Consider the following 55,743-nt stretch of genomic DNA (forward strand, 5'->3'; position numbering starts at 1 on the left):
CGTTGCAATCAAATTTCTTCGATTTTTTCAACACCAGCGATCTGCATCGCTCTCTCTTCAGCAGAGCCTTGCATTGTAGCACGTTTTTTCGTGCTGTCTACAAGACTTTTCTGACTCATCGCTGTCTGCAAGGCAGTGTGGCGACGAGGGATCGAACTATAGCATGGGTTTTTACCGATGGCGTGAAATTCGTGAACTTCCCTTCAAGTTGCCAAAGCAACCGAGACCACGCCCTTCGCCATCGGCCCGTAGCCTGCCCTAGCGGGCAGGCTACGGGCGTGAGGCCTTGCCGCCTGTGCCAGGAATCGGGCCCGCATAGATAATGCGCGCACGATGGCATTGATTACTTTGTTAGACGCCCAACTGGCGTTCGGGCATGTGGCGCTTCTCGACCACGCCCAGTTTTCCCTGGAGAGCGGCGAACGTGTGGGCCTGATCGGTCGAAACGGCGCAGGGAAGTCCTCTTTGTTGAAGATTCTTGGCGGACTGGCCAAGGCCGATGACGGCCAGGTCCAGACGCAGTCCGGTATCCGCATTACTTATGTGGCGCAGGAGCCGGTGCTTGTGCCCGAGCAGACAATCTTCGAGTCGGCATCCGCCGGCATAGCCGAGGTGATTGCCGTGCGCGACCGCTACCTGGCTGGCGCCGAGGGCGAGGATCTCGATGCGCTGCAGTCCCAGATCGAGGCCTATGACGCCTGGAACTGGGAGCAGCGCGTGGAGGAGACTCTGCAGCGGCTGCACCTCGATCCCGAAGCCGTGGTGGGCACCCTGTCCGGCGGGATGAAGAAGCGCGTGGCACTGGCCCAGGCCCTGGTGGCGAGACCCGATGTACTGCTGCTGGATGAGCCGACCAACCACCTGGATCTTGACGCCATCGAGTGGCTGGAAGAGTTGCTGCTGAACTTCAAGGGCAGCGTGGTGACCATTACGCACGATCGATCCTTCCTGGATCGGGTTTCCACACGCATCGTGGAGCTGGATCGTGGAACGCTGCGCTCGTATCCCGGCAATTTCGTCCAGTACCAGCAGACCAAGGAGGATCAGCTGGCCCAGGAGGCCGTGATCAATGCCAAGGCCGACAAGCTGCTGGCCCAGGAAGAGGTCTGGATCCGCAAGGGCGTGGAAGCCCGCCGCACGCGCAGCCAGAGCCGCATCGGCCGGCTTGAGCAGTTGCGGGCCAACCGCGCTGCCCGCCGTGAGGTGCTGGGTGGCGTGAAGATGGACATTGCGTCGGGCCGAGGCGACGGCTACCAGGGCAAGATCGTGGCCGAGCTGACGGATGTGGCCAAGTCCTTTGGCGACAAGAACATCGTCTCCCACTTCACCGCCACCATTTTGCGCGGAGACAAGGTGGGCCTGATCGGACCCAACGGCGCAGGCAAGACGACGCTGCTCAAGATGATTCTGGGCGAACTGGCACCTGACAGCGGCCAGGTGCGGCTGGGGGCGAATCTGCAGGTGGCGTACTTCGACCAGATGCGTCACCAGATCGACATGGATGCCACGCTGGAGGACTTCATCAGCCCCGGCAGCGAGTGGATCGAGATCGGCAGCCAGAAGAAGCACGTGAAGAGCTATCTGTCGGATTTCCTGTTCTCTCCGGCGCGCGCCCATTCCCCCGTTCGCTCGCTGTCTGGCGGGGAGCGCAACCGCCTGTTGCTGGCCCGGCTGTTTGCCCGGCCCGCGAATGTGCTGGTGCTGGACGAGCCGACCAACGATCTCGATATCGAGACGCTGGAAATGCTGGAAGACCTGCTGCAGAACTACGACGGCACCGTTTTTCTGGTCAGCCATGACCGCAGTTTCCTGGACAACGTGGTCACCAGCACCATTGCCTGGGAAGGCCCGGGCCAATGGCGCGAATATGAAGGCGGCGTGCAGGACTGGCTGGATCAGTCCCGCCGCAGCCGCGATCTGGCCGAGGCCGCGCAGCCCAAGCCATCCAAGGAAGAGGCCAAGCCCGTTGCGGCACGCAGCGACGGCAAGCCCAAGCGCAAGCTCAGCTACAAGGAGCAGCGTGAGCTCGATCAGTTGCCCGAAAGCATTGCAGCGCTGGAGGCAGAGCAGAAGTCCATTCGGGAAGCCTTGGCCGATGGTTCGCTGTATGCCAGCGACAATTCCCGCGCCGTTCAGTTGCATCAGCGCGATGGCGAGATCGATGAGCAGCTGATGGAGGCGCTGGAGCGCTGGAGCGCACTGTCGGAGTGAGCTTTCTTCGGACGAAAAAAAAGAGCGCATGGCGCTCTTTTTTCATGGGTGCCGCCAGGACCGGCCGTTGCACTCAAATGCGGTGGTGAACCTGGTCCGAACCTATGCGCAGCTTGCCCAGCAAGGCGGAGGCGATCTGGTTGAGGGGCAGCACCTCGTCGGCCGCACCATGGGCGATGGCCTCGCGCGGCATGCCGAAGACGATGCAGCTGGCTTCGTCCTGCACGAAGTTGTAGCTGCCCGCATCGCGCATTTCACGCATGGCGACCGCGCCATCGGCACCCATGCCGGTGAGCATGATGCCGTAGGCGTTGCGGCCCGCACAGGCCGCCACCGACTTGAAAAGCACCTCGACCGAAGGCTTGTGGCGATTCACGGGCGGGCTGTCATCCACCACGGCGACATAGTTGGCACCGCTGCGCTGCACGGAGAAATGCTTGCCGCCCGGTGCGATGTAGGCGTGGCCGGGCAGCAGCCGCTCGCCCTGCTGTGCTTCCTTCACGGTCATCTGGCACAGGCTGTTGAGTCGGGCCGCGAAGCTGGTGGTGAAGCCCGGCGGCATGTGCTGGGTGATGACGATGGCCGGGCAGTCGGCCGGCAGATGGGTGAGCACTTCACGGATGGCCTCCGTGCCGCCGGTGGAGGCACCGATGGCAATCAGCTTTTCCGTGGACAGCCGCCCCAGCAGCGACGCCGGTGCAGCCTGGCGCGGCGCGCTCATGCCAGCCGAGGCGGAGACCGGCGCCACCGCGCTGCCGGTGGCGGGAGCCGCACTGCGCGGAGCGACCGGCAGGCGCCGGACCTGGGCCACGGCAGCAACGCGGATCTTGTCCACGATCTGCGCGGCCAGCTCCTGCAGGCCGTTGGACACGCCCACGCGCGGCTTGGCCACGAAGTCGATGGCGCCCAGCTCCAGCGCGCGCATGGTGACCTCGGCGCCGCGCTCGGTCAGCGTGGAGATCATGACCACCGGCATGGGGCGCAGCCGCATGAGCCGGCCCAGGAAGTCGATGCCATCCATGCGGGGCATTTCCACATCGAGCGTGATCACGTCGGGATTCATCTCGCGGATCATCTCGCGTGCGATCAGCGGATCGTTGGCCGAGCCGATGCATTCCATGTCGTGCTGGCGATTGATGATCTCGGACAGCAGACTGCGCACCAGCGCAGAGTCGTCCACCACGATCACCCTGATTTTCCTGTCCATTCCTTTGAACCTTCCTCAAAACAGGTCGACCGAGCCGCCTGCCGTATTGCGTGCCACGACGGCTGCATTGCCGCGCGTGAATTCCTGCTGTACCAGCTCCTCCGGATGGGCATGTGCCAGGCGCTTGACCATGGCCTTGCCGCTGGCGGGGAAGAACACCACCTTGCGCGGGTAGATGTCCAGCACATCCTCCGAGACGATGGGGATGCGTTCGGTCTGCAGGTACTGCGTGACGAAGGCGGTATTGCGTTCGCCCACGTTCATGGTGGTGAAGTTGTGCATCACCTGCCCGCCGCCGAAGATCTTGGCCTGCAAAGACTCGCGCCGTGCGCCGAGCTTGAGCATTTCGTTGATCAGCAATTCCATGGCGTACGAGCCGTAGCGGCCCGACGCATCAGCGGAGTCGCCGTCGGGCAGCATGAAATGGTTCATGCCGCCCACGCGCATGGTGCGGTCCCAGATGCAGGCCGAGATGCACGAGCCCAGCACGGTGACCAGGATCACGTCCTCGTTGGAGACGAAGTATTCGCCCGGCAGCACCTTGACGGCGTTGTGCTGGAAATGCGGGTCGTAGTAGAAGAACGACGCCTCGCCGGGGTAGCGCTGCTGGCGCTTGAGCTGCTCCAGCGAGGAGCGCGGCACCGGGTCGCCCGGCGCCGGGTAGTCCGCAGCGGTATAGCTGTTGATGCGCGGCGTGCGGCGGCGCTCCGAAGGCGGCGGGGGCGGAGCGAAGGCGGAGCGGTCTCCGATCATGGGAAGACCCCCTTGTGTGCGGCAGGACCTGCGTCAGCGGCGCTCATAGACCGTCTTCCCCTTGAGCGTGAACAGATCGCGCGAGTCGCTGAAGTTCTCGGCATGTCCGACGAACAGCAGGCCCCCGGGCTTCATGACGCGGTGGATGCGCTCCAGCACGCGGCGCTGCGTGGCCGCATCGAAGTAGATCATCACGTTGCGGCAGAAGACCACGTCGAAGGGATCGCGGAACGGCCAATCGTCACGGATCAGATTGACGTTGAGAAACTCCACCAGGCGGCGCAGCTCGGGCTTGACGCGCACCAGGCCCGCATTGCCGGCCTTGCCCCGCAGGAAGAAGCGGTGCAGGCGCTCGGCGCTCATGCCCTTGATGCTTTCGGCGCGATAGACACCGGCCGACGCCGTGTCCAGCACACGCGAGTCGATGTCGCTGGCCTGCAACTGGAAGCTGGGCGTGGCGCCCAGCACTTCCAGGGCCGTCATGACGATGGAGTAAGGCTCTTCCCCGGTCGAGGCCGCGTTGCACCAGACCTTCCAGGCCGTGCCGGCCGGCTTGCTGCGCAGATGCTGGGCAAAGATCTCGAAATGGTGCTGCTCGCGAAAGAACGCGGTGAGATTGGTGGTCAGCGCGTTCACGAACTCCTGCCACTCCACGCCATCGGACTGGGACTCCAGCCAGTCCAGGTAGGTAGCAAAGCTGTCGTAGCCCGTCTCGCGCAGGCGCCGCGACAGGCGGCTGTAGACCATGGCGTGCTTGCCATCGTGCAGGCTGATGCCGGCACGCTGGTAGATCAGCGCCTGCACGCGGGCGAAGTCCCGCGACGACCATTCGAATTCGCGCCCCTGGGCCAGGGGCCCGTTGGCTGCCCCGTCGTCAGCGACGGGGCGCGCGGCCAGTGCCGCATTGGAAGAACCGGATCGCATGAGGGCGCTCAGTGCAAGAACGGGTCTCAGTCGGCCGAAGCGACCAGGCCCATATCCACGTTGTTCATGAGCTTTTCGATGTCCAGCAGGATGAGCATGCGCTCGCCCACCGAACCCAGGCCCAGGATGCAGCCGCTGTCGATGGCGCTTTCGATGTCCGGCGCGGGGCGCACGGCTTCGGGAGCCAGCTCCATCACGTCGCTGACCGAGTCCACCACGATGCCCACCACGCGGTTGCGCAGGTTCAGGATGATGACGACGGTGAAGCTGTTGTATTCGACCTGGGAGCAGTTGAACTTCAGGCGCATGTCCACGATGGGCACGATGGTGCCGCGCAGATTCACCACGCCCTTGATGAACTCCGGCGCATTGGCGATGCGCGTGGGCGGCTCGTAGCCGCGGATTTCCTGCACCTTCAGAATGTCGATGCCGTATTCCTCCTGGTCCAGGCGGAAGGTCAGGTACTCGCGCGCGCCGGTGGCGACGCCTGCAGTCTTAGCGATCACGCTCATTGCTCAGCTCCTCAACTGTCGGGCCCGCGCCGTGGTGGCGAAAGCCATGGTTTTTGGCGGCGCGCAGGCTCTGCCTGCGGCTCCGTCGTTTGTCGTCAGGTATCCCTGTCCCATTCAGTGGCGCGCGCGGCGCACCAGCGCACCCGTGTCCAGAATCAGCGCCACCGTGCCATCGCCCAGGATGGTGGCGCCCGAAACGTTGGGCACCTTGCGATAGTTCGATTCCAGGTTCTTGACCACCACCTGGTGCTGGCCCAGCAGCTCGTCGACCAGCAGGGCCACGCGGCTGCCGTCGGACTCGACCACCACCATGATGTTGCTGGACTGGCTGGTGTCGCTGCGCGGCACACGGAAGGTCTTTTCCAGCGCGAACACGGGCATGTACTCGTCGCGCACCTTGACCAGTTGCGTGCCGTTGGCCACGGTGTTGACGTCCTCTTCCTTGACCAGGAAGGACTCGACCACCGAGGACAGCGGCAGGATGTAGACCTCGTCGCTGACGCCCACCGACATGCCGTCCATGATGGCCAGGGTCAGCGGCAGGCGAACGGCCACGCGCATGCCCTTGCCCTGGTTGGACTCGATCTCCACCGAGCCGCCCAGCGCCGCGATGTTGCGCTTGACCACGTCCATGCCCACGCCGCGCCCGGACACGTCGGTCACCACATCGGCCGTGGAGAAGCCCGGCGCGAAGATCAGCTGCCAGACATCCTGATCGGGCATGCTGTCCGAGACATCCATGCCGCGCTCGCGGGCCTTCTTGAGAATCTTCTCGCGGTTCATGCCGCGGCCGTCGTCGCGCACCTCGATGACGATGGAGCCGCCCTGATGGGAGGCTGCCAGCGTCAGCGTGCCATGCTCGGACTTGCCAGCGGCCAGGCGCTCCTCGGGCATTTCGATGCCGTGGTCCACGCTGTTGCGCACCAGATGGGTCAGCGGGTCGGTGATCTTCTCGACCAGACCCTTGTCCAGTTCGGTGGCTTCGCCCAGCGTGATCAGGTCGATCTTCTTGCCCAGCTTGCCGGCCAGGTCGCGCAGCATGCGCGGGAAGCGGCTGAACACGGTGGACATGGGAATCATGCGGATGGACATCACCGATTCCTGCAGATCGCGCGTATTGCGGTCCAGATCGGCCAGGCCTGCCAGCAGTTGCTGGTAGGCCGATGCATCCAGCCCGTGGCTGTTTTGCGCCAGCATGGCCTGGGTGATGACCAGCTCGCCTACCAGGTTGATGAGCTGATCGACCTTGGCCACCGACACACGGATGCTGGTCGACTCCATCTGCGCCTGCTGCGCCTGGGCAGCCGTCTTGGCAGCGGGCTTGGCCGCGGCACCGGCCGGCTGGATGGCCAGCGCGCCGTCGGCCTGGGGCATGCCGGGTGCGCCGTTGAAGAAGCCGTAGGCCTCTTCGGCGGGCGGAATGGCGACCGAGGCCAGGGCGGCGTCGGGATCGTGCGCGGCATGCTCTTCGGCGACGGGGGCTTCGGCCACCTGCACCGCTTCGGTTGCAGGAGCGGCCCCGGCCGCCTCATCGGCTGCCGTGATGCGAACCTGCTCCTTGGCCACGTGGAAGGCGAACAGATCGAGCAGGTCGTCGTCGGTGGACGAGGTCTGCACGGCAAAGAGGCGGCTTTGCGGCTGATCGCAGGCCAGGTCCTCGATGCGGCCCAGGCCGGGAATGTCGCGGAACAGTTCCTTGATGGCCTCGGCCATCTCCAGACGCTCCAGCGGACCGATCAGGATGTGCAGCGAACGGCCGCCACTGGCGGGTGCCGTTCCGACGGCGCCGCCCGATACGGGCGCGGCAGGCGCGGGCGCCTCGACCGGCGCTGCCACGGTAGCAGGCGCCGGCGCCGGTGCAGCGGCCGGGGCGGCTGTTGCAGGCACGGCACTGCGGCCTTCTGCCAGCATCTCGATGCGCGCCACCAGATCCGTGGTGGACAGGGCCTCGCCCTCGTTGCCGGCCTGGTGGCGTGCCAGCAGGCTGCGGCTGGCATCGGCCGACTCCAGCAGCACGTCGACCATTTCCGGAATCGGTGTGATCTCGTGCCGGCGCAGCCGGTCGAGCAGCGACTCCATGCGGTGCGTCAGCTCGGTCACATCGGCAAAGCCGAAGGTGGCCGCGCCGCCCTTGATCGAGTGCGCGCAACGGAAAATGCCGTTGAGCTCCTCGTCGTTGGCCGCCGACAGATCCAGATTCAGCAGCATCTGCTCCATCTGGTCGAGGTTCTCGGCCGCTTCTTCGAAGAAGATTTGATAGAACTGGCTCAGGTCGAAGTCTGCGCCCGCTCCTGCCCCATCCTGGTGTAGATCCGCCATCTTTGGTCCTGCTGTTTCCTGTTGCCCGTACTTATCGGCTCAACGCATTACTTTCTGAATGACTTCGATCAAACGGTTCGGATCGAAGGGCTTGACCAGCCAGCCCGTGGCGCCCGCAGCGCGTCCGGCCTGCTTCATCTGGTCGCTGGATTCGGTGGTGAGAATGAGAATGGGCGTGTTCTGGAACTTCGGGTTTTCGCGCAGCTTGCGCGTCAGGCCGATGCCATCGAGGCGCGGCATGTTCTGGTCGGCCAGCACCAGATCGACTTGTTCGAGCTGGGCCTTTTCGAGCGCATCCACGCCGTCCACGGCCTCCACGACGCGAAATCCCGCTCCTGCGAGGGTGAACGCCACCATCTTTCGCATCGAGGGGGAATCATCAACAGCCAGAATCGATCGCATGTATAGCTCCAACAGACGGGCAATAAAAGGTGGATGGGTGCATGGTCAGCGGTCAGAACAGTTCGACCGAGCCAGCATCCATCTCGCTTTGCGTGACGGGATTGGGCCGGTCGGGTATCGCCGGCAGGCCCAGGGAATCGTCCTCTCCCTCGTCCACACCCATGGTGGCTGCGGCCAACTGGAACGCGCAGCCTTGCAAAATCTTCGTAATATGGGCGATCAGTTGGGAGGACATGTCGTGAAACTGCAACTCGGTCACCGCCAGCCTCAACGTGGACCGGGCGGCATCGAGCTGGGGCAAGGCGGCTAGCGCCTCGCCGGCCAGCTGGCCATGGGTCTCGTCGAAACGGTCCAGCAGGTTCTGCGTTGCGTGATTGAGAAGGCCTTCCAGGCGCTGCAGATCGCGCATCGCCACCAGCAAGGCATCCTGCAGGTCTGCGGCCACCATGACGGGCATGGGGACGGCAGGCTCGCCCGAAGGCTTGTGCATTGACTGCATTGTTACTCCACCACCAGCGTTTCAGCCCAACGTGCGCCGTGCCTTGCAGCACGGCCAACCCTTGTCAATCGTTCACGGGAATGCCGCGCATCCCTTGGTGTACACGACCATTTGCATTTATGTTCCAAAATGTATCTCATGATAGCGCCCCCGGGGATGCCAGACCACCGCACAAGCCCTTGCGCATACTGCACATCGAGGATTCCGCCGCCGACCAGGCGCTGGCGCGGCTGAGCCTGCTGCGCGGCGGGCTGGTCTGCGAGATTGTCGTGGTCGACACGCTCGATGATGCCGCAGCTGCGCTGCACAACCAGGCATTCGACCTCATCCTGGCCGACTACCACCTGCCCGGCTTCACGGCGCTGGATGCCTGGGAGCTGGTTCGCCGCCAGCCCGGGCATCCGCCCTTCGTGCTGCTGTCCGGCGCCATCGGCGAGTCGGCCGCCGTGGATGTGATGCGCGAAGGCATCAGCGACTATCTGCTCAAGGACCACATCACGCGCCTGCCCCATGTGGTCTCGCATGCGCTGGAAGTGCACGAGGCCCGCCTGGCACGCCGGCGCGCGGCGGCCGAACTGGCGGCGTCCGAGCGGCGCCTGGCCGACCTGACCGAGCACCTGCAGACCTCCACCGAGCGCGAGCGCGCCAGCATCGCCCGCGAGATCCACGATGACATCGGCGGCTCGCTGACCTCGGTGAAGTTCGACGTGGCCTGGATCGCGCGCAATGCGCCCGAGGGCGGGCTGCGCGAGCATGCGCTGGCTGCGCTGGAGATGCTGGAGCACGCGCTGGGCGCCAGCCAGCGCATCATGATGAACCTGCGCCCGCCCGTGCTGGACCAGGGACTGGTGGCCGCCGTCCAGTGGCTGGCCGAGAATTTCGAGCGCCGCACGGGCGTGCCCACCCGTGTGCGCAGCAGCCGCGAAAGCATGGACATCGCGCCCGACATCCAGGTCGTGGCCTACCGCACGGCCCAGGAGGCGCTGACCAACGTCGGCAAATATGCCCAGGCGCGCCATGTGGACATCGATCTCTCCGACCGCGAAGGTTTTCTCACGCTGGAGGTGACGGACGACGGCGTGGGCCTGGCCGACGGCGCCCGCGACAAGCCCGAATCCTTCGGCCTGCGCGGTCTGGGCGAGCGCGCGCGCACCGTTCGGGGCTGGCTGGATGTCAGCAGTCAAGCCGGACGCGGAACCTCGGTCATCGTCTCCATTCCGCTGGACGATGGCGGCGCTTGCCCTAATATCCCGGGCAATGAATGCTGAACGCCATGGCGGCGTGACCCTTTTTCCAGGAGGCCGACTTTGATCCACGTGGTGCTGTGCGACGACCATGCGGTGCTGCGCCGGGGCATCCGCGACACCCTGGCCGAGGCAGTGGACATCAGCGTCACCGCAGAAGCAGGCAGCTATGCCGAGCTGCGTGAGCAGCTGCGCACCGCCGCCTGCGACGTGCTGCTGCTGGACATCAACATGCCCGGCCGCAGCGGCCTGGAGGCCCTGGCCAGCGTGCGCGAGACCCATCCGCTGATCAAGGTGCTCATGGTCTCCATGTACCCCGAGGACCAGTACGCGCTGCGCTGCCTCAAGGCGGGCGCCCAGGGATATGCCAACAAGGCGGGCGATCCGATGCTGCTGATCGAGGCCGTGCGCACGGTGGCCACGGGCCGCAAGTACCTGACGGCCGAAGTGGCCCAGATGCTGGCCGACAGCCTGGCCCAGCCCGCACCCCAGGTGCCGCATGAAAGCCTGTCCGAGCGCGAGCTGCAGACGCTGATCAAGATCGCGGCCGGACAGCGGCTGACCGACATTGCCACCGAGCTGATGCTCAGCCCCAAGACCGTCAGCGTCTACCGGGCGCGCGTGCTGGAAAAACTGCAGATGAGCAGCAACGCCGAACTCACGGCCTACGCCATCCACAACCAGCTGATCTGAGGCTTTTGCGGCCGGCAGAGCGGAAAATCTGTTGTTTTTCACAACTGCTTACATTGAGGTGCCAAACACCGCGATGCCGCGCTGCAGCAAGGCGACCAGGGGCTGCTCGAGCAGCGGCAGCGTGGCCATCAATCCCGTCAGGCCCACGGTGAGCGTGACCGGGAAGCCCACGGCATAGATGTTCATCTGCGGTGCCACGCGCGAAATGATGCCCAGCACCAGGTTCACGAACAGCAGCATGGCGACCATGGGCAGGGCGATCCAGAAAGCGCTGGCAAAGACCGCCGCCCCCATCTCGTGCAGCCGCATCTGGTTGATGGCCTGCAGGAAGCTGCCGTCCACAGGAAACGCCTCGTAACTCTTGAGCACGGCCATCAGCACCAGCAGGTGTCCGTTGATGACGATGAACAGCAGCGTGGAAATCTGGACCATGAAGCGCGCCACGGCGCTGAGCTGGGCATTGGTCGTGGGATCGAAGAAGCTGGCGAAGTTCAGGCCCATCTGCAGGCCGACCACCTCGCCCGCCACCTCCACGGCGGCAAACACCAGGCGCACGGCAAAGCCCACGGCCAGTCCCACGCCGACCTGCTGTATCAGCGTCCCCAGCGCCTGCGGCGAGTTGATGCCGATCACGGGCTGATCGCCCAGCACGGGCTGCGCGCACACCGCGACCAGGAAGGCCAGGCCGATCTTCAGCCGCATGGGAATGACGCGCTGCGAGAACACGGGAGCCACGGAAAACATGGCCAGCACGCGCAGAAACGGCCAGAGAACTGGCGACAGCCAGGCCACCAGTTGGGCTTCGCTGAAGGTGATCACGGCGGCGTTTCCTGCGCGCGGCGAAGGGCTCAGCCCACCGCCTGCGGAATGGTCTCTATGGTGCGGCGGATGAAATCCACCAGCGTGCTCAGCATCCACGGACCGGCAATGGCAAACACCAGCACGGCGGAGATGAGCTTGGGCACGAAGGCCAGCGTGGCCTCATGCACCTGGGTCACCGCCTGGAAGACACTGACGGCCAGGCCCACGGCCAGCACCACGCCCAGCACGGGCATGGAGATCATGAGCAGCAAGGTCAGTGCCTCGCGGCCGAAGGTGAGCACGTATTGGGAGGTCATGGAAGGATTTCCAATAAAACGGGACTAGACGGCGAAGCTGGCCGCCAGCGATCCGATGAGAAGGTTCCAGCCATCGGCCAGCACGAAGAGCATGAGCTTGAACGGCAGGGCCACCAGCACGGGCGACAGCATCATCATGCCCAGCGACATCAGGATCGAGGACACGACCATGTCGATGACCAGGAAGGGGATGAAGATCATGAAGCCGATCTGGAACGCCGTCTTCAGCTCGCTGGTCACGAAGGCCGGCACCAGCACGCGCAGCGGCGCGGTCTCTGCGGTGACGCCGGCTTCGAGCTTGGCCAGGCGCGCGAACAGCGCAAAGTCCGATTGGCGCGTCTGCTTGAGCATGAAGTCGCGCATGGGCGCCTCGGCCTTTTCAATGGCCTGCTCGAAGGTCGCGGCATTCGTGGTGTAGGGCACATAGGCCTCCTGGTACACGCGGTCCAGGGTGGGTCCCATGACGAACAGCGTCAGGAACAGCGACAGGCCGATGATCACCTGGTTGGGCGGCGCCGACTGCGTGCCCAGCGCCTGGCGCATCAGCGACAGCACGATGACGATGCGGGTGAAGCCCGTCATCATCAAAAGGATGGCCGGCAGGAACGACAGCGCCGTGAAGAACAGCAGGGTCTGGATGGGCACCGAAAAACTGGTGCCACCGCTGCCCTGGCCGATGACCAGCGGCAGGCTGGCGGGCGCGCCCTGCGCCCAGGAGGCCAGGGGCGTGGCGCAGCACAGCGCCAGCGCTGCGGCGCCGGCGGCCTGGCTCAGCGTGCGCGCCGGGCGCTTGCAGGAATATTCAGACATTCGCACCGTCCGCAGGCAGGCTGCGCGCTTGCGCCATCGCAGCCGAAAAATCAGCAGGGGCCGGGGCCTGCAGCACATGCAGGCACTGGATGCTTTGCGCCGTGACGCCCAGCACCAGCCGCACGGTCTGCGCGCCCTCGCCCACTTCCACCGTCACCACCCGCTGCTGCGGGCCCACGCCCACGGCGCCCAGCACCCGCGACTGCAGGCCGGCTGCGCCACGCAGCGCAGCCGTGCGCTGCTGAAAGCGGCGCAGCAGCCAGGGCAGAGCAGCCATGGCCGTGACCAGGGCCACGACCGTGAGCAGGGTCGGCCACAGCGGGCCCATGCCGGCGCTCTCAGCCACGGCTGACCCGGCGCAGGCGCTCGGACGGCGTGACCACGTCGGTCAGGCGGATACCGAACTTGTCGTTGACCACCACCACCTCGCCCTGGGCGATCAGGTAGCCGTTGACCAGCACGTCCATGGGCTCGCCGGCCAGTGCGTCGAGTTCGACCACCGAGCCCTGGGCCAGCTGCAGGATGTACTTGATCGGCACCTTGGTGCGGCCCAGTTCCACCGACAGCTGCACCGGGATGTCCAGCACCATGTTGATGTCGTTGACCGGCACGTCGCCGCCACCGGCGTAGGGGCGCACGGGCTCGCCCGTCAGCGGGCCGCCCTGTTCCGCCTCCAGCTTGGCGTCGCGCTCGCGCTGCTCGTCCAATGCCTCTGCCCATCCCGAGAACGGATCGTCGCCAGCGGGCTTTTGCGTGTCTTCAGTTGCCATTGTTTTCTCCCATCCAGCCAGCATCGGCACCGCGCAGGCAGTGCTCGACACGGATTGCATACTTGTCGTTGTGAGTGCCGTACTGGCACTCGAAAATCGGAACGCCGCCGATGGAGGCGCGGATCAGCGGCTCGCGGTCGAGTTCGATGAAATCGCCGGGGCGCATGGCCAGCAGCTGCTCCACCGTGGCGTCGGCGCGCGCCAGTTCGGCCACCAGGGTCACCTCGGCGGCCTGGATTTCGCGCTTGAGCACCTTGACCCAGCGGCGGTCCACTTCAATGGAGTCGCCCTGCGTGGAGGAGTACAGGACATCACGGATGGGCTCCAGCGTCGCATAGGGCATGCAGATGTGGATGGAGCCCGAGATGTCACCGATCTCCAGTTGGAAGGCCGTGGACACGACGATTTCGCTGGGGGTGGCAATGTTGGCGAACTGCGGCTGCATCTCCGAGCGCTGGTAGCCCAGCTCCAGCGGATAGATGCCGTGCCAGGCCTTCTTGTATTCCTCGCAGATCACGTTGACCAGGCGGTTGATCACGCGCTGCTCGGTGTGCGAGAAATCCCGCCCTTCGATGCGTGTCTGCAGCCGGCCCGTGCCGCCGTACAGCGTGTCGATGACGCCGAACACCAGCGAGGGATCGCAGACCACCAGGCCGCTGCCGCGCAGCGGGCGGATGGCGACGATGTTGAAGTTGGTGGGCACCACCAGCTCGCGCAGGAAGGCGCTGTAGCGCTGCACCGACACCGTGCCCACCGACACCTCGGGGCTGCGGCGGATGAAGTTGAACAGGCCGATGCGGAAGTTGCGGGCAAAGCGCTCGTTGACGATCTCCATCGTCGGCATGCGCCCGCGCACGATGCGCTCCTGGCTGGAGATGTCGTACTGGCGGATGATGCCCGCCTCGACCTCCTCGGTCGTGGATTTCTGGCTCTCGCCGGTCACGCCCTCCAAAAGGGCATCGACTTCTTCCTGGGAGAGAAACGAATCGCTCATGGCGCCTTGCCTCCCCGGTTACTGAATGATGAAGCTGGAGAACAGCACGCGGCGCACGGGGTTCTTGCCAGGGGAGCGGCGGCGCTCGCCATCTTCGTCCTCTGCATCCTCGTCGCGGCTGCGCTTCTTGGCCTTGGCCTGGTTGCCGTAGCCCAGCGGTGCGGACACTTCGTTGAGCACGTCGGCAGCCAGGCGTTCCTTGCCGTCGCGCTCCAGCAACTCCTCGGCCGTGCGCTGGGACACCAGCATCAGGATGCCGTTGCGGATGCTGGGCAGGTACTGCTTGACCGTAGTGGCCGTCTTCTCGTCGGCCAGCTCCAGCGTGATGCCGATCTGCACGAAGCGGTCGCCGCCCGGGTCGGACAGATTGACCACCAGGCTGTCCAGCGGCAGGAAGGTGGGAACCGTGACGGCCGCCTTGCTGGAGCCGCCCTCCTCCTCATCGGCATTGCTGTGCCGCTTGGACAGCAGGATGAAGGCAGCGGCCGCGCCTATGGCCAGGACGGCGATGATGACGATCAGCACGATCAGCTTCTTGCCCTTGGCCGGGGCGGGAGCTGCATTGTTGGCGGCATTGGGTGTGGCAGACACTGGAATTCCTCTGGGTGAGCGGGACCGCCACGCGCTCGCGCATCATGCGCGGCGCCATGACGCAGCAGGCCCATGGCAGGAATTATTCGGCGATTGGACCTCGGGCCATGGCCTGAATAAGCGCATGAAACCCCGGTTTCTCGCTGGCTTGATGGCCCCCAAACGCCACAGGCCGGGCAGCTTGTCGCCACCCGGCCTGTTCTGAAAACCCGGAAAACGGCGCATGCGCCGCCCCGCAAGAAGCGCAGGAAGAATCAGACGAACAGATCCACCCCGCCTGCCGCCGCGCGGCCACCAGCCTGTGCGGCGCCATTGCCGCCCGTGACGCCGGCGGCATCGACCATGGCGCTCACGCGGCCCTGGCGCGCCTGGGCATCCGCGCCCTGGCGCCCCCCCGCTTCGCCATTGCCGGACTGGCCACCCGCGTCCACGCTGACGCCGGCCAGTTGCAGGCCCTGGGCCTGCAGCAGCTCGCGCAGCTGGTCGGCACCGTTGCCCAGCCATTCGCGCGCCTGGGATTCGCTGGCGCCAAAGCGCACATGGGCCTCGTTGCCCTGCAGGCTGACCTGCACCTGGATGGCCTTGCCCTCATGCTCGACAGACAGCGAGGCGTTCTGGCTCTTGTTGTGCACCCAGAAGGCCACCTGCTCGGACACCTGCTGCTCGCGCTCGGTGGAGTTGCCCGGCTGTGCCTGGGCATCGGGCTGGGCCAAGGCTGCGCCATTGTGTCCGGCGGCCTGCTGTCCCAGGGACTGGCCGGCGTGGGCCGCGCCCACGGCGGCTGCAACCCCATGCAATCCGTTGGCGGCAGACTCTGCGGAGCCGGTGCCACCTTCGCGGGCCCGCTCGAACAGGCCGCGCCATTCCGCGGGCCGCACCGCCGCCATGCCGTTGAGCGCAATGCCCGACGCCAGGGCCGCGTCCTGCCGCACGCCGGGCGCCAGGGCCTGGGGGGTGTGCTCATGCGTGGCCTGGGCTGCAGATGCCGTGCGCGCTGCGGCGGCCGTCAGCGCCGTATCGGACTGCACGGCGGCCAGCACATCGGCCGCCTGTGTCTGTGCCTGGGCGCCCTGGCGCGCAGCGGTATCGGCGGGCGTGCCGGCTGCAGCGGCATCCACTGCGCCCGCCAGCGCCGCCGTGTTGGCGTTCGCGGCCAGCGCCGCGCCTGCGGCATCGCCCGCTGCAGGTTGCGGCGCCATAAAGGCGGCATGCGCCACCACGCCCTGCTCCTGGCGCAAGGCCAGCATGGCGGCACTGCCCCGGCCAGACAACCAGTCGCCCGCCACGCCCTGCAGCATGTCGCGGTCGCCCTTGCCATCGAGGTGGGCGGTCTGCCCGACCAGGCTGAGCCAGGGCGCCTGGCCGTTGGCGGCCAGCAGCATGGCATCGGCCTGCGCGGAAGTGGCCATATCGGCCGTCTCCGCCTGGGGCTGCAGCGGCAATTGCGTCTGCAGCAGCCCCTGCGCCAGGCCGGACAGGTCAGCCGGATCCTTCAGGCTGCCCTGAATTGCACCCTTGAGGTTGGCCAGTGCGCCGGCCCCCTCATCGCCGAGGACCTGACCCAGGTCCGGCAGTCCGCCAATGCCATCCATGGCGGCCAGCAGCGAGGAAAAGCCTGCGGCCTGCTCATTCGACGGCGGCTGCGCCGCGCGCGCGGAACGCACGCCCTCCATGGTGCGCTGCATGGCGCTGCGCGCGTCGGCGCGCTGTTCGATCTGGTTGGTGGACATGCGTCAAGCCTCCTGGAATGTCAGCCCGAAGCTGCGGCGGAAAAACTGGATGGCCGCACGTTCGTCGGTTTCCTTTTGCTCGCGGCGCATCTGGCCCAGCGCCAGGTCGCGGCGGCGCACCTCGACCACCTTGCGCAGGCTGCTGACCCGCAGCTCGCAGGCCATCAAGGCCTTTTGCGCGGCCTCCAGGCGGATGGCCAGGTCGGCCAGCACCCGTGTCTGCAGGCCGATGGCGTGCTGCAGGCGGTCCATGAACTGGTATTGGTGGAACATGACTTCGGGCTGCACGGACTGGTTCTGCTGCACGCCCCAGCGTGCCTGCATTTCCTGCACGTAGTGCTGCAGCTGGTCCATCTGCGCCTGCGCCGCCTGCTGCGAGCGCTGACGCTCCTGCACCGCCTGGCGCGCCTCGTCACGCTTGCGCGACGCGGCATCGATGGCCACCATCAAGGCATTCAAGGACGACATACCGGGTTTTCCTCCCTGTGTTCGCTGTTGCGTTATCTCAGTGCCGCGTCACCGCATCACTGACCACCGAGCGCGGCGGCCATGCCCGAGATGCTCTCGTCCATGGAAGCCGACTCGAACATGCTTTGCTGCAGAAAGGCCGCCATGGCCGGCTGCAGCCGTATCGCCTCGTCCATCTGCGGGTCCGAGCCCGCCATGTAGGCGCCGACCTGGACCAGGTCCCGGCCCTTCTGGTAGCGCGAATAGACAGCGCGAAAGCGCCGCGCCAGCTCGAAGTGCTCGCGCGAGGCCACGTTGTGCATCACGCGCGAGGCCGATTGCTCGATGTCGATGGCCGGGTAGTGGCCCGACTCGGCCAGCGCCCGCGACAGCACGACGTGGCCGTCCAGAATGGCGCGTGCCGCATCGGCGATCGGGTCCTGCTGGTCGTCGCCCTCGGACAGCACGGTGTAGAAGGCCGTGATCGATCCCACGCCGTTGAGGCCGTTGCCGCTGCGCTCGACCAGGGCCGGCAGCTTGGCAAAGCACGACGGCGGATAGCCCTTGGTGGCCGGTGGCTCGCCAATGGCCAGCGCGATCTCGCGCTGGGCCATGGCATAGCGCGTCAGCGAATCCATGAGCAGCAGCACATGCTGGCCCTTGTCGCGGAAATGCTCGGCAATGGCCGTGGCGTAGGCGGCACCCTGCATGCGCAGCAGCGGCGGCGCATCGGCCGGCGCGGCCACCACCACGGCGCGGCTGCGGTCCTGTGCGCCGAGGATGTCCTCGACGAACTCCTTGACCTCCCGGCCGCGTTCACCGATCAAGCCGACGACGATCACGTCCGCCTGGGTGTAGCGCGCCATCATGCCCAGCAGCACGGACTTGCCCACGCCCGAGCCTGCGAACAGGCCCAGCCGCTGGCCCCGGCCCACGGTGAGCAGGGCGTTGAGCGAGCGCACGCCGGTGTCCAGCGTCTCGCGCACCGGGTCGCGGTCCATGGCGTTGATGGGGTTGCGGTCCAGCAGATCGGCCGTGACGTCGGCCAGCGGCCCGCCATGGTCCAGCGGCTGCCCCTGCGAATCCACGACACGGCCCAGCAGGCCGCTGCCGATGGGCAGGCGCAGCACGCCGGCCGCCATGGACACGGGCTCTTCGGGACCGTCGCCAAAGCGCAGCGGGGCGACAAAGGGTTCGGCCGGCGTCACGATGGCGCCGCTGGACAGCCCCTGGATGTCGCCCGCAGGCATCAGGAACGCACGCTCGCCGGCAAAGCCGACGACTTCGGCCAGCACCGGGTCCTGGCCTGCCTGGCGTATCCAGCACTGCGAGCCCACCGGCACCTGCAGGCCCGTGGCCTCCAGCACCAGGCCGGTCAGGCGCGTGAGCGTGCCGTGGGTTTCCAGCGGAATGTCGCTGTGCAGGCGGGCGCGGGCATTGGACAGCAGCTGCTGCCAGGGCTTGCCGGCATCGGCCAGGGAGGCATCAACCGGCATCGCGCTCTCCGTCATACCAGGTGGAGACCAGGCCCAGCGCGGCCACGGCGCGGCGCCAGCGCTTGTCCATGCCGGCATCGACCTGGGCGCCGCCCGATTCCACGCGCACATCGCCCTGGGCCACGCCAGCGTCGCTGATCCACTGCACCTTGGACTGGGCGCCATGCTCGGCGCGCAGCGCCTCGTCCAGCACAGCGAAGTCGGCAGGGTTCAGGCGCACGGTGGCGGCGCGGCCGTCGGAGGCCAGCATGTCCAGCGCCTCGCGCACCACGGGCAGCAGGGCCTGGGGCTGGCTGCGCAGCTCCTGGCGGACCACCTGGCGCGCGATGTCGCAGGCCAGGTTCAGCAATTCCTGCGCCGCATCCGCCTGCAGCTGCTTGAAGCCGGCGTCCAGGCCGGACAGCAGCGCATCCACGCGCTGCGCCGTCTCGCGGCCCGTGCCGGAGACATAGTCATCCATGTGCTGCTGCCACTGCTGCCGGGCTTCCTGGCGGCCTTGCTCCAGGCCCTCGGCATGGCCTTCGGCGCGTGCCTGCTCCAGCAATTCATGCAGCCGCTCCTCGTCCACGGCGGGGGTGGATGCCGCCGTGCCTGGCGTGTCGGCGTCGACATCCAGCACCATGGAATCGGCGTCCAGCCGGGGCGCATCGGAGCGCCCGGGCAGCGACAGGCTGTGGAAGCCGGACGAGGAAGCGGGTGTGCGCGCCATGCCGGCGCCACCGGGTGCAGCGTGTGCATCGGGGGCGCCCTGAATGTTCGGCAGGCCGGGCAGGCTTTGCAGGCCGCCCATGTGGTCCACGGCACCAAAGCGCCACTGCACCACCTGGCGCTCGTCAATCTCCTCGGAGGGAATGAAGCGCGAGTTCATCCCACTAGACATAGCTGTCCTCCGCGCCGCTGCCGATGGTGATCTGGCCTTCTTCGGCCAGACGGCGCACCACCTTCAGGATTTCCTTTTGCTGCGCTTCCACTTCGGACAGGCGCATCGGGCCGCGGCCTTCCAGGTCCTCGCGCAGCGACTCGGCCGCACGCATGGACATGTTGGCCAGGATCTTGTCGCGCACTTCCATCGAACCGCCCTTGAGCGCGATGATCAGCGTCTCGGACACCACTTCGCGCAGCACCAGCTGCACCGAGCGGTCGTCCAGTTTGACCAGGTCGTCGAACACGAACATCTTGTCCATGATCTTCTGGGCCAGGTCCGGGTCGTAGTTGCGGATGGTGTCCAGCACGGCCACGTCGGCATTGCCGCCGAGGTTGTTGATCATCTCGGCCGCCGTCTTGACGCCGCCCAGCGAGGTCTTGCGGATCTTGTCGCCGCCGGCCAGCACCTGGAACAGCACTTCGTTGAGGTCCTTGAGCGCGGTCGGCTGAATGCCTTCCAGCGTGGCCACGCGCAGCATGACTTCGCTGCGAAAGCGTTCGGGCAGCTGCATCAGCACGGCAGCAGCCTGCTCGTGCTCCAGGTGCACCAGGATGGCGGCCACGATCTGCGGATGCTCGCCGCGCAGCAGTTCGGCCACCGACAGCGGGTCCATCCATTTCAGGCTTTCGATGCCGGAGACATCGCCGCCCTGCAGGATGCGGTCGATCAGCAGCGCGGCCTTGTCGTCGCCCAGGGCGCGCTTGAGCACCGAGCGCACATAGCCGCTGGCGTCGTCCACCAGCAGGCTTTGCGCGGCCGCGTCATCGGCAAAGCGGTTGATGACGAAGTCCACCTTCTCGCGCGAGACGCCGCGCATGTGCGCAATGGTCTCGCCGAGCTTTTGCACTTCCTTGGGTGTGAGGTGCTTGAACACCTCGGCCGCTTCCTCCTCGCCCAGGGAGACCAGCAAGATGGCGGCGTCGTTCAGGCCTCGTTCGTCCATATCTCAGCAATCCGTGTTTGGCAGGCTCAGGTGGCCTCGCCGTTGATCCAGGTCTTGACGATGTTGGCCACCGCGATCGGGTTCTGCTTGGCCAGTTGGCGCGCCTGCTCCAGGCGCACCTGCTCCTGTGTGGGAGACAGATCGACAGCGGGTCCGGCCAGCGCCGGACGGTCCAGCTGCTCGCCCTCGATGGCATTGAGCTGACCGCCCACGGCAGCCGTCTTGCGGCCCTTGAGCATGGGTCGCACCAGGCCCAGCAGCAAGATGGCGCCGAACAGGGCCAGGCCGATGGGCACGCCCAGGCTGCGGGCCATGTCCAGCACTTCGGGCTGGCGCCACAGCGGCACCTCGGCCGGCGCTTCGTCCTGCACAAAGGGGGTGCTGACCAGGTTGACGGAGTCACCGCGCTCGGCGCTGTAGCCCACGGTCTCACGCACCAGGGTCAGCAGTTGCGCCTGCTGCGCCGCCGTCAGGCCGCGCGCTGCGGCGGCAACGGTGGCGGCATCGGTGGCACCACCGGCTGCATTCGGCGCAGCGGCCGCCACCAGGGGCGCATTGATGACCACGGCAGCCGTCAGGCGCTTGATGCTGCCCGTGCTGCCGCGTGTGTGGCGCACGGTCTTGTCCACTTCGTAGTTGGTGATGGACTCGCGCTTGCTGGCAGAGCGCACGGCGTTCTGTCCATCGGCCGCCTGGGGTGCGGGATTGGCGCCATTGACCGGCGCGGACGCGTTCTGGGGCGGCTGATTGCTGGTGGCGCCGGGGATGCCGGTGGGCTGGGGCGGCTTTTGCTCGCCCGTGCTCTCCACCACCTGCTGGCTGCGCACCACGCCCGCGTCGGAGGACTGGTTGGGGCGGTGCTGCTCCGAGGTCGATTCGGTCTGGCTGAAATCCATCTCAGCCGAGACCTGGGCCTTCACATTGTTCTTGCCGACCACAGGCTCCAGGATATCCAGGATGCGGCGCACGTACTGCTGCTCGATCTGCTGGGTGTAGTTCAGCTGCTGCATGTCCACGGCGTTGGCATTGCCGTCGGGCGACTGCGACAGCAGCTTGCCCGAATCGTCCAGGATGCTCACGGCCGTGGGCGCCATCTCGGGCACGCTGGAGGCCACCAGGTGCACGATGCCCGCGATCTGCGTGCGGTCCAGCACGCGGCCGGGGTACAGGCTCAGCAGCACCGAGGCCGAAGGCTTTTGCTGCTCGCGGAAAAAGCCGTTCTGATTGGGCAGGGCCAGATGCACGCGTGCGCTTTGCACGGCGGCCAGGGCCTGGATGGAGCGCGTCAGCTCGCCTTCGAGGCCGCGCTGGAAATTCAGGCGTTCCTGGAACTGGGTGATGCCGAACTTGCTGTTTTCCATCAGCTCGAAGCCCGTCACCGAACCCTTGGGCAGGCCCTGGGTGGCCAGCTTCAGGCGCACATCGTGCACGCGGTCGGACGGGATGAGGATGGCGCCGCCGCCTTCCGTGTAGCGGTATGGCACGTTCATCTGCGACAGCTGGGCGACGATGGCGCCACCATCCTTGTCGCTCAGATTGGAGAACAGCACCTTGTAGTCCGGCTGGCGGTAGAACATGGCCGCCGCCCCCACGGCGACAACCAGCAGCACGGCGATCGCGCCCCAACGCAGGCGCTGGCCACGGTCCATGGCCGTCCAGCGCTGCTGCAGGGCAGGCTGGGGGACGGGAGTGGCTTGGGGGACAGGGATTTCAGCGACAGCAGACATCTTGGTTCCAGGTGTTCGAGCCCTGCACACACAGGACCCTAGCGTGCTGTCGATTATTCGAAGTCCGCCGCTTCACATTCGCCCGATAAGCGCGCCGTTTGACCTTCTATTTGCCCGGATGCGAAAACCCTGCCGACCTACGATCTCGTCATCTTGCTAACTCCGATGGAATGTGTCATGGACCTTCGCATCCCCAGTACCACCTCTCCCCTGTACGGCACCCAGCTCCCCAAAGGCGTGGGCGCAGGCGACGCATCGACCAAAGTGGCGGCTGGCGGCTTCAGCCAGGCCCTTCAAGGCGCGCTGCAGTCCGTCAGTTCAGCCCAGAACCACTCCAGCCAGCTGCAGCGTGAAGTGCAGCTGGAGAACCCGGCCGTCAGCCTCGAAGAAACCATGATCGCCATGCAAAAGGCACAGATCGGCTTCCAGGCCACGATGCAGGTGCGCAACCGGCTCGTGCAGGCCTATACCGACGTGATGAACATGCAGGTCTGAGGACGTCCGGCCCCGGCCGGACCCTCTTTGCCCACCCAAACCGCAGACCGCAGACCGAACAGCATTTGCGCGCACCATCGCATGGCTGCGTCTTTCCGGCACGCGCAGGATCCGGCCTTCTTCAAGGCGTTGTTCCGCTTTCGCCGAACCGGGCCTTTGCCCACCCTCCCCATTCCTGGCCGCCCGTCACCGCACGGCCCAAAGCCCCCCGTCTTTTTCAGCAAGCGTGACCTCCTCCCGCGCATGGAGGGTCGCCTTCCGATGCGCAGCCCTGCCTGCACCGGCCGGCAGGCGCGTCACGCCGACGCCACCCCGGAAAAGACAAAACCCTCGGGCACGCATGCCGGAGGGTTGATCAGGACAGGAAAAAAGGAAGAAGGAGGCTGCTTCAGCTGGCCGAGTGGTAGATGCGCGCCTTGCCCGGTCCGGCGTGAGGGTGTCCATACAGGTCACGTCCATACGTGGCCTGGTCCGAAGCCTGGGGAATCAGCGCCGCCGCCTGGTGCTGGGCCACCACCGCCATGCGCGCCAGCTGGTCGCGCTGCATGGCCATCTGCTCGCCCAGTGCCTGGGCGCGCTCGCGCAGCTCCTGCGTCCAGTCGGCCGCGCTGAAGCGGCGGGCCAGTTCGGAAAACGCAGCCATGGCATCGCGCAGCCGGGTGCTGGACTGCTCCAGCGCGACCGCATCCTTCGATTGCAGCGAGGCGGACACCATCCGGACCACCGCGTCCAGGGAATCGAGCATCTCGCTGAGAGTCATGGGTCAGGCCTTGCTGAAAAAAGAAAGCGCGTGCTCGCGCCGGAAGGAAAAAACCGAGAAAGAACCGAACCCGCGCTCAGACGCGCGAGTGCGAGAGGAATTCCTCGGAGTTGGCCAGCAGCTTGTCGGCAACGGCGTCGGCGTTCACGCGGAAGGTGCCGTTGGCAATGGCTTCGCGGATTTCCTTGACGCGGTTGGCATCGAAGTCGGCGGTGGCACGACCAGTTTGGTCCAGTGCGCGGGCCGAGTTCGAGAACGACACGGGAACACCGGCCGCCTTGGCAGGCTGGGCCTGTGCGGAGGATTCCTCGCTGGCAATGGCGCTGGCTGTCTTGGGCTGCTTGGCGGCGGCCTGGGAGGCAGCGGCGGGCAGTTCCGGTTTTTGACCTATCTTCATCTTGATTCTCCAATCGCCCTGGCGGCGTAAGGCGCTGTGCCTAGCTTTCGACTGCCTGGAACAAAACTTGAGGTTTTTTTACTGCACCAGCACCACGCCCTCGGGATTCACCACCCCGGAGATGAGCCGGCCATTATCCATGCGAACCCGCACGGTCTGGCCTTCGCCGGCGGCAGACATGGCCTTGCCCGACGATGTGACGGAAAAACCACCACCATTGACCAGAACACGCACTTCGGCACCCACCGCGAAAAGCGCCGGCGTGCGCAGCATGTTCTGGCGCAGTGCCTGGCCTGCGGCCAGCGGGCGGGAAGCCACCAGGCCCACCCAGTCCTGCTGGTTGGCGTAGACGGCGGCCGAATCCTCGGCCCAGTCCACCTCGGCCTGGACGGCGTCGTCGGCCGACAGCGGGCGGCCCGAAGGCACGCCGTTTTGCAGCACCCAGGCAGGCCCCCAGGCCTTGACCGTGATGGGCAGGAACACATTCCAGGCCACGGCGCCCTGCAGGCAGCGCAGGCCCAGGCGGGTACGGCCCCACAGGCGCGAGCCTGCGGGCAAATAGGGTTCGACCTTGGCGCAGGCGGCCAGGCGCAGGCGGGGATCGAGCTGGCCCATCTGCACTTCCATGCGCAGGGGCAGGGCGCCCGCACCGGCCATGCCCTGCTGCAGGGCCTCGTCGGCAAAGCGCTGGCCGATCTGGCTGAGCTGGGCCGCGCCATCGGGCGCGTTCTGCGCGAACGCGCTGCCTGCCAGCGATGCTCCAGCGGCGAGCGCAGCGCATGCGGCGGCGCGGGCGAAGGCTCGGGCGGCGGAAGGCGGATGGGCGGCGCTGAAGTTCGACATGGCTGGGGCTCCTGACTTGCTCCGGCACCCCGTCAGGATGGGCGGGATACATGGAGCGATGCCAGCAAATATAGGGCGGGCGCCGTTTTCCGAAGCGCCGAACTGCGCAGGCAAACGCGCTTTCTTTGCGCTTTAGCGTTCGGGCCCGATTTCCATAATCGACGCATGCCGCAGTCCGTGGGCTGCCGCCATTTCGTCAACCGATCACCGCAAATCCCAGAGGGCGAGGCCGACATGCTCGACAAGATGACTGAACGACTGGACTTCCAGAGCAAGGCGCTGGTGCTGCGCGCCGAGCGCCAGCGTGCAATCGCCAGCAACATCGCCAATGCCGACACCCCGGGCTATGTGGCACGCGACTTCAATTTCCGCGAGGCGCTGACGGCCGTCACCTCCGGCCCCTCGCCCATGACGCTGGCCAGCGTCAGCCAGGGCGGCCACATTCCGCTGCCTGCCGCCGCCTCGGGGCAGAGCGCGCAAAGCCATCTCGGCTACTCGGTGCAGGCCCAGACCAACATGGACAACAACACCGTGGACCTGGACCGCGAACGCGCCAACTTCGTCGACAACGCCGTGCGCTACGAAGCCACGCTGCGCTTTCTGAACGGCCAGGCCAAGACCATGCTGTCGGCCATCCAGGGCCAGTAAGCCGGCGCCACAGACCACAGGAGCTTTCCCATGTCCATGTTCTCCATCTTCAGCATCTCCGGCAGTGCCGTCAGCGCCCAGTCCCAGCGCCTGAACGTCGTGGCCTCGAACCTGGCCAACGTCGATGCCGTGGCCGGCCCCGACGGCAAGGCCTACCAGGCACGCCAGGTGGTCTTCCAGACCGTGCCCATGGGCGAGGAAGGCTCCTCGGGCGTGCGCGTCAGCGCCATCAGCCAGGACAACACGCCGGGCCGCCGCATCCACGATCCCCAGCACCCGCTGGCCGATGCCGAAGGCTATGTGACGCATTCCAACGTCAGCGCCGTGGACGAGATGGTCAACATGATCTCGGCCTCGCGCTCCTACCAGAACAACGTCGAGGTCATGAACACGACCAAGTCGCTGCTGCTCAAAACCCTGCAGATGGGCCAGTGAGCCCCGTCCGCACCACATTCCAGGAGCCACTCCCATGATCTATGGCGCAGGCAGCGTCGCCAGCACGGCCGACCTCAACAGCAAGAACACCACGAGCAATTCGAACACCGACCCCGCAGCAGCGCAGGACCGCTTCCTGAAGCTGCTGGTCGCGCAGTTGAACAACCAGGATCCCATGAATCCGATGGACAACGCGCAGATGACCTCGCAGATGGCGCAGATCAACACCGTCACCGGCATCCAGCAGTTGAACAAGACCATGGAAAGCATGGCCGGCCAGTTCACGGCCATGCAGGTGCTGCAGGGCACGCAGATGATCGGCCGCACCGTGCTGACCGAGGGCAACACCCTGGGCGTGGGCAAGGAAAAGTCCTATACGGCGGCCTTCGACCTCGAAGGCCCGGCCGCCGATGTCAAGGTGCAGATCACCACGGCCGGCGGCGAGCTGGTGGACACCGTCGAGCTGGGCAGCGGCACCGCGGGCCGCAACTACTTCACCTGGGACGGCAGCAAGTACACGGGCGATGCCAGCCAGCTGCGCTACACGGTGCAGGCCACGAATGCCGACAAGGCCGTGGCCTCGACCACGCTGTCGCCCCACGCGGTGCTTGCCACGGGCACCACCGACGGCAAGCTGACGCTGGAGCTGGACGACGGCACCAACGTCGCCTACACCTCCGTCAAGGCCGTTTACTGAACGCCGCACCAAACACCCCAAACCATCGCAGGAGCACACCATGGGATTCCAACAAGGCCTCTCGGGTCTGAACGCCGCCAGCAAGAACCTGGACGTGATCGGCCACAACATCGCCAACGCCAACACCACGGGCTTCAAGTCCTCGCGCGCCGAGTTCGCCGAGGCCGTGGCCAGCGCCGTCGGCTCGGCCAGCGGCCAGACCAGCGGCATCGGTGTCAACGTGGCCGCCGTGACCCAGCAGTTCCGCCAGGGCCCGATCACGACCACGGGCAACAACCTGGACGTGGCCATCAACGGCAACGGCTTCTTCGTGGTGCGCCAGCCCGATGGCAGCACGGCCTATACGCGCGCCGGCAGCTTCGGCCTGGACAAGCAGGGCAACCTCAAGACCGTGCAGGGCGACAACGTCATGGGCTACCCCGTGGACGCCACCACGGGCAAGGCACTGGCCGGCGGCCAGCCAGTTCCCATGGTCTTTCCTTCGGGCCAGCCGATCGCTGCCAAGACCACGACCAAGATCGACGTGTCGCTGAACCTCGATGCGCGCGCCACGCCCGCGGCAGGCAACCCCACAGCCACGCCTCCCGTTGCCGCCACGCCGCGCGCCACCTATGGCACCTCGATCAACGTCTATGACAGCCAGGGCGTGCCCACAGCCGTGCCACTGTACTTCGAGAAAGAAGCGACACCAGCTAACACCTGGAAGGTGTATACCAGCCTCGATACAAATGCTGTGGCCTTAGGCTCCCTCACCTTCGATGCATCCGGCAAGCTGACCGGCAATAGCACGATTACCGGTGTACAGATCAACAGCAGCAACCCCAACGCCCCCACGCCCGGCACCATCAACGGCACGGCCGGAGTGACGCTGGACTTCTCCAATCTCTCCCAGTTCGGCTCCAAGTTCGCGGTCAGCAGCCTCAAGCAGGACGGCTACACCTCGGGCGCGCTCACCGGCATCAACATCGGCAACGATGGCGCCATCGTGGCCACCTACTCCAACGGCGTGACGCGCACCGAAGGCCAGCTGGCCCTGGCCGCCTTCACCAACACCCAGGGCCTGGGCGCCGTGGGTGACAACAAGTGGGTGGAAACATCGGATTCGGGCCCGGCGCTCAACGGCACGGCCCAGTCCGGCACCTTCGGCTCGCTGCGTTCGGGCGCGCTGGAGGACTCCAACGTGGACCTGACCGCCGAGCTGGTGAACATGATGACCGCGCAGCGCGCCTACCAGGCCAATGCCCAGACCATCAAGACCCAGGACCAGGTCTTCTCGACCCTGGTGAACCTGCGCTGATAGCCAAGAACTGAGTCAGGAGAGCCGGCATGGACCGCATCATCTACACCTCCATGACGGGCGCCAACGCAGCGGCGCAGCGTCAGTCCGTGCTGGCCCACAACCTGGCCAATGCCGGCACCAATGGCTTTCGGGCCGAAATGTCCACCTTCCGCTCCGTGCCCCTGCAGGGCAGCGGCGCGGGCACGCGCGTGTTCGCGCTGGAGGCAACCTCCGGCTACGTGGACACGCCCGGCCCCACCCAGCGCACGGGCCGCGCACTGGACGCCATGGCCATGGGCCGCGCCTGGTTCGCCGTCCAGGGCCTGGACGGCCAGGAAGCCTACACACGCAATGGCGTGTTCGAGGTTTCCCCCGAGGGCCAGCTGGTCAACAGCAACGGCCAGGCCGTGCTGTCGGACGGCGGCGGCCCCATCGACATTCCGCCCGAGTCCACGATTTCCCTGGGCTCCGACGGCACGCTGACCGCCAAGACCGGCAACCAGCTGCCCGTGGCCGTGGGCCGCGTCAAGCTGGCCACGCCGGCCGAGGACGCTGCGCTGGTGCGCGGCAACGACGGCCTGTTCCGCACGGGCAACGGCGAGCCGCTGCCCAACGACGAGAACGCCCGCCTGCTGTCGGGCGCCATCGAAGGCTCGAACGTGAATTCGGTGGAGACCATGGTCGGCATGATTGCCGCCGCCCGCCAGTTCGAGACCCAGATGCGCCTGCTGCAGACCGCAGAAACCAATGACAAGACGGCCAGCCAACTCTTGAGCATGAACGGCTGAAAGCACTGAAAAGGAAAACGCCATGATCAATTCGCTGTTCATCTCCAAGACCGGCATGGAAGCCCAGCAGACCCAGCTGGATGTGATCTCCCACAACCTGGCCAACGTCTCGACCACGGGCTACAAGCGCGCCAGCGCGGTGTTCGAGGATCTGATCTACCAGAACCTGCGCCAGTCGGGCGCCCAGACCACCGAACAGAACCAGCTGCCCACGGGCCTGCACCTGGGCCTGGGCGTGCGCACGGTGGCCACCTCGCGCAATTTCCTGCAGGGCGCCCTGCAGCAGTCCAACAATGCGCTGGACGTGGCCATCGACGGCAACGGCTTCTTCCAGGTCAACATGCCCGACGGCACCACGGCCTATACCCGCGACGGCTCCTTCCAGGTCGATGCCCAGGGCCAGTTGGTGACTGCCAGCGGCATGCCCATCGCCAACGGCGTCACCATTCCCCAGGGCGCGACCAAGGTGTCTATCAGCCCCGAGGGCGTGGTCAGCGTGACCATGGCCGGCCAGGCTGCGCCCCAGCAGGTGGGCAACATCGCGATGAGCCAGTTCATCAATCCGGCCGGCCTGGAGCCGCGCGGCCAGAACCTGTTCACGGAAACCGCTTCCTCGGGCCAGCCCCAGCAGGGCCAGCCCGGTGTCAACGGCATGGGCATGATCAAGCAGGGCTACCTGGAAGGCTCGAACGTGAACGTGGTGCAGGAGCTGGTGACCATGATCCAGACCCAGCGCGCCTATGAAATGAATTCCAAGGCCATCCAGACGTCGGACCAGATGCTGGCCAAGCTGGCGCAGTTGTAATCGATCTCTCCCCCTGAGCGGCTTCGCCGCTTCCCCCTCTCTACTCGCTTCGCGAGGGAGGGGGACGACGCCCTCGCTGCGGGGCGGCCCTTGCTCGGCGTCCCTGACCTGGGCCGCGCCGGTCTCCGGGGTCGCGCCACATGCCTATGGCTCGCCAGGTTCATGCGAAGCATGGATCACTGAAACACCGGGAACATCGCCATGACCCAACGAACCTTCTCCCTTTCCGCGACGGGCACGTGCCTGGCGCTGGCGGCAGTCCTGTCGGGCTGCACGACGCTCAATGACCCGCCGCCGGTGGACATGCCGTCCACGGCGCCGCCGGTGCTGCCGCAGCCCGCCCCGGTGGCGGGCAGCCCCACGGGCAGCCTGTTCAACGCGGCCAGCTACCGGCCCGGTTTCGAGAACCGGCGTGCGCGCCTGGTGGGGGATCTGGTGACGGTGCAGATCGTGGAGCGTGTGACGGCCAGCCAGAAGTCGGATTCGGGCCTCAAGCGGTCCAACAAGACCACGGCCGGGATTTCGGCGCTGCCGCTGTTTTCGGGCAATGCGCTGGCCAATCTCAAGGACCGCTCCAACATCGGCTTCAACAACAACAACGACTACACGGGCTCGGGCTCGACGTCCAGCGACAACACGTTCACGGGCGCCATCAGCACGACGGTGGTCGATGTGCTGCCCAACGGCCATCTGGTGATCGCCGGAGAAAAGCAGATCGGCGTGAACCACAACGTGGATGTGCTGCGCTTCACGGGCACGGTGGACCCGCGCACCATGCAGCCCGGCAGCCTGGTCGCATCGACCCAGGTGGCCAACGTGCGCGTGGAATCGCGCAGCCGCGGGCAGGCCGGGGAAGCGCAGTCAATTGGCTGGTTGTCCCGGTTCTTTTTGAACGTTATGCCGTTCTGATTCTCCGGAGAATGGACAGCATGAAAGTACTGTCCATGCTCCTGACATTGCGCCAAGCGCAGCGCCCCTTCTGGGTTGCAGCCGCCCTCGGCGCCAGCATGCTGACCCTGCCGGCGCATGCAACACGCATCAAGGAGGTCGCTGCCATCCAGGGCGTGCGCAGCAACCAGTTGACCGGCTACGGTCTGGTGGTCGGCCTCGACGGCACGGGCGACCAGACCACCCAGATGCCCTACACCAAGCAGGCCCTGGCCAACTACCTGGAGCAGATGGGCATCTCGCTGCCCGCCACAGGCAACGCGGGCCAGCTGCAGCTCAAGAACGTGGCGGCCGTGATCGTCACCGCCGAGCTGCCGGCCTTTGCCCAGCCAGGCCAGACCATCGACGTGGTCGTCTCCTCCGTGGGCAATGCCAAGTCGCTCAAGGGCGGCACCCTGGTGACCACGCCGCTGCGCGGTGCCGACGGCGAGATCTACGCGCTGGCCCAGGGCAACCTCGTGGTCGGCGGCGCCGGCGCCTCGGCCGGCGGCTCCAAAGTACAGATCAACCACCTGAGCGCGGGCCGCGTGCCGCAGGGCGCCCAGGTCGAACGCGCAGTTCCCACCCCGATCAACGAAGGCGACAGCATCACGCTGGGCCTGAACGCCACCGATTTCCAGACCGCCGACAAGGTGGTGCGCGCCATCAACCAGCGCATGGGCCAGGGCGTGGCGCAGGCGCTGGACGGGCGCACCGTGCGCGTATCCGCGCCCCAGGACCCGGGATCGCGCGTGCGCATGATTGCCGAGATCCAGGAGATGCCGATCGAGACCTCCAAGCCCTCGGCCAAGGTCGTGATCAACGCACGCACGGGCTCCATCGTGCTCAACCAGGCCGTGACCCTGGGCCCCTGCGCCATCGCCCACGGCAACCTGGCCATCACCATCAGCACCACGCCGGTGATCAGCCAGCCCGGCGCCTTCTCGCAGGGCCAGACCGTGGTGGCCCAGAAGTCCGACATCCAGATCAAGCAGGAGCCCGGCAACATCATCAACATGCCCGGCTCCCCGCAGCTCACCGACGTGGTGCGCGCACTCAACACGCTGGGCGCCACGCCCCAGGACCTGCTGGCCATCCTGCAGGCCATCAAGGCCGCAGGCGCTCTCAACGCCGAACTGGAGGTGATATGAGCATCGCACTTCCCAATGGATCGCAGACTGCGGCCAGCAATGCGCTGGCGGCCGACGCCCGGTCCCTCAACGCACTCAAGTTCGCGGCCGGCGAGAACAGCCCGCAGGCCGCGAAGGAAACCGCCAAACAGCTGGAATCGCTGTTCATGCGCGAGATGATCAAGAGCATGCGCGAGGCGACCATGAAGTCCGGCCTGCTCGACAGCGCACAGGGCAACCTCAGCACCGACATGCTGGACCAGCAGCTGTCGGTGGCCATGTCGGGCCAGCCCGGCGGACTGTCGGATGCCATCACGCGCCAGCTGGCCCGCACCATGGGCTCGGAAGCCGCCGAGGATGCCGAGATCTCCGTGCCCTCCACGCTGAGCATGAGCCGCATCGCCTGGCGCAGCACGGCCACCAATGCCAATGGCGCCGCCGGCGGCACCGCTGCCATCGGCGCCTGGAGCGGCAGCCGCAGCAGCGCGGCCCAGTCCGTCAACGCCTACGCGCCCGCGCCCAAGGGCCGCGACAACTTCGTGGCCCACCATGGCGACGCCGCGGCGCGCGTGGCGCAGGAAAGCGGCATTCCGGCCGCCTTCATGCTGGGCCAGGCCGGCCACGAGACCGGCTGGGGCAAGAGCGAGATCAAGAACGCCGATGGCAGCAATGCCCACAACCTCTTCGGCATCAAGGCCGGCAAGGGCTGGACGGGCAAGGTCGCCGAGGTCACGACCACCGAATACATCGACGGCGTGGCGCGCAAGGTCACGGCCAAGTTCCGCGCCTACGGCTCCTACGAGGAGTCCTTCCGCGACTATGCGCGGCTGATCACCAGCAATCCGCGCTACGAGAAAGCCATGGGCAAGACCGACTCGGCCCTGGCCTATGCGACCGAGCTGCAGAAAGCCGGCTACGCCACCGATCCCGAATACGCCAGCAAGCTCAGCCGCGCCATCCAGAGCGCCGTGCAGAGCGCGGCACGCGCACAAGCCTAAACCGAGAACACGCCATGAGCCTTTTGAACGTCGGATCCCGCGCCCTGATGGCGAATCAGATCGCCCTGCAGACCACCGGCCACAACATCGCCAACGTCAACACGGCCGGCTACTCGCGCCAGAGCGTGGCCTTCCAGACCTCGCCGGGCCAGAACATGGGCAGCGGCTACATCGGCAATGGCGTGGATGTGAACACCATCCTGCGCAACTTCAACGAGTTGCTGAACCGCCAGGCGGCCACGGCCAGCGCCGTGTCGGCGGCCGATTCGGCGCGCGCCACCTCGCTGGCGCAGATGCAGGAAGTGTTCAGCGGCGGCAAGACCGGCCTGGGCGCGGCCATCACGGACATGATGAATTCGTTCGGCGATGTGGCCGGCGCGCCCACCGACCCGTCGGCACGCCAGGTGGCGCTCACGCGCATGAACGAGCTGGCGGCGCGCTTTCGCTCGGCATCGGCCCAGCTCGACGAGCTGGACTACAGCGCCAAGCAGCAGATGGGCAATGATGTGACCGTGGTCAACAGCCTGGCTGGCCAGGTGGCCACGCTCAATGCGCAGATCAGCCGCTCCATCGCCTCGGGCCAGACGCCCAACGACCTGCTGGACCAGCGCGACCAGTTGGTGCGCAATATCAACAAGTATGTGCAGACCAGCCAGATCCCCGCGGACGACGGCACCATCAGCCTGTTCGTGGGCGGCAGCCAGCCGCTGGTGCTGGGCTCCAGTTCGGCCCAGCTCACGCTCAAGGAGGCCACGGAGTTTCCGGGCAGCGGCAAGATGGCCCTGTACTTCCAGCAGCCCGGCGGCCAGAGCGTGGAGCTGACGCCCTCCATGCTGGGTGGCGGCGAGATCGCCGGCCTGCTGCAGTTCCAGGGCAGCGACCTGACCGAGGGCCGCAACCTGCTGGGCCGCATGGCACTGGCCATCGGCGACACGCTAAACCAGCAAAACAACCTCGGCCTGACGCTGTCGGGACAAAGCGGCAGCAATCTGTTCAAGCTGTCCATGGTCAGCAACGGCTCGACCACGGGCGCCCAGTGGACAGGTGCCACCACGCCGACGACCACGGTGGTCGATGCCAGCCAGCTCAAGGCCTCCGACTACCAGGTCGTCTTCGGCAGCACGGCCCCAGCGGGCAAGGTCATCCGCCTGTCCGACGGCAAGGTCACGGACTTCACCGACATGGCCGACCTGAGCTCCAAGGAGATCGACGGCCTGCGCTTCGACCTCAAGGCCGAAGGCGTGCAGGGCAACTCCATCCTGTTCCGCCCCATGGCGGCAGGCGCCCACGACATCCAGGCCGCCGTGCACTCGCCCAACGACCTGGCCGTGGCCAACCCTGTGGCCGCCAGCATCAAGTCCCTGGGCGACGCCACGCTGCAGATGGGCGGCATCCAGGTCAGCGCGGGCTTCGACCTGTCGACCTTTGCCGGCGCCGAGGTGTCGTTCAGCAAGAACGCTGCCGGACAGCTGGAGTACACCATCACCCCGGCACCGGCAGGCGGCATCCCGGCCACGGGCCTGTACACCTCCGGCCAGGCCATCCAGCTGGCGCCGGGCCTGCAGGTCAAGATCACCGGCACGCCCGCCATCAACGGAACCAACAGCGACAAGGTCACGCTGGGCAAGGCCACCGATCCGCAATACGGCACGGCCTACCAGCGCGATGCCGGCAATGCCAGCTCCTTCCTGGCGCTGCGCGACAGCAAGCTCTTCGATGGCTCGACCACGCTGAGCGACGGCTTTTCCACCGCCATGGCCCAGGTGGGCACCCGCACACAGAGCGCGCAGTACGCGGCCAAGCTGTCCGAGACCATCGCCAAGAACCTGGAAGCGGACCGCACGGCCGTCTCGGGCGTGAACCTCGACGAAGAGGCCGCCAAGCTGCTGCAGTACCAGCAGTCCTACCAGGCCTCGGCCAAGATGCTGCAGGTCGCGCAAAGCATTTTCGACAGCGTTCTGCAGACCGTGGGCCGCTGATCACAGGACAGGAGCATTCCACCATGAGCATCTCCCGCATTGGCACGGCCAACATGTACGAAAGCACCATCAACAACCTGAACTCGCGCAATACGAGTCTGGTGGACCTGATGGAAAAGACCACTTCCGGCAAGCGCGTGGTGCGCGCCAGCGACGACCCCGTGGCCGCCGCCCAGGCCGAGCGCGCGCTCACGCGCATCTCCCGCTCGGAAAACGACCAGCGTGTGCTGGGCCTGCAGCGCGATGTGATGGCCCAGGGCGAATCCAAGCTGGGCACCGCCCACGACGCGCTCAAGGACTTCCGCGACCTGATCCTGCAGTCCGGCAATGGCTCCTATGACCAGAAGGCGCGCGATGCGCTGGTGCAGCAGCTCGAAAGCATACGCAACCAGGTGCTGAGCTACGCCAATGCCAAGGACTCCAACGGCCTGCCCATCTTCCGCGGACTGGGCAGCAAGGAAGACCCTCTCACCAACGGCAACCCCGGCACCAATTCCCAGCTGCAACCGGGCCAGGCCACGGGCAGCGAAAACGGCCTGCCGCTGGCGCTGGACGGCTTTGCGACCTGGATGAACGTGCCCACGGGCAACGGCGTGTTCGCCGTGACGCGCCAGTCGCCCACGGGCAGCTCGGCCTATGCCGACCTGGGCACGGTGTCGGACCCCAGCGCCATCACGGGCGCCAGCTACACCCTGAATTTCACCAAGGACGCCACGACGGGCGCCCTGAGCTACACCGTCACCTCCGGTGGCACGACCGGCACGGCCGTTCCCTACACGGCCGGAGACACCATCACCGTGGGCGGCATGTCGATGAAGATCTCGGGCAACCTGGCCACGGGCGACAGCTTCACGCTGGGCCCCAGCCAGCGCACCGACCTGTTCAGCGTGCTGGACAACGTGATCGCGGGCGTGAAGAACGGCGCCACCGATGCCGGAGCCATGCAGCAGGCGCTGGGCCGCGGCCTCAACGAACTCGACGCCGGCATGAGCCGCGTCCAGGCCATGCGCAGCTTCGCCGGCGACCAGCTCAACCGCGCCGACCGCCTCGAAGACGACATGAAGAACCAGGCGGACCAGCAGGAAGCAGCGCGCTCGCGGGCCGAAGACATCGATATGATCAAGGCCCTCTCCGATGTGGACATGCAGAAGGTGGGCATGCAGGCGGCCTTGCAGTCCTACGCCTCGATCCAGAAACTGTCACTGTTCAACTTCATCAACTGATAACCGCCCGCGCATGCATCCATGGTCCAGTCCGTCCTGAGCTCTCTGACCCTCGGCTATAGGCCGCTCTGGAACCAGGCCCGCCGTCTGGCGGGCGTGCAGCTTTATCTTCACGAGGAGCCCGGCGTCCAGGCCGACGTGGCCCACCTGCTGCGCATACTGCGCGAGACCTGGGGCACGCAGTCGCCGCCGGTGCTGCTGTCGCCCCAATCCCGCCAGGTGCTGTGCGACCTGCTGGAGAACGCCTCCAAGGGAAGCCCCTGGATCGAGGTGCGCGGCGACTGGCTGCAGGACTCCGCCATCTATGACCTGGTGCGCCAGGCCCATGCGCGCGGCCTGATGCTGGTCTGGCGCGGCCCGCTGTCCGACGTGCCCGACGCCCAGGCCGCCCACTGGTTTGCCAGCAGCCTGCTGCACCTGCCGCCCGAAGGCGCCTCGGGCATGCCCAACCAGACCGTTCTGGCGCTGCAGCAGGCCGCGCAGGCCGCCGAAGCGCCGACCAAGCTCCAGGCCCTCAAGCAGGCCGCCAGACCCGCCCCCACCCTGCCCCCCCTGCAACTGCTGGGCGGCCAGATGTATGAAGGGCTGGAAAGCCTGGCCCTGGCCGATCTGTGCCTGGACAGCTTCCATGCGGGCGCCATCGCCGGCTGGCCCGTGGCCGATGCATTGCATGCCCAGCGCCATCACCCCGCCCTGCCCAGCCGCGACACCGTGCTTGCGCTGATGCGTGCCGTCGATGCCGAGCAATCGCTGGAAGCCTTCGAGCAGATCCTGGGCGAGGACCCCATCCTGGCCTATCGCTTCATGCTCTACACCAACTCCGCGGCCCTGGGCCTGCGGGGCAATGTGGACTCGCTGCGCCGCGGCCTGGTGATGCTGGGCTACGGCACGCTGCAGCGCTGGCTGTCGGACCAGCTGCCCCACGCCTGCACCGAGCCCAGCCTGATACCCGTGCGCACCGCCATCCGGCTGCGCGCCAGCCTGACCGAACGCCTGATCGAGGCCGGCATCAGCCACGACCTGCAGCGCGAGGTCTATCTGCTGGGCCTGTTCTCGCAGCTGGACCAATTGCTGGGCGAGCCCCTGCCCACCGTGCTGCGCCGCGTACCGCTGTCCGAACGCGTCTTCGACGCGGCCGTGACGCGCACCGGCCCCTACGCGCCGGCCCTGATGATGGCCATTGCGCTGGAATCCGACGATCCCGCACCGATTCGCCAGCTGCGCGAAGACAACGACTTCGAGATCGAGGACGTCAACCGCAACCTGCTGCGCATGCTCAGCGAACTGCAGGTGCAGCCCGCGCCGGCGGCCTGATCGATATACGGCGACCCAAAGCGGCCGAACCTGCGGCCTGATCTGCAGCCGCTGCCATCCGCAGATTCCACCCATGAAAAAACCGCCTGGATCTCAGGCGGTTTTTTCATGTCCGGCAGGAAGCTGCAGATGCAGCTGCCGCCGTCAGGCCATGGCTCAATGCATGGCGTGGGGCTGACCGTCGAACATGTGCTCGAACTGTGCCAGCCAGGGCTCGGCCAGCGTGCGGATCTGGGCATCGTTGCGCAGGATGCGCTGCATGATGCGGGCCTTCTCCTTGCGTTGCTCAGGCGCCAGCGGCTCGTCATGGGACTTGAGCCGCAGTTGCTCGATCAGCACGGCACAGGTGCCTTCGTAGCGCGTCACTCCCTCCCAATCCTTGTTCTGTGCGGCCTGCAGCATCTTGGCGCTGCTGTCTTCTATGGCCCGGTAAAAGTCAATCAATGTCAACTCCATTTCTAGGTCCCGGCAACGGCTGGCGTGTTGGCGATATCACGCCAACCATTGGCAATCGGAGCCAACACGTCCTGCGCGCTTTGCAGCAGCGCTGCGTCGTTGCGCAGATTGGCCAGCGTCAGCTGGGTGATGCTGTAGTCGTAGACGGAAATCAGGTTCTGTGCCAGCTCGCCGCCTTCATCGGGATTGACGGAGGCCTTCAGGCCTTCTTCCAGAATGCGCACGGCCTTGCCGATCTGCACACCCTTCTCGCCGATGTCGCCACGCTGCAAGGCTCCCTTGGCCGCGTTCAGCGCTTTCTCAAGCGCGTCGAACAGCAGCTGGATCAGTTGATGGGGCGATGCGCCGTCCACGGAGGACTGGACGCCGACCTGGGCGTAGGCACTTGCAGCACGACGGTTGAGCGATGTGTACATGTTCGTTTCCTTGATGTCTTGTTCTTCGGCTGCAATGCCCGAAAATTTAGAGGCACCGGGCATTGGTTACAGAAAACAGGACCGCCGCTCCGCATGGCTCCTGTCTATTTATTCCACTGGGAAACCTGCTGGTTCATGTAGGCACTCAGCGCCGAGTAGCCGCTCATCTTCTTGTCCAGCGAAGCGTACTGCTCACGCAGGCGCTTTTCCAGCGAATCGGCCTGGTCATTGATCCGGTCCTGGGACTTGCCATTGCTCTTCTTGAGTTCCTGCAGGCTCTTGCTCTTGGTGTCGAAGGTGCCATCGAATTCCAGCGCCTTGCGCGTGAAATCCTTCATGCGCGCGGCCAAGCCCTGCGTATCAGGCTGCCCGTCCGTTCCCACCGCGGCAAACATCTTGCTCATGGACTCGGGGTCCTTCAGCGCTGCGTCCAGCTTGGTCTTGTCGCTGGCTGTCGTACCGTAGGCCAGCTTGCCGCCCTTCTGGATCTGAATGCCCATGTCCGACAGGCGCTTGAGCGTGTCCGCTGCGCCAGCAACCGTACCCGAGACCACGCTGCGCAGGCTGTTGGTCATGCCCACCGTGGTGGAGTCGCCCTGCAGCACGCCGGCGGCCTTGCTTTCGGCGTCGTACTTGGTCGAGCTGGCCAACGCGTCATTGAGCGCGTTGTAGGCATCCATGAAGGCCTGGATCTTCTTCTTCATGCCCTCAGTGTCCGAGGACACCGTCACCGTCACCGGGGTGGCGGCCGCCGTCACCTGGTTCACGGTAATGTTCAGGCCAGGCACGGTCTGCTTGAACTCGTTGGTGGTCGACTGCACCGTGATGCCATTGACATTGATCTCGGCATTCTGGGCGTACTGCGCCACGGAGCTCGTGGTTGCCTTGCCGTTGAAGGCCAGGGCCGACAGGCTGGCATCGCCACTGGCACCGACCGTGAAGCCGGCATCGGCACCCGTGGCACGCGAGCGCAGCACCAGGCGTTCACCCTGGGCATCCTTGAGCACCGACGCCACCACGCCCGTGCCCTTGCTATTGATGGCCTGGACCACGTCTTCCAGCTTGGCACCGGCCGCGATATCGATCTCCACGGGAGTGCCGGGATTGCTGAACTGGTCGCCAGTCTTGTCCCAGCTGCCCATGGTGATGGTGAGCTTGCCAGCCCCGAACTGGGTGGACGCCGGCATGACAGCGGTCGCAACAGACTGGCTGCGCGCCAGATCCGTCACCGAGATCACCGAAGATCCGGGCAGAGCATTGGCGTCCGTCACCGTGGCAGTCACGGCCGTATTGGTCGTGGTGGCATTGGTCAGGCGCCATGTATCGGCATCGGCCAGCGAAGTGGCCGCGTCCTGAAGCGTGGACATCAGGGACTTGATCTGCCCGAACGTGGATATCTTGGAATCCAGAACAGACGCTTTTTGCTGAAGCGGAACCAGTGACTGCCTTTGCAGGGCCACCAGTTTGGCGATCATCGTCTCGTCCAGGCCGCTGCCGCTGATGCCAGCTGAGCTCAAGGTGGCCATGACCATCCCTTTCTAAGTGCAGAACACCTCCGCGCCACAGCGCAGAACGCGTCCTTGCGAACACGCACACCAAATGCCCGAAGGCATTCCCCGGTATCTTATCGACCGGTTTCTCCCGAACCTGAGGCTTTTTTTGGCTACGCCCTGCGCAGCCAGGCTCAAAAGCCCCGCAGGCTCCCTCTTACTGGATCAGCTTGAGCACCGACTGGGGCAGCTGGTTGGCCTGGGCCACCATGGCTGTGCCGGCCTGCTGCAGGATCTGTGTGCGGCTCAGGTTGGCGGTTTCGGCAGCGAAGTCGGCATCCATGATGCGCGATCGTGCAGCCGCTGTGTTTTCCGAGGCAACCTGCAGGTTGGAAATTACGGCCTCGAAACGATTCTGCGCAGCACCGAAAGTGGCACGCGTGTTGTTGACTTCATCCAATGCTGTGTCGATGGCAGCCATCGACAGGCGTGCGTCAGCGGCGGAGCTGCTTGCACCAAGCAAGGAGCCCAAGGCGCCACTCAGCGTTGGGGGTGTTCCTGCAGTAACGCCCAATCCACCAGGCGCAGCAACTGACAGATTCACAGCAGAAATCGTGATCTGATTGTCAGCGCCAGTGTTAGCGCCCACCTGAAAAACTGTCGCATCCGCACTATTTAACAGTTGGCGACCATTGAAGCTTGTACTTCCAACTATGCGTGCAATTTCCTGCGCCAGCTGCTGAAACTCTTTGTTCAACGATCCACGGTCCGTCGAACCGTTGGTGTCGTTGGCAGCTTGAACCGCAAGTTCGCGCATGCGTTGCAGACTGTCGCCGATCTTACCTAGCGCGCCTTCCGCCGTCTGCGCCATGGAGATGCCGTCGTTGGCATTTCGCATGGCCACATTCATGCCTCGCACCTGGGCGTTCATGCGCTCGGCAATGGCCAAGCCTGCCGCGTCGTCCTTTGCACTGTTGACACGCAGGCCCGAAGACAGGCGCTGCATGGTGGTGCTCAGCGACGACTGGGACGTGTTGAGATTGCGCTGGGCGTTAAGCGAAACAAGATTGGTGTTGATGATGGATGCCATGGGGCAGCTCCTCGTTAGGCATGAACAATGGCCAACCGTTCGACGACCCCAAGCCGCCAGAACGCCAGAAAGCACGCCAGGACTTCCAGCTCTGCCTATCTGATGCCAATGATTGTGCGGAAAAGCCCTTGCGCCAAAGCGCCGATAAAGCCCATGATCGGACGCCAATTCACCCTTCGAACACCCTCTTGGCCAGCCCTTTCGCCCATAAAAAAACCCCAGGCAGATGCCTGGGGCCTGGAGAATTCCGGCCGCCTCTTGCTTGGAAAGGCCGCCGGACTCGCGCTATCAGCGCAGCAGGGCCAGAACGCCCTGGGGCAGTTGGTTGGCCTGAGCCACCATCGCTGTACCGGCCTGCTGCAGGATCTGCGAGCGGCTCAGATTGGCGGTTTCCGAAGCGAAGTCGGCATCCATGATGCGGCTGCGGGCCGAAGCGGTGTTCTCGGAAGCCACTTGCAGATTCGAGACCACGGCCTCGAAGCGGTTCTGGGTGGCCCCCAGCACGGCGCGCTCGGAGTTGACCTTATCCAGGGCCGTATCCAGGTTGCCGATCACGGTCGCCAAAGCGGTTGCATCCAGCGCTGCGGCTGCCGTGTTGCCAATAGAAGCGCCTGTGATGGCTGCGATGTCGGTATCAGTGCCCAGATTGGTCGTGGTCACCTTAATCGTGTCCTGGGCCGAGGTATTAGCACCGACTTGGAATGTGAAGCCGTCCGTGGTGGCGTCGGTGCTCAGAATCTTCTTGCCGTTGAAATCAGCGCCCTTGATCACGCGGTCGATTTCCTTGCCCAGCTCGACGAATTCCTTGTTCAGCGAAACCTGGTCCTTGGCGCCGTTGGTACCGTTACGGGCCTGCACAGCCAGTTCACGCATACGCTGCAGAGCGTCGGTCACCTTGGACAGGGCGCCTTCAGCGGTCTGGGCCATCGACACGCCGTCGTTGGCGTTGCGCACTGCCACGTTCATGCCGCGGACCTGGGCGTTCATGCGTTCTGCGATGGCCAGGCCGGCTGCGTCATCCTTGGCGCTGTTGACGCGCAGGCCGGAGGACAGGCGCTGCATGGTGGTGGACAGCGAGCTTTGCGAAGTAGCCAGGTTGCGCTGGGCGTTCAGCGATTGCACGTTGGTGTTGATAGACATGGCCATGGTGACAACTCCTAGTAAAGTCAGTTACGTCGCCGCCACGGTGCCCTCGCTTATCGCAAGGCGGGCGGCGGCGGCCCAATCCGACCATCGGCCGCTTTCACATCGAATTACGCGGCTTTTGGTGGGCTCAGGACTTTTTGTCCCTCTGCTGAGTTGGTTTTCGGAGCTGCCCCGGCGAACTTTAGGGGGACTTCACAAGATTTTTTGCACTGCGCGGCATGGCCATCCGCGCGGTGCATGGTTCGCTGTTACAAAACGGGGGCCACAGGAGCGGCCAGACCCAGATCCTCATAGGAGACACGCAGATCCACAGGCTCCTGTCCCTGGCACCAGCGGGCCCAGGCCTGGCGCATCCCCATCGCCACCGAGCGCGCCACGATATCCGCCTGTTGCGGCTCCAGGTCCTGCAGGCGTGCGCGCAGCCCCTGGCGTATCTGCTGCAGCTGCGGCAAATGTGCCTGCCAGTACGCAGCCTGGTCCAGCAGTTGCGCCAGGTCCCGTGCTGCAAAGCCCTGGTCCAGGCCGACACGAGCCATCACTTCGGCCGACTGCCGCCCCGCCAGCAGTTCCCCCATCAGCGTCAGCGTGGGCACGCCCATCCACAGTGCGTGGTTGGTGACCACTCCGCCCGTAAAAGGCAAGGTATCCAGGCAGATGTCTATGTCATGGTGGGCCTGCAGATAGTGCTCGAACCCCATCTGCTCCACAAAATCGACGCGCTGCGCGGCCACGCCCTCCTCGGCCAGCCAGTTGCGCAGGTGCTGGGGAGGACCGGAGCGAGGGCAGGCCGCAATCTTCAGCCGCGCCGTGGGCAGGGCACGCAGCACCTCGCCCCAGACTGCAACCACATTGCGGTTGATCTTGGACAGGCGGTTGAAAGAGCCAAACGTCAGGTGGCCATTGCGCAGGGCCGGCAGAGGCGCCACGGCTTCCTGGTGAATGCCGCCGTCAAAAACATAGGCCAAAGGCAGGCGCATTATCTGTTCGGTGACCTGCGTCTTGACTAGGCCATGATCCAGTACTAAGTCGCTAAGTACGATGTAGTCCATGGTTTCCAAGCCAGTGCTGCCTGGGTTGCCTATCCAAGTCAGCTGCACAGGTGCCGGACGTACAGCGAACAAGTCCAGTCGATGGCCCCGCGTGTGGCCACTGAGATCAATCAGTATGTCAATGCCGTCGGCCTGTACCAAGGCGGCCAGAGCCTGCACATCCATATCGCGGACGCCGCGCCACAGTTGGAATAGCCCTTGGAACTCCTTGGTAATCTCGTCGTGGATCTCGTTGTTGCAATAGGCGATGTGGACCATGCCGCCATGCTTTGACAACTCGCGCATCACGGGCAGGAAGAACTTGGCTGCCGCATGTCTGCGCAGATCGCCGGACACAAAGCCTACCCGCAATACCTTGCCAGGATCCCTAACATTGGTGAACTCCACGCGTTGCATACCGGAGTAGATCTGGCTCATAAGGGCCCCATACTCACGGTTAGCACGCCCCACCGAAACCGCCGAGGAACTTGGCGAGTGGATCATCGCGAACAACCTCGCGCTATAGGCCGGCTCGTAGTCCGGATGCAGCTGCGCCAGTTCGTCAAGTTGCTGCATGTGGTGCGACGCATCACCACTGCGCTCCAAGTAGGCGGCCCTTTGAAACATCAGCTGACGATCGCCGGGCAAACGCTCCAGCCCTTCCCGCAATGCCAAATCGAGCGCCGGCAAATCGCGCATCTCAAGCAGTACCTGACAACGCAGGGTATGCGCACGGGCATTGTCGGCGTCGATCTGCAACGCCCGAGTGAGCATTTCCAGAGCCTCGTCCCATTTCTTTTGCGCAAACAATGTGAAGGCGGTTTCGCAATACAGCACCACATTGCCCGGCTGCAGCTGTAGCGCCTTAAGTAGGCACGTTTCTGCTTCCGCCAGCCGTCCTCCTTCGCAGAGCAACAGGCCCAGCTTGAGCAGCAAGTCCAGGCTATCCGGCGCGATCTGGAGCGCCATCCGGTAGGCTGTTTCCGCTTGGAGCATCCAACCTGCTTGGCTCAATACCTGCGCGCTGGCTAGGCAAAGCCGTAAGTCCTGAGGCCGCTGCTTCATCAGTAGCACCAGAAATTGAGCGCATTCCTGGAGCCTGCCCGTGCACAGTAGTGCTGCCGTCAGGCGCGACAAACTATCAGCGTCGTCTGGATCCAGCAGCAGCGCGTTCACATAGCAAGGCAGGCTGTCCTCGGTACGGTCCTGAGCACAAAGCGCATCGCCCAGATGCGAGAAAGCCTGCGTCCAATGCGGCCGCAGCGCCAACGCCGCACGCATCGCACGCTCGGCCTCGGCTGCGTGGCCTGCCTGCAGGCAGATGCCGCCCAGGTTGAACTGCACCTCGGCATCGCGCGGCAGCAGGCTGGCCGCCTGGCTAGCGGCCTGCAGGGCGGCCTCGATGCGGCCGTTCGCATGATCGGCTGCCGCCTTGAGCTTCCAGACCAAGCCGCTCTTGGGATACTGGCGCACCAGCGAACCCGCCAGCTGGCTGACCTCGGCATGCTCGCGCTGGGCAAACAGCTGCCCCAGCAGCCGCAGCTGCGCCTCGGGCACCCGACCTCGGCCATCGCCGGCAGCAGGTGCCATCTCGGGCTCGGCCGGTCCCAGCGGCCAACGCGCGGCCTGCTCCTCCAAAAAAGCCGCGGCCTGCGCGCCCTGCACCAGGGCCACATCCTTTTCCAGCTGTTCCAGCGCAATCTCCTGCATGCCGTTGGCCCGTGCCACGTCGATCAGCGAGATGGCCATGTCCAGCAGCCCCTCGCGGATCAGCATGTGGATGTACAGGCGCCAGTAGCCAAAATCCGCAGGCCGCACGCCGATGGCTGCCTCCAGATAGGGCAGTGCCTCGGCACTGCGCAGCTGGTGCAGACCCAGCAGCTGGGCCATGCCGTGCAGGGCTTCGGCATGGGCAGGCTCCTGCTCCAGAACCTTCTCGTAAGCCTGGCGGGCCTGCTCGAACTGCCACTGGTCGTGCAACTGGCGGGCCTGCTGCAAATGCTCGTTCGTATTCATCTTGGTCATCAAGGTTGCGGGCAAGCGCCCCACCACAGGCCCGGCGCCCAGGCCGACACCCGCACAAATACCGCCATCGTGCAGGCAAGCCGGCAGGCACGGCCCCCGGATAAGCGGGCGCAAACCGCATTTCTTCCACCTTTGCCAGACGGAACGGTCACCAGCTGCTACAAAACAGGAAGCACGCCACGTGGCTGTATGCCATCATCCCCGGCTTCGCACGGACACAATCGCCTCTCGCAGCATCGGAACAGGCCCCGCTTTTACCTACAGTTCCAACCTTCCGGCGCAGGAGGGCTCTGCGAAAATTCATCGAAGCGTTTGCCCTCATAGGCAGGCGCCCAGCCTATTTTTCAGGAACCCATCCCATGCCCTCCATTGACCAATTCATCGAAAGCTTTCTGACCGCCGTGGACTTCCAGGAAGCCGTGGAAGTGACGCCCGAGACCGAGCTCAAGAGCCTGCCCGAGTGGGACTCTCTGGCGGCGCTGGGCGTGATCGTCATGTTCGACGTGGACTACGGCAAGACCATCACGGGCGACGACCTCAAGAACTGCTCGTCGATCGCTGATCTCTACAAGCTGCTGGGATAACCACCATGGCGCTGTCCACTCTGCACAACGTCCGCTTCGCGGGCATGGCCAGTTGCGTTCCCAAGCGGGTAGTGTCCAATCTGGAGGACTGCCCACCTTCGCAACGCTCGGAGCGGGAAAGGTTGGTGCGCAACATCGGTATCCAGACCCGGCGCCTGTGCTCTGAATGGCAATGCTTTTCCGACCTTGCCTTGGCTGCCGCCGAAAAACTGCTCGAAGAGCTGCAGTGGCAGCGCGAAGAGATTGATGCGCTGATCGTCGTCACCCAGTCGCCGGATTACCTCGTTCCGGCCACGGCCATCATCATGCAGGACCGTCTGGGCTTGCCTCATACAACCATCGCCTTCGACGTCAACCTGGGTTGTTCAGGCTATCCATTCGGCCTGCATCTGCTGGGCAGCATGATCTCGGCTGGAGGCATCAAAAAGGGCTTGGTGCTGGTTGGAGACAAGTCCGGCAGTGTCAAGGACCCTCTGTTCTCTGACGCAGGTACTGCCACCGCCTTGGAGTTCTCGCCCGGCGCAGCACCCATGCAATTCGACCTCAATAGCGACGGAAGCGGTTACCGCGCCATCATGCTGCCGGCAGGCGGGCATCGTGAGCCCTTTGGCGTGGAGCACCTCATGGCAACACGCGATCAGCATGGCGTGCTGCGCTCTCCCATGGACCTGATCCTCGATGGCCCTGCCGTATTGAGCTTCTCCACCCAGCGCATCCCGCCATCGGTCGAAAAGCTGCTGGAGCACACCGGGACATCCAAGGACAGCATCGACCATTTCATCTTTCACCAGGCCAATCGGATGATCAACGAGACCATCCGCAAGAAGCTGGGACTGCCTGCAGAAAAGGTGCCTTCCACTTTGCACGATTTCGGCAACACAAGCGGCGCCTCGCTTCCGGTCACCGTGACTGCCCGCCTGCACGAACAGCTGGACGGAGCCCGGGCCAGACTGCTGCTGTGCGGCTTCGGCATTGGTCTTTCCTGGGGAACGGCCATCGTGGACATAGAAAGCGCCCGCTTTCCAGCAATGGTCGAGCAATGAGTACCCCCGATCCCTTCTCGCTGGCGGGCAAGCGAATTCTCGTCACCGGCGCTTCTTCCGGCATAGGCAGGCAGATTGCCATTTCCTGCGCCGAGCAAGGCGCTGAACTGGTCATCACCGGCCGGAACCCCGACCGGCTGGCCTCCACCTACGAGGCCCTGCAGGGCGATGGACATCAATCCATCGTTGCCGACCTTTCCAATGCGGCAGATTTGGACAGCTTGGTCACGGCGGCAGGCGTACTCAACGGCGTAGTGCACGCGGCAGGAATTTCCAAGCTCGTGCCGTTTCGCATGGTCAACGAGACGCACCTGGACGAAATTTTTGCCAGCAATACGTTCGCACCGATTCTGCTGACCAAAGGGTTGCTCGCCAAAAAGCGCATTTCCCCTCAGGGCTCCATCGTCTTCGTCACATCGGTCGCGTCGCACATCGGCCCCATGGCCAGCGCTGCCTACGCGGCAAGCAAGGCCGCATTGCTGGGAGCCGTCCGCACTCTGGGGCAGGAAGTGGCCAAGCAAGGCATACGAGCCAACTGCATTGCACCCGGCTATGTCCGCACGCCCTTGCTCGATGGATTGAGTCAGGGCGGCGCCAACATGGGCAGCCTGCTTGAGCTGGCACCTCTCGGACTGGGCGAGCCAGAAGATGTCGCCTATGCGGCGGTGTTCTACCTCTCGGACGCAAGCCGCTGGTTGACGCGCAACTATTTCATCGTTGACGGTGGTCTGACCATTCCCATGGACATTTACGCATGAACGCCCCAGTGCACGATCCGTTCACTCTCAAAGGCAAGACGATTCTTGTCACTGGTGCGTCTTCCGGCCTTGGACGGCAGACTGCAATCACTTGTGCCCAGCGCGGAGCTCGCCTCATCATCACGGGACGCGACGCAAAGAGACTCGAAGAGACTTACACCCGGTTGAAGAAGGGGGCCGACCATGTACAGATGTCGGCAGATCTGACCTCTTCGGTAGACCGCGAGCGCCTGGCGACCATTGCTTCATCAGTCAATGGTTTGGTGCATTGCGCGGGACAGCAAAAGCACTGCCCAATCCGGCAGCTCAGTGAGCAAGCGATGACAGACATGTATGCCATCAACTTTCTCGCGCCTGTCATGTTGACCCAGCGCCTGCTCCAGACAGGAGCGCTCGAACCGAGCGGGTCCATCATTTTTCTGCTCTCCACGGCTGCACACATCGGCACTCGCGGTGTAGGCCCCTACTCGGCAATGAAGGCTGGCCTGACGGGCATCATTCGCTGTCTGGCACTGGAGCAGGCCAAGCGCAAGATCAGGGTCAACGGCATATCCCCTTCGGCCGTGGTCACGCCGATGTGGGGAGCCGACCAGCTTGAAGCCCAGAAAATCCGACACCCCCTAGGCCTCGGTACTCCAGAGGATGTCGCCAATGCGGCGGTGTACCTGCTTTCTGACGCCAGCCGCTGGGTCACCGGAACCAGCCTGGTCATGGATGGAGGAGCGATTCTTTGATACACAAGATACTGATCATTGGTGCGGGGGGATGGGGGCGCGAAGTCCTTGCACAAATGCAGGATGACCCCGCCAATGGCAAAGACTGGACAATCAAAGGTTTTCTGGACAGCCGCCCGGGATTGCTGGGCGATACCGGATGTGACACCCCCATTCTTGGCAACCCGCTGGACTATGTGCCAGCCCCAGAAGATGCCTTTGTATGCGCCATAGGCGCTCCAGCCGCAAGGCATGATTATTCCCAGCCCCTGCTCACGCGAGGTGCGGAGTTCATTCCCTTGCTTACCGGAGCTTTCCTGAATCCAAGGATTCGCATTGGAAAGGGCTGCATCCTCTGCAGCCGAGTTCAGATCAGTCCCGATGTATGGATTGGCGACTTCGCAAACATTCACACCATGACCGTGGTTGGGCATGACGCTCATATTGGCGACTACGCCCAGATTGGTGCCATGGTTTTTATTGGTGGCGGGACATGTATAGGCGCAAGAGCCGTAGTCAATCCGCACGCGACCATTCTCCCTGGAATACAAATCGGCGAGGGCGCCACCGTCGGTGCAGGAGCTGTGGTTGTCAAGGACGTCCCGGCCGGTTCGACGGTCTTTGGCAATCCCGCCAAAGTCATCTTTCATTCCATATTGCCTGAGAATTGAGCTGATGCGTTCCCGTATGCACCCAAGGTATTACCTGTGCTCCGAAGTATTTTCCCAGGAGCAGCAAAGAATCTTTCGAAAAACATGGCAATTTGCCGGACTCAAGACTTTGCTGCCCAAGAACAACTCGTACATCACACGAAAGATTGCAGGCCTACCTATAGTCATCCAAAATTTTCATGGGGAACTTCATGCATTCGAGAATGTTTGCCTGCATCGTAGTGCTGCCCTGCAGAAGGATGCCATCGGCTGCCGCCCGCTGATCTGCCCGTACCATGCGTGGAAATACAATGCGACGGGACAAGTCAGCAATATTCCACACTGTGATGCAATCTATCAGTTCGATGAAGCGCAAAAGCAGTCCCTGAAATTGCGCGAGTTCGCTTTACGCATCGTCGGTAATCTCATATTTGTCAACCTGGATCCGCAGCCCTACCCATTGGAAGAGCAGTTCTCAGCCGATTTTATAGAATCACTGGAAAGCAGTTCAAATTCCTATGACAACGAAGTCATGGTCACCACATGGAATTGCAATTTCAACTGGAAGTTGCCTTATGAGAATTTGCGCGATGCCAACCATGTCGCATACGTCCACCCTCGTAGCCTAGCCCCGGTTGTGAGTTTCGCAATCGATGTGGATTCGACTGCCGCGAAAGAGTCCGAGCAGCCACTATCGGACACCAGTCCCGAAGGGCTACGCCAAGAAATGCGTGGCTTTAGTTTGGGCGGCAAGCCAGAAGGGATAATCGAGAAGCTTTCACGCTTTGAATGGCATGGAAATGTAGACCGTTGGCACGCCTCGACACGATCGAAAGCAGACCCACGCACAGACGATGCATATTTCAACTGGCTTGCCTATCCCAACACCCATATCGCCAGTGGAGATGGTGGTCACACCTTCACGATCGAAAACCACACACCAATAGCGCCTGATCGCACGGATGTGGAGGTTTACTACTTCACCGCTCGGAAAAAGAATGCTTATGCGACCTCTGCCCAGGTTTTACTGGCCGCAATGCATGCTGGTCAGCGCATCCTGACAGAGGACTACGACATTCTTGAGCAACTGCAATCGACGCTGCACATGGATGCCCCGGTGCCAACTCAAGGTGCTTATGAATCAACCAATCAACAGATTGAGCGCTGGTACACCACCCTAATGGAAGACAGTCATGAACTGTAAATGGATTATTGGCCTCGATAGCTCCTTCCTTGATATTGCCCACGATGCCTGGAGTCGAGCGCATCCTGAGCTGCTTATCAAGAGAATAATCATACCTCAGGACTCTCAATACAGATTTGATCTGGAATCACTTAAAGATCTTCCAGAAAATGATGGCACTGCTTTTGTCGCGATTGACGAAAGATTTGGTAATTTCAAGAGAGCCGAGCTGATGCAGGCGGTCATGAATCACCGCATCAAACTGGCAAGCTTCATCAGCCCCAGAGCGGCCGTGGCGGGCAATGTTCAAGTGGGGCCCAATACTTTTATCGGCGATAACGCTGTCGTTGGTCTGGGCAGTCGAATAGGCTACAACAGTGTCCTGCTTCCAGGCTCTCGGGTTGGTGCAGGCGTCCAAATCCGCAACTCCTGCTGGATAGAAGGCGCTGCGGTGATTGGCGATGCAGCTCAGATCGGCGGGTTCTGCATTTTGCGAAATGGGGCAGTTGTTGCCCCACGCATAGAGATCGGACAAGGCTGTGAATTAGGCTGGCCACAGCACTACAACAAGGATATACGGGCAAAGACTTTTTTTGACCCCCGCTATTCTTCACCGATTTACACATATGGTAGGTGACGCCTCTCTTCACCCACACATCACTTAAGGGATTCTATGATTTACGGACTCATCCCAATTGGAGGGCAAGGCACAAGACTTGGGCTGCCGTTCTCCAAAGAAATGCTCCCCCAGAAGAACTACGGGTTCTACAATCCTGTATCCAATCATTTGGTTCAAAAAATGCTTTTCGCTGGAGCAGAAAAGATTTTCTTTATCCATGGAAAAAATACCAAGCAAGATGTTTCCGAATTTTATTCGGACGCCCAAAAATTCGTCCACATAGAGCAAAAGGAACTTGGATTCGCTCAGATTCTCCGGGATTTTTATCTGAATTCCAACATCAACGACAAAGATCAATGTCTTTTCGGCCTTCCAGACAGTATCTTTGATGGAAATCCATTTATGGAGATGCTCGGAAACTCCGGCATTTGCGCAGGACTTTTCACAACATCCAATAGCACCAGAGTTGATAGATTGACATTATGCGGAAATCGCTTTGAGGTAAAATCCGCGAAAACTGAAAACAACTCAGAAAGATTCTGGGGAATCATAAAATTTGACGGACGCAATCTTCGAAAATTCCACGAAGAGGACGTCTTCAGCAAAACAAAAGAGATTGGAGACATCCTAAATATATATGGATTCAACAAGTCCCACGGCAACAACTATATTGATATAGGAACTTGGGAAAATTACAACAAATACATCTCAAAAACCGGAATTTCCCCTGACACAGAAATTGAGAAAAAATATCTTGCAAATGAAGTTAGCGAGCAAGAATTCATAAAACTTTTTTCTGAAAACTCTGATTTCTCCTATGAATGCGTCAATTCTTCCGACTACTACTTCACTCCGGAAAACAAAAAGATCGAGTTCATTCGTTATAGAGAACAGCCTTCAGGCGCAACATTCCCATCCGATATCACCGTCAAGGATTCGAATGCAAATTCCCTGAATCGCTTTGAGCTGACTATTCCTCTCGCACACGAAGCCAAGACGCAATCGGTACTCACATTATTGAATCTTTTATCATCCCAGTTTGATTTCAAGATTCATAAAGATTGTCATATATTCACTTCCAACGAGGCAGTTGTTGTACTTTACAGCTTCACAGTTCGAGAAAGTGTAATTAAACTCATTGAAATTGAACTACTCCAGGCAGATTTCAACATTCTTGCGAAGTTCGAAAGCAAGCTTTCTCTTCTTGAGGGATTCGATGTCGCCAATCATGTCAACAAATCAAAATATCGGATGATCAAGGAATTACTCCATGACGCCCCACATTGAAGCCCAGCCCGGCGCCTACGCAGAAACGGTGCTAATGCCCGGCGATCCTCTGAGAGCGGCATTTATTGCAGAAAATTTCCTCAAAAAAGCAGAGCAGGTCAATAGCATTCGCAACTGCCTCGGATTTACTGGTTATTACAAAAATCAGCGTATTTCCGTTCAGGCATCCGGCATGGGCCAACCCAGCTTGGGAATTTATGCAACAGAGCTTTTCGATATTTATGGCGTGCAGCGCATCATCCGTATCGGCACCTGCGGTAGTTTCCAGGATCATGTACAGCTTGGCGATCTGGTCATTCCACTAACCGCATCAAGCGACAGCCAACTGGGCAAAAACCGTGCGGATGGAGCTCACTTATCTTCCTGCTGTAGTTATGACCTACTAGAAAAAGTAATGCACACGGCAAAAGGTTATCCTCACAAAGTACACGTAGGATCCTTCTTCGCTTCCGATAATTTCTACGATGACAGAACCAATTGGTGGCATGCCTACCGGGACGCCGGTGTACTTGGCGTGGATATGGAGACCTATTATCTATATCTGCTTGCCATGCTTCGCAAGAGGCAGGCTTTGACCATCAACATGGTTTCCGATAATTTCAATTCCAAGGAAACCCTCAATCCTAAGGCACGGGTCGAACTATCTGGCAAGTCAGTTCAAATTCTACTTGATGCCCTTTGCACAGAATCTCTATAAAATTCATCATGGCAATTATTCACGGCGGGCTATCGCGGATATCTATCAGATATCCCTCTCTTGATCTAAAAGGAATAAAATTTATCGGTTGGGGCGCCGGCCAGTTTTTTAAGAACTTCTATCAGTTGGTAGGTATCGATGTATCCTACACTATTTGCCCCTACTTAGAAAATCAGGGCAAGATAATTAACGGCATCGAAGTCAGATCACCTGATGCTCTAGCCAATGAAGATCCGGAAAAAATATTCATCCTCATCTTCTCCGGATCATGCGTAGAGATCACACACCAAATCAATAGCCTTGGAAAATTCAAAAGCATACAAGCACTTGAATATGGGACCCGTAGTCACGATATTCTTCAGGAATTGGGATATCTGCAGAAAAATATCGATTACCCACCCCCTCCCAAGCAGCGTTTCTCGGATATAGGCTTTTTTACCCAAGGACCAATTCTCCCGTTTACAGAGTTAGCCCTTGCCTATCAGCGCTATAGATACCCCAATGACTACCACTGTCTGGTGACTGACACTGGTCAGTCACCAGAGATATTGGGCCGTTGCGCCAGATGGGTAGATGACATTATAGAAGTCGATGCACCAAAAACCCCCGGGCCTTTGCGGCGAAACTATATGATTCGGACCGCCAAAGCTGGCGCAGAAATAATACACCGCAAAGGATTTAGATATTCCATTCGAGTCAGAAGTGGAAATATCATTCTCGGCGATGTTAGACGATATATAAGCGCGTCCTTCGGAATTCAGGGAAATTACCAAGCAGGCAAGATTGGATTCCATATGGGCTGGACCATGAGGAATATGCCATTTCAAATATCAGAGGCATTCATGGTCTCTCGCTCGGAGGACATGCTGGCTCTCTGGAGCATTCCTGAAGACAATCGCCCAAGCGACGATCCGAGCTTGCATGTATCTCCGGATATGCATTACTCCCAATTCGTCCGACTCTCAAATGAGAATTACGTTTGGTCAAGCTATGCAGCAATTCTGGGAATCCCAAACTCCACATTGGAAGACTCTCTCAATTTCATGAGAGCGAAGTTGATTCCTTTGGAGCCAGAACTTGAGACCTTCTCACTTAAATACATCTCGCTTTTCAGCATGGAGTACGACAATAATGCCATTCCAGATAAGCAGTGGTGGAACAACCTCATAAATAACTTTGATCATGAGCTGGACCGTAGTCTCGCAATCTTTGGTTCTCGCTCCACGATAGGCGACCATTTCACCAGGAAGATCGGATAGCTCCAGGCGAGGAATTGAGCCAAGCCTCGATTTTTCAAATCAAATTAACTTGTAGCAAACGTTTGCGCCACTGCATCCCTGATGGTGCTACGTTGCTGCAGTGTCATCCCCAGAAAAAAAGGAAGTCCCAACAGAGTTCTGCCCAACGCCTTGGCATTTGGAGCCTCGAGCACATGGCAATGATTTCGCAGTGCAGGCATATCTTGGAGTAGCGGTTGATACCAACGGCGTGTGACGATCCTACCTTTTTCACAAGTTTGTTCCAGACGCTGACGGGCAGACTCATCGGGCAATTGCACAGACATCAAGGTAGGCGCCACTCTGGGACCTCCATTGCCCTGAGCTTGAAACAGCAGACGGTATCCGCTCGCGCAATTCAACTCCTCAAGCAACTCAGCATGCAACCGCTGCCTTTCTTTTGCATGGTCATCCCATGTCTTCAAAGAAGCCAAAGCAATAGCTGCGTGATATTCGCTCATCTTGGCATTCGTTCCCATGCCAGCCAGTGCACCCACGGGCAATTTAGCGTGAGGATCCAAGTTGATGCCAAAGTTTGAAAGCTGACGCACTTTCGCGCTCAGTTGTGGGCGCGATGAAACAATGAGTCCACCCTCGCCGGCAGGCAGGCTCTTGGTTGTATGCATGCTGAATACCAGTGTTCCCTCCCCGCCGTCCAGCCATTGGCTACCGTAAGCGGCAGCAGCGTCGATGACTACAGGAATACCGGTTTCCAACTCGAACTGATGCCAAGCCCTCATGTCATGCGGTGTTCCGAAGGTCGCAACCGGCATAACAGCATCTATGCGGGTCGTTGCACAAACGGATCGTGCGATTTCCGGTGTCAGCATCCAATGCATCGCGTCTACGTCGGCAAGCACAGGCACATTGCCGGAACGCACAACGGCGGTAGCGCTGGCCACAAATGTGAAAGCCGGTAGCAGCACTCGGGATCCTTGGGATAAATCCAGTGCTTGCAAGACCAGCTCCAGCCCCTGAGTGGCATTGGAAACAGTTGTCAGTTGCTCCTGTGGAATATCAAAGACATTGGCAAAAGTGCTCTCTAACTCTTTAACCAATGGACCGAAATTGGAGTACTGCCGAGCAGAGTGCATGCGTTCAAGCCAGTATTGCAACGCCTGTGGGGCAGGCATATCAGGCACAAGCAACGGCACCCAGTCCGGCAGCTCAGAAGACAAGGCGTGATTCATGCCGCCGCCTTTGCACAGGCAGCGGCCAACAGGGGCTCCAACTCTTCTCCGACACTCAGCGTTTTTTGGTCACCACGCAACCAGTTAAGCCACATGAATCGATATGCCCGCTCAAGCTCGGCTGTACGGTTCCGATAGTCCATCAGCACACAATCGAGCATGCATGCCCGTACCTTTTGGCGTCGCTCGGCCAAAAGATCAGGGCTATTCATCAATCGCAGTGCGGTACTGACATAACCATCTATATCAAGCGAGACTTCGTCGTTGAATCCCAAGGTCTGCAACGTCCGCGCGGTGGATGCATCTCCGCCGCGCTCACCGTCCAAGGCCACGATCGGCAACCCCATCCACAAAGCATGCAATGTGGTTGTGCCACCAGATATAGGAGAGGTGTCCAGTGCGATATCTGCGATATGTCCCAACTCCATAAACCTTTCCAACGGCTGTTGATGCAGAACGCTGACCCGATCTAGGGGCATGCCTGCCAGTTGTACACGCGGCTGCATATGGGCTTGAGCCGCATCGGCGTCCTGCTCTTTCACCATGATGATCAGGTGTGCGTCCTGACGCGCATGAAGAATACTGGCCCAAACCGCAAGCATTTCATCGGTCAGCTTGGCTGAATTGTTCAGCGAGATGAGGGTCGGATGACCATTGCGCAGCATGGGAGGCTCTTCGCACAACGGTGAATCCTCTGGCGGTGCGTAGCTAGCCATGTAGTGCAGTTGGAACAGGTTTTCAGAGTAATACGGCGCATGGCTGGGCGGTGCAATACCGCCATCCACCAACCGGTAATCCATGGCCTTCATCCCCAGCGTATGCATATAGCCCAGCCAGGTCACCTGCACGGGCGCGGCGCGGCGGGCGAAGACTTCCAGGCGGTGGCCCAGGGTGAAGCCGGACAGGTCCACCAGCACATCGATGCCGTCGGCGCGGATCTGCTCGTAGAGCTGTTCGTCGGTCTGCTCGACCGCATCGTGCCAGTGCGGCACCAGGGCGCGCAGCTTTGCGGTCATCGCGTCGGGGCGGCCGCTGGAGTAGACGTGGATCTCGACGTT

57 protein-coding genes (1 of these 57 only partly in view) are annotated in these 55,743 nt (G+C 63.1%); 26 read left to right on the top strand and 31 right to left on the bottom strand.

Annotation, left to right across the window (positions count from 1 at the left end):
• Positions 1–333: 333 nt before the first annotated feature.
• On the top strand, positions 334–2,211 hold the full coding sequence (locus tag AC5I49_RS09680; protein ID WP_016449337.1) for an ATP-binding cassette domain-containing protein: 1,878 nt from the start codon (positions 334–336) through the stop codon (positions 2,209–2,211).
• A 73-nt stretch (positions 2,212–2,284) separates the two neighbouring features.
• Here the strand turns inward: AC5I49_RS09680 and AC5I49_RS09685 are convergent, their stop codons facing one another.
• From AC5I49_RS09685 to AC5I49_RS09715, 7 genes are all read right to left on the bottom strand, one after another.
• Positions 2,285–3,418 carry a protein-glutamate methylesterase/protein-glutamine glutaminase gene (locus AC5I49_RS09685; protein ID WP_034366524.1) on the bottom strand — a complete coding sequence of 378 codons (1,134 nt, stop codon included), beginning with the start codon at positions 3,416–3,418 and terminating at the stop codon, positions 2,285–2,287.
• A gap of 15 nt (positions 3,419–3,433) precedes the next feature.
• The gene (gene cheD / locus AC5I49_RS09690) at positions 3,434–4,171 is read right to left on the bottom strand and encodes a chemoreceptor glutamine deamidase CheD (RefSeq protein WP_016449335.1); all 738 of its coding nucleotides are present in this window, start codon (positions 4,169–4,171) and stop codon (positions 3,434–3,436) included.
• A gap of 33 nt (positions 4,172–4,204) precedes the next feature.
• Positions 4,205–5,095, bottom strand: coding sequence for a CheR family methyltransferase (locus AC5I49_RS09695; protein WP_016449334.1), 891 nt, complete (start codon positions 5,093–5,095; stop codon positions 4,205–4,207).
• 26 nt (positions 5,096–5,121) lie between these two features.
• A complete protein-coding gene (locus tag AC5I49_RS09700) occupies positions 5,122–5,607 on the bottom strand; it encodes a chemotaxis protein CheW (protein ID WP_016449333.1) in 486 nt (161 codons plus the stop codon).
• A gap of 114 nt (positions 5,608–5,721) precedes the next feature.
• The gene (locus tag AC5I49_RS09705) at positions 5,722–7,926 is read right to left on the bottom strand and encodes a chemotaxis protein CheW (RefSeq protein ID WP_047219524.1); all 2,205 of its coding nucleotides are present in this window, start codon (positions 7,924–7,926) and stop codon (positions 5,722–5,724) included.
• Between the two features lie 39 nt (positions 7,927–7,965).
• Positions 7,966–8,328 carry a response regulator gene (locus AC5I49_RS09710; protein WP_016449331.1) on the bottom strand — a complete coding sequence of 121 codons (363 nt, stop codon included), beginning with the start codon at positions 8,326–8,328 and terminating at the stop codon, positions 7,966–7,968.
• A gap of 52 nt (positions 8,329–8,380) precedes the next feature.
• Complete coding sequence (locus tag AC5I49_RS09715; RefSeq protein WP_016449330.1) at positions 8,381–8,827, bottom strand: hypothetical protein; 447 nt, start codon at positions 8,825–8,827, stop codon at positions 8,381–8,383.
• Between the two features lie 119 nt (positions 8,828–8,946).
• On the opposite strand from AC5I49_RS09715, the gene AC5I49_RS09720 reads away from it, so the two are divergent.
• The gene (locus tag AC5I49_RS09720) at positions 8,947–10,095 is read left to right on the top strand and encodes a hybrid sensor histidine kinase/response regulator (protein WP_016449329.1); all 1,149 of its coding nucleotides are present in this window, start codon (positions 8,947–8,949) and stop codon (positions 10,093–10,095) included.
• Between the two features lie 39 nt (positions 10,096–10,134).
• Positions 10,135–10,764 carry a response regulator gene (locus tag AC5I49_RS09725; protein ID WP_310044997.1) on the top strand — a complete coding sequence of 210 codons (630 nt, stop codon included), beginning with the start codon at positions 10,135–10,137 and terminating at the stop codon, positions 10,762–10,764.
• Positions 10,765–10,812: 48 nt separating this feature from the next.
• On the opposite strand, the gene fliR is transcribed toward AC5I49_RS09725, so the two are convergent.
• The 13 genes from fliR to fliF all read right to left on the bottom strand — a co-directional run bounded on the left by fliR (position 10,813) and on the right by fliF (position 22,315).
• Entirely contained in the window at positions 10,813–11,583 is a 771-nt protein-coding gene (gene fliR, locus AC5I49_RS09730; protein ID WP_012202582.1) for a flagellar biosynthetic protein FliR, read from the bottom strand.
• Between the two features lie 29 nt (positions 11,584–11,612).
• Positions 11,613–11,882 carry a flagellar biosynthesis protein FliQ gene (gene fliQ / locus AC5I49_RS09735; RefSeq protein ID WP_012202581.1) on the bottom strand — a complete coding sequence of 90 codons (270 nt, stop codon included), beginning with the start codon at positions 11,880–11,882 and terminating at the stop codon, positions 11,613–11,615.
• Positions 11,883–11,906: 24 nt separating this feature from the next.
• Positions 11,907–12,692: a flagellar type III secretion system pore protein FliP gene (gene fliP / locus AC5I49_RS09740; RefSeq protein WP_016449327.1), complete on the bottom strand. Its 786-nt coding sequence runs from the start codon at positions 12,690–12,692 to the stop codon at positions 11,907–11,909.
• A complete protein-coding gene (locus AC5I49_RS09745; RefSeq protein WP_012202579.1) occupies positions 12,685–13,020 on the bottom strand; it encodes a FliO/MopB family protein in 336 nt (111 codons plus the stop codon). The genes fliP and AC5I49_RS09745 overlap by 8 nt, the downstream gene beginning before the upstream one ends.
• A 10-nt stretch (positions 13,021–13,030) precedes the next feature.
• Positions 13,031–13,462, bottom strand: a complete 432-nt coding sequence (fliN, locus tag AC5I49_RS09750; protein ID WP_016449326.1) for a flagellar motor switch protein FliN — start codon at positions 13,460–13,462, stop codon at positions 13,031–13,033.
• Positions 13,452–14,456, bottom strand: a complete 1,005-nt coding sequence (fliM, locus tag AC5I49_RS09755; protein WP_016449325.1) for a flagellar motor switch protein FliM — start codon at positions 14,454–14,456, stop codon at positions 13,452–13,454. Before fliM ends, fliN begins: the two co-directional genes overlap by 11 nt.
• Positions 14,457–14,474: 18 nt before the next feature.
• Entirely contained in the window at positions 14,475–15,047 is a 573-nt protein-coding gene (locus tag AC5I49_RS09760) for a flagellar basal body-associated FliL family protein (protein WP_016449324.1), read from the bottom strand.
• Positions 15,048–15,301: 254 nt separating this feature from the next.
• Positions 15,302–16,777: a flagellar hook-length control protein FliK gene (locus AC5I49_RS09765; RefSeq protein ID WP_016454328.1), complete on the bottom strand. Its 1,476-nt coding sequence runs from the start codon at positions 16,775–16,777 to the stop codon at positions 15,302–15,304.
• 3 nt (positions 16,778–16,780) lie between these two features.
• The gene (fliJ, locus tag AC5I49_RS09770) at positions 16,781–17,245 is read right to left on the bottom strand and encodes a flagellar export protein FliJ (protein WP_016449322.1); all 465 of its coding nucleotides are present in this window, start codon (positions 17,243–17,245) and stop codon (positions 16,781–16,783) included.
• A 56-nt stretch (positions 17,246–17,301) separates the two neighbouring features.
• On the bottom strand, positions 17,302–18,720 hold the full coding sequence (fliI, locus tag AC5I49_RS09775; protein WP_034366515.1) for a flagellar protein export ATPase FliI: 1,419 nt from the start codon (positions 18,718–18,720) through the stop codon (positions 17,302–17,304).
• Positions 18,710–19,600, bottom strand: coding sequence for a FliH/SctL family protein (locus AC5I49_RS09780; RefSeq protein ID WP_154833321.1), 891 nt, complete (start codon positions 19,598–19,600; stop codon positions 18,710–18,712). Before AC5I49_RS09780 ends, fliI begins: the two co-directional genes overlap by 11 nt.
• Positions 19,593–20,588 (bottom strand): flagellar motor switch protein FliG, encoded by a 996-nt coding sequence (fliG, locus tag AC5I49_RS09785; RefSeq protein ID WP_012202571.1) that lies wholly within the window; start codon positions 20,586–20,588, stop codon positions 19,593–19,595. The genes AC5I49_RS09780 and fliG overlap by 8 nt, the downstream gene beginning before the upstream one ends.
• A gap of 26 nt (positions 20,589–20,614) precedes the next feature.
• Positions 20,615–22,315, bottom strand: a complete 1,701-nt coding sequence (gene fliF, locus AC5I49_RS09790) for a flagellar basal-body MS-ring/collar protein FliF (RefSeq protein WP_026062017.1) — start codon at positions 22,313–22,315, stop codon at positions 20,615–20,617.
• Between the two features lie 177 nt (positions 22,316–22,492).
• On the opposite strand from fliF, the gene fliE reads away from it, so the two are divergent.
• The gene (gene fliE / locus AC5I49_RS09795; RefSeq protein WP_016449318.1) at positions 22,493–22,810 is read left to right on the top strand and encodes a flagellar hook-basal body complex protein FliE; all 318 of its coding nucleotides are present in this window, start codon (positions 22,493–22,495) and stop codon (positions 22,808–22,810) included.
• A 388-nt stretch (positions 22,811–23,198) separates the two neighbouring features.
• Here the strand turns inward: fliE and AC5I49_RS09800 are convergent, their stop codons facing one another.
• The 3 genes from AC5I49_RS09800 to flgA form a co-directional block, all read right to left on the bottom strand.
• Positions 23,199–23,570 carry a hypothetical protein gene (locus tag AC5I49_RS09800; protein WP_016449317.1) on the bottom strand — a complete coding sequence of 124 codons (372 nt, stop codon included), beginning with the start codon at positions 23,568–23,570 and terminating at the stop codon, positions 23,199–23,201.
• A gap of 76 nt (positions 23,571–23,646) precedes the next feature.
• Positions 23,647–23,967, bottom strand: a complete 321-nt coding sequence (flgM, locus tag AC5I49_RS09805) for a flagellar biosynthesis anti-sigma factor FlgM (protein WP_016449316.1) — start codon at positions 23,965–23,967, stop codon at positions 23,647–23,649.
• A 78-nt stretch (positions 23,968–24,045) separates the two neighbouring features.
• On the bottom strand, positions 24,046–24,810 hold the full coding sequence (flgA, locus tag AC5I49_RS09810; protein ID WP_495789263.1) for a flagellar basal body P-ring formation chaperone FlgA: 765 nt from the start codon (positions 24,808–24,810) through the stop codon (positions 24,046–24,048).
• A 234-nt stretch (positions 24,811–25,044) separates the two neighbouring features.
• Between flgA and flgB the strand changes: the two genes are divergently transcribed.
• The 12 genes from flgB to AC5I49_RS09870 all read left to right on the top strand — a co-directional run bounded on the left by flgB (position 25,045) and on the right by AC5I49_RS09870 (position 37,033).
• Complete coding sequence (flgB, locus tag AC5I49_RS09815; protein WP_013800365.1) at positions 25,045–25,458, top strand: flagellar basal body rod protein FlgB; 414 nt, start codon at positions 25,045–25,047, stop codon at positions 25,456–25,458.
• A 30-nt stretch (positions 25,459–25,488) separates the two neighbouring features.
• Positions 25,489–25,893, top strand: coding sequence for a flagellar basal body rod protein FlgC (gene flgC / locus AC5I49_RS09820; RefSeq protein WP_016449314.1), 405 nt, complete (start codon positions 25,489–25,491; stop codon positions 25,891–25,893).
• Between the two features lie 34 nt (positions 25,894–25,927).
• Positions 25,928–26,590, top strand: a complete 663-nt coding sequence (locus AC5I49_RS09825) for a flagellar hook assembly protein FlgD (protein WP_016449313.1) — start codon at positions 25,928–25,930, stop codon at positions 26,588–26,590.
• 40 nt (positions 26,591–26,630) lie between these two features.
• A complete protein-coding gene (gene flgE, locus AC5I49_RS09830) occupies positions 26,631–27,887 on the top strand; it encodes a flagellar hook protein FlgE (protein ID WP_495789264.1) in 1,257 nt (418 codons plus the stop codon).
• A gap of 29 nt (positions 27,888–27,916) precedes the next feature.
• Positions 27,917–28,657 (top strand): flagellar basal body rod protein FlgF, encoded by a 741-nt coding sequence (locus AC5I49_RS09835; protein WP_016449311.1) that lies wholly within the window; start codon positions 27,917–27,919, stop codon positions 28,655–28,657.
• 22 nt (positions 28,658–28,679) lie between these two features.
• The gene (gene flgG / locus AC5I49_RS09840) at positions 28,680–29,462 is read left to right on the top strand and encodes a flagellar basal-body rod protein FlgG (RefSeq protein ID WP_012202560.1); all 783 of its coding nucleotides are present in this window, start codon (positions 28,680–28,682) and stop codon (positions 29,460–29,462) included.
• 201 nt (positions 29,463–29,663) lie between these two features.
• Entirely contained in the window at positions 29,664–30,371 is a 708-nt protein-coding gene (locus AC5I49_RS09845) for a flagellar basal body L-ring protein FlgH (protein WP_012202559.1), read from the top strand.
• A 20-nt stretch (positions 30,372–30,391) separates the two neighbouring features.
• Entirely contained in the window at positions 30,392–31,540 is a 1,149-nt protein-coding gene (locus AC5I49_RS09850; protein WP_016449310.1) for a flagellar basal body P-ring protein FlgI, read from the top strand.
• Complete coding sequence (gene flgJ, locus AC5I49_RS09855) at positions 31,537–32,517, top strand: flagellar assembly peptidoglycan hydrolase FlgJ (protein WP_016449309.1); 981 nt, start codon at positions 31,537–31,539, stop codon at positions 32,515–32,517. The genes AC5I49_RS09850 and flgJ overlap by 4 nt, the downstream gene beginning before the upstream one ends.
• 14 nt (positions 32,518–32,531) lie before the next feature.
• Positions 32,532–34,496: a flagellar hook-associated protein FlgK gene (flgK, locus tag AC5I49_RS09860; protein ID WP_034366512.1), complete on the top strand. Its 1,965-nt coding sequence runs from the start codon at positions 32,532–32,534 to the stop codon at positions 34,494–34,496.
• 23 nt (positions 34,497–34,519) lie between these two features.
• Positions 34,520–35,719, top strand: coding sequence for a flagellar hook-associated protein FlgL (flgL, locus tag AC5I49_RS09865; protein WP_016449307.1), 1,200 nt, complete (start codon positions 34,520–34,522; stop codon positions 35,717–35,719).
• A 21-nt stretch (positions 35,720–35,740) separates the two neighbouring features.
• Positions 35,741–37,033 (top strand): HDOD domain-containing protein, encoded by a 1,293-nt coding sequence (locus AC5I49_RS09870; RefSeq protein ID WP_016449306.1) that lies wholly within the window; start codon positions 35,741–35,743, stop codon positions 37,031–37,033.
• A 156-nt stretch (positions 37,034–37,189) separates the two neighbouring features.
• Here AC5I49_RS09870 and AC5I49_RS09875 read toward each other — a convergent pair whose 3' ends face one another.
• The 6 genes from AC5I49_RS09875 to AC5I49_RS09900 form a co-directional block, all read right to left on the bottom strand.
• Positions 37,190–37,489, bottom strand: coding sequence for a flagellar protein FliT (locus tag AC5I49_RS09875; protein ID WP_016449305.1), 300 nt, complete (start codon positions 37,487–37,489; stop codon positions 37,190–37,192).
• 2 nt (positions 37,490–37,491) lie between these two features.
• Complete coding sequence (gene fliS / locus AC5I49_RS09880) at positions 37,492–37,905, bottom strand: flagellar export chaperone FliS (RefSeq protein ID WP_016454333.1); 414 nt, start codon at positions 37,903–37,905, stop codon at positions 37,492–37,494.
• A 104-nt stretch (positions 37,906–38,009) separates the two neighbouring features.
• Positions 38,010–39,431, bottom strand: a complete 1,422-nt coding sequence (fliD, locus tag AC5I49_RS09885) for a flagellar filament capping protein FliD (protein ID WP_016454334.1) — start codon at positions 39,429–39,431, stop codon at positions 38,010–38,012.
• Positions 39,432–39,612: 181 nt separating this feature from the next.
• Positions 39,613–40,485, bottom strand: a complete 873-nt coding sequence (locus AC5I49_RS09890; protein ID WP_016454335.1) for a flagellin domain-containing protein — start codon at positions 40,483–40,485, stop codon at positions 39,613–39,615.
• 288 nt (positions 40,486–40,773) lie between these two features.
• Positions 40,774–41,631 carry a flagellin N-terminal helical domain-containing protein gene (locus AC5I49_RS09895; RefSeq protein WP_016454336.1) on the bottom strand — a complete coding sequence of 286 codons (858 nt, stop codon included), beginning with the start codon at positions 41,629–41,631 and terminating at the stop codon, positions 40,774–40,776.
• A 248-nt stretch (positions 41,632–41,879) separates the two neighbouring features.
• Positions 41,880–44,684, bottom strand: coding sequence for a tetratricopeptide repeat protein (locus AC5I49_RS09900; protein ID WP_016454337.1), 2,805 nt, complete (start codon positions 44,682–44,684; stop codon positions 41,880–41,882).
• 359 nt (positions 44,685–45,043) lie between these two features.
• Here AC5I49_RS09900 and AC5I49_RS09905 point away from each other — a divergent pair, with 359 nt between their 5' ends.
• The 10 genes from AC5I49_RS09905 to AC5I49_RS09950 are packed head-to-tail and all read left to right on the top strand — an operon-like array spanning position 45,044 to position 53,477.
• Complete coding sequence (locus tag AC5I49_RS09905; RefSeq protein ID WP_016454338.1) at positions 45,044–45,268, top strand: acyl carrier protein; 225 nt, start codon at positions 45,044–45,046, stop codon at positions 45,266–45,268.
• Between the two features lie 5 nt (positions 45,269–45,273).
• Positions 45,274–46,311, top strand: coding sequence for a ketoacyl-ACP synthase III (locus AC5I49_RS09910; RefSeq protein WP_016454339.1), 1,038 nt, complete (start codon positions 45,274–45,276; stop codon positions 46,309–46,311).
• Complete coding sequence (locus tag AC5I49_RS09915; RefSeq protein ID WP_016454340.1) at positions 46,308–47,069, top strand: SDR family NAD(P)-dependent oxidoreductase; 762 nt, start codon at positions 46,308–46,310, stop codon at positions 47,067–47,069. Before AC5I49_RS09910 ends, AC5I49_RS09915 begins: the two co-directional genes overlap by 4 nt.
• The gene (locus AC5I49_RS09920; RefSeq protein WP_016454341.1) at positions 47,066–47,803 is read left to right on the top strand and encodes an SDR family NAD(P)-dependent oxidoreductase; all 738 of its coding nucleotides are present in this window, start codon (positions 47,066–47,068) and stop codon (positions 47,801–47,803) included. The genes AC5I49_RS09915 and AC5I49_RS09920 overlap by 4 nt, the downstream gene beginning before the upstream one ends.
• On the top strand, positions 47,800–48,453 hold the full coding sequence (locus AC5I49_RS09925; RefSeq protein ID WP_016454342.1) for an acetyltransferase: 654 nt from the start codon (positions 47,800–47,802) through the stop codon (positions 48,451–48,453). The genes AC5I49_RS09920 and AC5I49_RS09925 overlap by 4 nt, the downstream gene beginning before the upstream one ends.
• A 4-nt stretch (positions 48,454–48,457) precedes the next feature.
• A complete protein-coding gene (locus tag AC5I49_RS09930; RefSeq protein WP_016454343.1) occupies positions 48,458–49,636 on the top strand; it encodes an aromatic ring-hydroxylating oxygenase subunit alpha in 1,179 nt (392 codons plus the stop codon).
• Positions 49,626–50,252 (top strand): LbetaH domain-containing protein, encoded by a 627-nt coding sequence (locus AC5I49_RS09935; RefSeq protein WP_151019347.1) that lies wholly within the window; start codon positions 49,626–49,628, stop codon positions 50,250–50,252. The genes AC5I49_RS09930 and AC5I49_RS09935 overlap by 11 nt, the downstream gene beginning before the upstream one ends.
• 36 nt (positions 50,253–50,288) lie before the next feature.
• Positions 50,289–51,521: a hypothetical protein gene (locus AC5I49_RS09940; RefSeq protein ID WP_016454345.1), complete on the top strand. Its 1,233-nt coding sequence runs from the start codon at positions 50,289–50,291 to the stop codon at positions 51,519–51,521.
• Positions 51,505–52,218, top strand: coding sequence for a purine-nucleoside phosphorylase (deoD, locus tag AC5I49_RS09945; protein ID WP_016454346.1), 714 nt, complete (start codon positions 51,505–51,507; stop codon positions 52,216–52,218). The genes AC5I49_RS09940 and deoD overlap by 17 nt, the downstream gene beginning before the upstream one ends.
• Before the next feature lie 8 nt (positions 52,219–52,226).
• Positions 52,227–53,477 carry a hypothetical protein gene (locus tag AC5I49_RS09950; RefSeq protein ID WP_016454347.1) on the top strand — a complete coding sequence of 417 codons (1,251 nt, stop codon included), beginning with the start codon at positions 52,227–52,229 and terminating at the stop codon, positions 53,475–53,477.
• A 44-nt stretch (positions 53,478–53,521) separates the two neighbouring features.
• On the opposite strand, the gene AC5I49_RS09955 is transcribed toward AC5I49_RS09950, so the two are convergent.
• Positions 53,522–54,685, bottom strand: a complete 1,164-nt coding sequence (locus tag AC5I49_RS09955) for a DegT/DnrJ/EryC1/StrS family aminotransferase (protein WP_016454348.1) — start codon at positions 54,683–54,685, stop codon at positions 53,522–53,524.
• Positions 54,682–55,743, bottom strand: partial view of an O-linked N-acetylglucosamine transferase, SPINDLY family protein gene (locus AC5I49_RS09960; protein WP_495789265.1) — the 3' portion only. It continues 606 nt past the right edge of the window; 1,062 of the gene's 1,668 nt are visible here — the last part of the coding sequence; its start codon lies beyond the right edge, outside the window; it ends in the stop codon at positions 54,682–54,684. The genes AC5I49_RS09955 and AC5I49_RS09960 overlap by 4 nt, the downstream gene beginning before the upstream one ends.

The organism is Delftia sp., from assembly GCF_059499305.1.

Bases quoted from the DNA above. Each gene is read 5' to 3' on its own strand.
- AC5I49_RS09680 (WP_016449337.1), top strand. From the start codon at position 334: ATGGCATTGATTACTTTGTTAGACGCCCAACTGGCGTTCGGGCATGTG.
- AC5I49_RS09685 (WP_034366524.1), bottom strand. From the start codon at position 3,418: ATGGACAGGAAAATCAGGGTGATCGTGGTGGACGACTCTGCGCTGGTG.
- cheD (WP_016449335.1), bottom strand. From the start codon at position 4,171: ATGATCGGAGACCGCTCCGCCTTCGCTCCGCCCCCGCCGCCTTCGGAG.
- AC5I49_RS09695 (WP_016449334.1), bottom strand. From the start codon at position 5,095: ATGCGATCCGGTTCTTCCAATGCGGCACTGGCCGCGCGCCCCGTCGCT.
- AC5I49_RS09700 (WP_016449333.1), bottom strand. From the start codon at position 5,607: ATGAGCGTGATCGCTAAGACTGCAGGCGTCGCCACCGGCGCGCGCGAG.
- AC5I49_RS09705 (WP_047219524.1), bottom strand. From the start codon at position 7,926: ATGGCGGATCTACACCAGGATGGGGCAGGAGCGGGCGCAGACTTCGAC.
- AC5I49_RS09710 (WP_016449331.1), bottom strand. From the start codon at position 8,328: ATGCGATCGATTCTGGCTGTTGATGATTCCCCCTCGATGCGAAAGATG.
- AC5I49_RS09715 (WP_016449330.1), bottom strand. From the start codon at position 8,827: ATGCAGTCAATGCACAAGCCTTCGGGCGAGCCTGCCGTCCCCATGCCC.
- AC5I49_RS09720 (WP_016449329.1), top strand. From the start codon at position 8,947: ATGTTCCAAAATGTATCTCATGATAGCGCCCCCGGGGATGCCAGACCA.
- fliQ (WP_012202581.1), bottom strand. From the start codon at position 11,882: ATGACCTCCCAATACGTGCTCACCTTCGGCCGCGAGGCACTGACCTTG.
- fliP (WP_016449327.1), bottom strand. From the start codon at position 12,692: ATGTCTGAATATTCCTGCAAGCGCCCGGCGCGCACGCTGAGCCAGGCC.
- AC5I49_RS09745 (WP_012202579.1), bottom strand. From the start codon at position 13,020: ATGGGCCCGCTGTGGCCGACCCTGCTCACGGTCGTGGCCCTGGTCACG.
- fliN (WP_016449326.1), bottom strand. From the start codon at position 13,462: ATGGCAACTGAAGACACGCAAAAGCCCGCTGGCGACGATCCGTTCTCG.
- fliM (WP_016449325.1), bottom strand. From the start codon at position 14,456: ATGAGCGATTCGTTTCTCTCCCAGGAAGAAGTCGATGCCCTTTTGGAG.
- AC5I49_RS09765 (WP_016454328.1), bottom strand. From the start codon at position 16,777: ATGTCCACCAACCAGATCGAACAGCGCGCCGACGCGCGCAGCGCCATG.
- fliJ (WP_016449322.1), bottom strand. From the start codon at position 17,245: ATGTCGTCCTTGAATGCCTTGATGGTGGCCATCGATGCCGCGTCGCGC.
- fliI (WP_034366515.1), bottom strand. From the start codon at position 18,720: ATGCCGGTTGATGCCTCCCTGGCCGATGCCGGCAAGCCCTGGCAGCAG.
- AC5I49_RS09780 (WP_154833321.1), bottom strand. From the start codon at position 19,600: ATGTCTAGTGGGATGAACTCGCGCTTCATTCCCTCCGAGGAGATTGAC.
- fliG (WP_012202571.1), bottom strand. From the start codon at position 20,588: ATGGACGAACGAGGCCTGAACGACGCCGCCATCTTGCTGGTCTCCCTG.
- fliF (WP_026062017.1), bottom strand. From the start codon at position 22,315: ATGTCTGCTGTCGCTGAAATCCCTGTCCCCCAAGCCACTCCCGTCCCC.
- fliE (WP_016449318.1), top strand. From the start codon at position 22,493: ATGGACCTTCGCATCCCCAGTACCACCTCTCCCCTGTACGGCACCCAG.
- AC5I49_RS09800 (WP_016449317.1), bottom strand. From the start codon at position 23,570: ATGACTCTCAGCGAGATGCTCGATTCCCTGGACGCGGTGGTCCGGATG.
- flgM (WP_016449316.1), bottom strand. From the start codon at position 23,967: ATGAAGATAGGTCAAAAACCGGAACTGCCCGCCGCTGCCTCCCAGGCC.
- flgA (WP_495789263.1), bottom strand. From the start codon at position 24,810: ATGTCGAACTTCAGCGCCGCCCATCCGCCTTCCGCCGCCCGAGCCTTC.
- flgB (WP_013800365.1), top strand. From the start codon at position 25,045: ATGCTCGACAAGATGACTGAACGACTGGACTTCCAGAGCAAGGCGCTG.
- flgC (WP_016449314.1), top strand. From the start codon at position 25,489: ATGTCCATGTTCTCCATCTTCAGCATCTCCGGCAGTGCCGTCAGCGCC.
- AC5I49_RS09825 (WP_016449313.1), top strand. From the start codon at position 25,928: ATGATCTATGGCGCAGGCAGCGTCGCCAGCACGGCCGACCTCAACAGC.
- flgE (WP_495789264.1), top strand. From the start codon at position 26,631: ATGGGATTCCAACAAGGCCTCTCGGGTCTGAACGCCGCCAGCAAGAAC.
- AC5I49_RS09835 (WP_016449311.1), top strand. From the start codon at position 27,917: ATGGACCGCATCATCTACACCTCCATGACGGGCGCCAACGCAGCGGCG.
- flgG (WP_012202560.1), top strand. From the start codon at position 28,680: ATGATCAATTCGCTGTTCATCTCCAAGACCGGCATGGAAGCCCAGCAG.
- AC5I49_RS09845 (WP_012202559.1), top strand. From the start codon at position 29,664: ATGACCCAACGAACCTTCTCCCTTTCCGCGACGGGCACGTGCCTGGCG.
- AC5I49_RS09850 (WP_016449310.1), top strand. From the start codon at position 30,392: ATGAAAGTACTGTCCATGCTCCTGACATTGCGCCAAGCGCAGCGCCCC.
- flgJ (WP_016449309.1), top strand. From the start codon at position 31,537: ATGAGCATCGCACTTCCCAATGGATCGCAGACTGCGGCCAGCAATGCG.
- flgK (WP_034366512.1), top strand. From the start codon at position 32,532: ATGAGCCTTTTGAACGTCGGATCCCGCGCCCTGATGGCGAATCAGATC.
- flgL (WP_016449307.1), top strand. From the start codon at position 34,520: ATGAGCATCTCCCGCATTGGCACGGCCAACATGTACGAAAGCACCATC.
- AC5I49_RS09870 (WP_016449306.1), top strand. From the start codon at position 35,741: ATGGTCCAGTCCGTCCTGAGCTCTCTGACCCTCGGCTATAGGCCGCTC.
- AC5I49_RS09875 (WP_016449305.1), bottom strand. From the start codon at position 37,489: ATGGAGTTGACATTGATTGACTTTTACCGGGCCATAGAAGACAGCAGC.
- fliS (WP_016454333.1), bottom strand. From the start codon at position 37,905: ATGTACACATCGCTCAACCGTCGTGCTGCAAGTGCCTACGCCCAGGTC.
- fliD (WP_016454334.1), bottom strand. From the start codon at position 39,431: ATGGCCACCTTGAGCTCAGCTGGCATCAGCGGCAGCGGCCTGGACGAG.
- AC5I49_RS09890 (WP_016454335.1), bottom strand. From the start codon at position 40,485: ATGGCATCCATCATCAACACCAATCTTGTTTCGCTTAACGCCCAGCGC.
- AC5I49_RS09895 (WP_016454336.1), bottom strand. From the start codon at position 41,631: ATGGCCATGTCTATCAACACCAACGTGCAATCGCTGAACGCCCAGCGC.
- AC5I49_RS09900 (WP_016454337.1), bottom strand. From the start codon at position 44,684: ATGACCAAGATGAATACGAACGAGCATTTGCAGCAGGCCCGCCAGTTG.
- AC5I49_RS09905 (WP_016454338.1), top strand. From the start codon at position 45,044: ATGCCCTCCATTGACCAATTCATCGAAAGCTTTCTGACCGCCGTGGAC.
- AC5I49_RS09910 (WP_016454339.1), top strand. From the start codon at position 45,274: ATGGCGCTGTCCACTCTGCACAACGTCCGCTTCGCGGGCATGGCCAGT.
- AC5I49_RS09915 (WP_016454340.1), top strand. From the start codon at position 46,308: ATGAGTACCCCCGATCCCTTCTCGCTGGCGGGCAAGCGAATTCTCGTC.
- AC5I49_RS09920 (WP_016454341.1), top strand. From the start codon at position 47,066: ATGAACGCCCCAGTGCACGATCCGTTCACTCTCAAAGGCAAGACGATT.
- AC5I49_RS09930 (WP_016454343.1), top strand. From the start codon at position 48,458: ATGCGTTCCCGTATGCACCCAAGGTATTACCTGTGCTCCGAAGTATTT.
- AC5I49_RS09935 (WP_151019347.1), top strand. From the start codon at position 49,626: ATGAACTGTAAATGGATTATTGGCCTCGATAGCTCCTTCCTTGATATT.
- AC5I49_RS09940 (WP_016454345.1), top strand. From the start codon at position 50,289: ATGATTTACGGACTCATCCCAATTGGAGGGCAAGGCACAAGACTTGGG.
- deoD (WP_016454346.1), top strand. From the start codon at position 51,505: ATGACGCCCCACATTGAAGCCCAGCCCGGCGCCTACGCAGAAACGGTG.
- AC5I49_RS09950 (WP_016454347.1), top strand. From the start codon at position 52,227: ATGGCAATTATTCACGGCGGGCTATCGCGGATATCTATCAGATATCCC.
- AC5I49_RS09955 (WP_016454348.1), bottom strand. From the start codon at position 54,685: ATGAATCACGCCTTGTCTTCTGAGCTGCCGGACTGGGTGCCGTTGCTT.